Origin of the sequence: Methylomonas koyamae (genome assembly GCF_006483455.1) — a bacterium.
Classification (GTDB): domain Bacteria; phylum Pseudomonadota; class Gammaproteobacteria; order Methylococcales; family Methylomonadaceae; genus Methylomonas; species Methylomonas koyamae_B.
In genome coordinates this window covers 1-56659 of record NZ_PPPU01000019.1, presented here as the reverse complement: position 1 = coordinate 56659, position 56659 = coordinate 1, and the positions used below count along the sequence as shown (strand labels likewise).

Annotated in this window: 53 protein-coding genes; 34 read left to right on the top strand and 19 right to left on the bottom strand. The window is 56.7% G+C overall.

Annotated features, from left to right (window positions below):
• Nucleotides 1-86 precede the first annotated feature (86 nt).
• The gene (locus tag C2U68_RS12155) at nucleotides 87-359 is read right to left on the bottom strand and encodes an oxidative damage protection protein (RefSeq protein ID WP_140912750.1); all 273 of its coding nucleotides are present in this window, start codon (nucleotides 357-359) and stop codon (nucleotides 87-89) included.
• On the bottom strand, nucleotides 343-1410 hold the full coding sequence (gene mutY, locus C2U68_RS12150; protein ID WP_140912749.1) for an A/G-specific adenine glycosylase: 1068 nt from the start codon (nucleotides 1408-1410) through the stop codon (nucleotides 343-345). The genes C2U68_RS12155 and mutY overlap by 17 nt, the downstream gene beginning before the upstream one ends.
• A 205-nt stretch (nucleotides 1411-1615) precedes the next feature.
• Between mutY and murI the strand changes: the two genes are divergently transcribed.
• The 7 genes from murI (at nucleotide 1616) to C2U68_RS12125 (ending at nucleotide 5283) form a co-directional block, all read left to right on the top strand.
• Nucleotides 1616-2440, top strand: a complete 825-nt coding sequence (gene murI, locus C2U68_RS12145; RefSeq protein WP_140912748.1) for a glutamate racemase — start codon at nucleotides 1616-1618, stop codon at nucleotides 2438-2440.
• A 251-nt stretch (nucleotides 2441-2691) separates the two neighbouring features.
• Nucleotides 2692-2847, top strand: a complete 156-nt coding sequence (locus C2U68_RS21220; protein WP_186289594.1) for a hypothetical protein — start codon at nucleotides 2692-2694, stop codon at nucleotides 2845-2847.
• A 127-nt stretch (nucleotides 2848-2974) separates the two neighbouring features.
• Nucleotides 2975-3247, top strand: coding sequence for a DUF5710 domain-containing protein (locus C2U68_RS12140; protein WP_140912747.1), 273 nt, complete (start codon nucleotides 2975-2977; stop codon nucleotides 3245-3247).
• 35 nt (nucleotides 3248-3282) lie between these two features.
• Entirely contained in the window at nucleotides 3283-3804 is a 522-nt protein-coding gene (locus C2U68_RS12135) for a M48 family metallopeptidase (RefSeq protein WP_140912746.1), read from the top strand.
• A 77-nt stretch (nucleotides 3805-3881) separates the two neighbouring features.
• Nucleotides 3882-4349 (top strand): CBS domain-containing protein, encoded by a 468-nt coding sequence (locus C2U68_RS12130; RefSeq protein WP_140912745.1) that lies wholly within the window; start codon nucleotides 3882-3884, stop codon nucleotides 4347-4349.
• A 105-nt stretch (nucleotides 4350-4454) separates the two neighbouring features.
• Nucleotides 4455-4598 (top strand): hypothetical protein, encoded by a 144-nt coding sequence (locus C2U68_RS21215; RefSeq protein ID WP_186289593.1) that lies wholly within the window; start codon nucleotides 4455-4457, stop codon nucleotides 4596-4598.
• Nucleotides 4599-4692: 94 nt separating this feature from the next.
• The gene (locus C2U68_RS12125) at nucleotides 4693-5283 is read left to right on the top strand and encodes a TIGR00730 family Rossman fold protein (protein ID WP_140912744.1); all 591 of its coding nucleotides are present in this window, start codon (nucleotides 4693-4695) and stop codon (nucleotides 5281-5283) included.
• A gap of 3 nt (nucleotides 5284-5286) precedes the next feature.
• Here the strand turns inward: C2U68_RS12125 and C2U68_RS12120 are convergent, their stop codons facing one another.
• A complete protein-coding gene (locus C2U68_RS12120) occupies nucleotides 5287-6003 on the bottom strand; it encodes a YebC/PmpR family DNA-binding transcriptional regulator (protein ID WP_140912743.1) in 717 nt (238 codons plus the stop codon).
• A 140-nt stretch (nucleotides 6004-6143) separates the two neighbouring features.
• Nucleotides 6144-6875, bottom strand: coding sequence for a hypothetical protein (locus tag C2U68_RS12115; RefSeq protein ID WP_140912742.1), 732 nt, complete (start codon nucleotides 6873-6875; stop codon nucleotides 6144-6146).
• A gap of 281 nt (nucleotides 6876-7156) precedes the next feature.
• Between C2U68_RS12115 and C2U68_RS21210 the strand changes: the two genes are divergently transcribed.
• Nucleotides 7157-7309 (top strand): hypothetical protein, encoded by a 153-nt coding sequence (locus C2U68_RS21210; RefSeq protein ID WP_186289592.1) that lies wholly within the window; start codon nucleotides 7157-7159, stop codon nucleotides 7307-7309.
• Nucleotides 7310-7384: 75 nt separating this feature from the next.
• Here the strand turns inward: C2U68_RS21210 and C2U68_RS12110 are convergent, their stop codons facing one another.
• On the bottom strand, nucleotides 7385-8389 hold the full coding sequence (locus C2U68_RS12110) for an exo-beta-1,3-glucanase (protein ID WP_186289591.1): 1005 nt from the start codon (nucleotides 8387-8389) through the stop codon (nucleotides 7385-7387).
• Between the two features lie 374 nt (nucleotides 8390-8763).
• On the opposite strand from C2U68_RS12110, the gene C2U68_RS12105 reads away from it, so the two are divergent.
• Nucleotides 8764-10089 carry a LytS/YhcK type 5TM receptor domain-containing protein gene (locus tag C2U68_RS12105; protein ID WP_140912741.1) on the top strand — a complete coding sequence of 442 codons (1326 nt, stop codon included), beginning with the start codon at nucleotides 8764-8766 and terminating at the stop codon, nucleotides 10087-10089.
• Nucleotides 10083-10883: a LytR/AlgR family response regulator transcription factor gene (locus C2U68_RS12100; RefSeq protein WP_140912740.1), complete on the top strand. Its 801-nt coding sequence runs from the start codon at nucleotides 10083-10085 to the stop codon at nucleotides 10881-10883. The genes C2U68_RS12105 and C2U68_RS12100 overlap by 7 nt, the downstream gene beginning before the upstream one ends.
• A 215-nt stretch (nucleotides 10884-11098) precedes the next feature.
• On the opposite strand, the gene C2U68_RS12095 is transcribed toward C2U68_RS12100, so the two are convergent.
• From C2U68_RS12095 to C2U68_RS12080, 4 genes are all read right to left on the bottom strand, one after another.
• On the bottom strand, nucleotides 11099-11593 hold the full coding sequence (locus C2U68_RS12095) for a GNAT family N-acetyltransferase (RefSeq protein WP_140912739.1): 495 nt from the start codon (nucleotides 11591-11593) through the stop codon (nucleotides 11099-11101).
• Between the two features lie 47 nt (nucleotides 11594-11640).
• A complete protein-coding gene (locus tag C2U68_RS12090) occupies nucleotides 11641-11940 on the bottom strand; it encodes an antibiotic biosynthesis monooxygenase family protein (RefSeq protein WP_140912738.1) in 300 nt (99 codons plus the stop codon).
• Nucleotides 11941-11979: 39 nt separating this feature from the next.
• Entirely contained in the window at nucleotides 11980-12348 is a 369-nt protein-coding gene (locus tag C2U68_RS12085; RefSeq protein ID WP_260839332.1) for an antibiotic biosynthesis monooxygenase, read from the bottom strand.
• A 145-nt stretch (nucleotides 12349-12493) separates the two neighbouring features.
• Nucleotides 12494-13144, bottom strand: a complete 651-nt coding sequence (locus C2U68_RS12080) for a glutathione S-transferase family protein (RefSeq protein WP_140912737.1) — start codon at nucleotides 13142-13144, stop codon at nucleotides 12494-12496.
• A gap of 109 nt (nucleotides 13145-13253) precedes the next feature.
• Here C2U68_RS12080 and C2U68_RS12075 point away from each other — a divergent pair, with 109 nt between their 5' ends.
• A complete protein-coding gene (locus tag C2U68_RS12075) occupies nucleotides 13254-13841 on the top strand; it encodes a TetR/AcrR family transcriptional regulator (protein WP_140912736.1) in 588 nt (195 codons plus the stop codon).
• 55 nt (nucleotides 13842-13896) lie between these two features.
• Entirely contained in the window at nucleotides 13897-15378 is a 1482-nt protein-coding gene (locus C2U68_RS12070) for a lipopolysaccharide biosynthesis protein (protein ID WP_140912735.1), read from the top strand.
• Here C2U68_RS12070 and C2U68_RS12065 read toward each other — a convergent pair.
• From C2U68_RS12065 to ribF, 3 genes are read right to left on the bottom strand one after another with little or no spacing between them, the layout of a single operon-like run.
• Nucleotides 15368-16231, bottom strand: a complete 864-nt coding sequence (locus C2U68_RS12065; protein WP_140912734.1) for an HDOD domain-containing protein — start codon at nucleotides 16229-16231, stop codon at nucleotides 15368-15370. The genes C2U68_RS12070 and C2U68_RS12065 overlap by 11 nt on opposite strands.
• Nucleotides 16232-16233: 2 nt before the next feature.
• Nucleotides 16234-16443 (bottom strand): DUF1289 domain-containing protein, encoded by a 210-nt coding sequence (locus C2U68_RS12060; RefSeq protein WP_140912733.1) that lies wholly within the window; start codon nucleotides 16441-16443, stop codon nucleotides 16234-16236.
• Nucleotides 16440-17381, bottom strand: a complete 942-nt coding sequence (gene ribF / locus C2U68_RS12055) for a bifunctional riboflavin kinase/FAD synthetase (RefSeq protein WP_140912732.1) — start codon at nucleotides 17379-17381, stop codon at nucleotides 16440-16442. Before ribF ends, C2U68_RS12060 begins: the two co-directional genes overlap by 4 nt.
• Before the next feature lie 342 nt (nucleotides 17382-17723).
• On the opposite strand from ribF, the gene C2U68_RS12050 reads away from it, so the two are divergent.
• The 5 genes from C2U68_RS12050 to C2U68_RS12030 all read left to right on the top strand — a co-directional run bounded on the left by C2U68_RS12050 (nucleotide 17724) and on the right by C2U68_RS12030 (nucleotide 24039).
• Nucleotides 17724-18341 (top strand): hypothetical protein, encoded by a 618-nt coding sequence (locus C2U68_RS12050; RefSeq protein ID WP_140912731.1) that lies wholly within the window; start codon nucleotides 17724-17726, stop codon nucleotides 18339-18341.
• Between the two features lie 136 nt (nucleotides 18342-18477).
• A complete protein-coding gene (locus C2U68_RS12045) occupies nucleotides 18478-19419 on the top strand; it encodes an NADH:ubiquinone oxidoreductase (protein WP_140912730.1) in 942 nt (313 codons plus the stop codon).
• Nucleotides 19419-20936 (top strand): nickel-dependent hydrogenase large subunit, encoded by a 1518-nt coding sequence (locus C2U68_RS12040; RefSeq protein ID WP_140912729.1) that lies wholly within the window; start codon nucleotides 19419-19421, stop codon nucleotides 20934-20936. Before C2U68_RS12045 ends, C2U68_RS12040 begins: the two co-directional genes overlap by 1 nt.
• Nucleotides 20933-21409: a hydrogenase maturation protease gene (locus tag C2U68_RS12035; RefSeq protein WP_260839331.1), complete on the top strand. Its 477-nt coding sequence runs from the start codon at nucleotides 20933-20935 to the stop codon at nucleotides 21407-21409. Before C2U68_RS12040 ends, C2U68_RS12035 begins: the two co-directional genes overlap by 4 nt.
• Complete coding sequence (locus C2U68_RS12030) at nucleotides 21406-24039, top strand: EAL domain-containing protein (RefSeq protein ID WP_140912728.1); 2634 nt, start codon at nucleotides 21406-21408, stop codon at nucleotides 24037-24039. Before C2U68_RS12035 ends, C2U68_RS12030 begins: the two co-directional genes overlap by 4 nt.
• Before the next feature lie 117 nt (nucleotides 24040-24156).
• Here C2U68_RS12030 and C2U68_RS21205 read toward each other — a convergent pair whose 3' ends face one another.
• The gene (locus C2U68_RS21205) at nucleotides 24157-24315 is read right to left on the bottom strand and encodes a hypothetical protein (RefSeq protein WP_186289590.1); all 159 of its coding nucleotides are present in this window, start codon (nucleotides 24313-24315) and stop codon (nucleotides 24157-24159) included.
• A gap of 244 nt (nucleotides 24316-24559) precedes the next feature.
• Here C2U68_RS21205 and C2U68_RS12025 point away from each other — a divergent pair, with 244 nt between their 5' ends.
• The 5 genes from C2U68_RS12025 (at nucleotide 24560) to C2U68_RS12005 (ending at nucleotide 28989) form a co-directional block, all read left to right on the top strand.
• On the top strand, nucleotides 24560-24877 hold the full coding sequence (locus C2U68_RS12025; protein ID WP_140912727.1) for a hypothetical protein: 318 nt from the start codon (nucleotides 24560-24562) through the stop codon (nucleotides 24875-24877).
• A gap of 104 nt (nucleotides 24878-24981) precedes the next feature.
• A complete protein-coding gene (locus tag C2U68_RS12020) occupies nucleotides 24982-25974 on the top strand; it encodes an SPL family radical SAM protein (protein WP_140912726.1) in 993 nt (330 codons plus the stop codon).
• Nucleotides 25962-26675, top strand: a complete 714-nt coding sequence (locus C2U68_RS12015) for an SDR family oxidoreductase (RefSeq protein WP_140912725.1) — start codon at nucleotides 25962-25964, stop codon at nucleotides 26673-26675. The genes C2U68_RS12020 and C2U68_RS12015 overlap by 13 nt, the downstream gene beginning before the upstream one ends.
• 2 nt (nucleotides 26676-26677) lie before the next feature.
• Nucleotides 26678-28279 carry an NAD-binding protein gene (locus tag C2U68_RS12010; RefSeq protein WP_140912724.1) on the top strand — a complete coding sequence of 534 codons (1602 nt, stop codon included), beginning with the start codon at nucleotides 26678-26680 and terminating at the stop codon, nucleotides 28277-28279.
• Nucleotides 28276-28989: a potassium channel family protein gene (locus C2U68_RS12005; RefSeq protein ID WP_140912723.1), complete on the top strand. Its 714-nt coding sequence runs from the start codon at nucleotides 28276-28278 to the stop codon at nucleotides 28987-28989. The genes C2U68_RS12010 and C2U68_RS12005 overlap by 4 nt, the downstream gene beginning before the upstream one ends.
• A gap of 15 nt (nucleotides 28990-29004) precedes the next feature.
• Here the strand turns inward: C2U68_RS12005 and C2U68_RS12000 are convergent, their stop codons facing one another.
• Nucleotides 29005-30225, bottom strand: coding sequence for a potassium/proton antiporter (locus C2U68_RS12000; protein ID WP_140912722.1), 1221 nt, complete (start codon nucleotides 30223-30225; stop codon nucleotides 29005-29007).
• Between the two features lie 317 nt (nucleotides 30226-30542).
• On the opposite strand from C2U68_RS12000, the gene C2U68_RS11995 reads away from it, so the two are divergent.
• The 7 genes from C2U68_RS11995 (at nucleotide 30543) to C2U68_RS11965 (ending at nucleotide 43044) form a co-directional block, all read left to right on the top strand.
• Nucleotides 30543-31049, top strand: coding sequence for a disulfide bond formation protein B (locus tag C2U68_RS11995; RefSeq protein ID WP_140912721.1), 507 nt, complete (start codon nucleotides 30543-30545; stop codon nucleotides 31047-31049).
• A 335-nt stretch (nucleotides 31050-31384) separates the two neighbouring features.
• A complete protein-coding gene (locus C2U68_RS11990; protein ID WP_140912720.1) occupies nucleotides 31385-33586 on the top strand; it encodes a primosomal protein N' in 2202 nt (733 codons plus the stop codon).
• Nucleotides 33587-33750: 164 nt separating this feature from the next.
• Nucleotides 33751-34503 carry a DUF5765 domain-containing protein gene (locus tag C2U68_RS11985; protein WP_054763480.1) on the top strand — a complete coding sequence of 251 codons (753 nt, stop codon included), beginning with the start codon at nucleotides 33751-33753 and terminating at the stop codon, nucleotides 34501-34503.
• Between the two features lie 3 nt (nucleotides 34504-34506).
• The gene (locus tag C2U68_RS11980; protein WP_140912719.1) at nucleotides 34507-35178 is read left to right on the top strand and encodes an NAD(P)H-dependent oxidoreductase; all 672 of its coding nucleotides are present in this window, start codon (nucleotides 34507-34509) and stop codon (nucleotides 35176-35178) included.
• A gap of 279 nt (nucleotides 35179-35457) precedes the next feature.
• Nucleotides 35458-37608, top strand: a complete 2151-nt coding sequence (locus tag C2U68_RS11975) for a TonB-dependent receptor plug domain-containing protein (RefSeq protein WP_140912718.1) — start codon at nucleotides 35458-35460, stop codon at nucleotides 37606-37608.
• Between the two features lie 67 nt (nucleotides 37609-37675).
• Nucleotides 37676-38605 (top strand): ABC transporter substrate binding protein, encoded by a 930-nt coding sequence (locus C2U68_RS11970; RefSeq protein ID WP_260839330.1) that lies wholly within the window; start codon nucleotides 37676-37678, stop codon nucleotides 38603-38605.
• A 5-nt stretch (nucleotides 38606-38610) separates the two neighbouring features.
• Complete coding sequence (locus tag C2U68_RS11965; RefSeq protein WP_140912716.1) at nucleotides 38611-43044, top strand: EAL domain-containing protein; 4434 nt, start codon at nucleotides 38611-38613, stop codon at nucleotides 43042-43044.
• On the opposite strand, the gene C2U68_RS11960 is transcribed toward C2U68_RS11965, so the two are convergent.
• Nucleotides 43041-43598 (bottom strand): C40 family peptidase, encoded by a 558-nt coding sequence (locus tag C2U68_RS11960; protein ID WP_140912715.1) that lies wholly within the window; start codon nucleotides 43596-43598, stop codon nucleotides 43041-43043. The genes C2U68_RS11965 and C2U68_RS11960 overlap by 4 nt on opposite strands.
• 79 nt (nucleotides 43599-43677) lie before the next feature.
• Nucleotides 43678-45627 (bottom strand): serine/threonine protein kinase, encoded by a 1950-nt coding sequence (locus C2U68_RS11955; RefSeq protein WP_140912714.1) that lies wholly within the window; start codon nucleotides 45625-45627, stop codon nucleotides 43678-43680.
• Nucleotides 45628-46579: 952 nt separating this feature from the next.
• Here C2U68_RS11955 and C2U68_RS11950 point away from each other — a divergent pair.
• From C2U68_RS11950 to C2U68_RS11930, 5 genes are all read left to right on the top strand, one after another.
• Entirely contained in the window at nucleotides 46580-50668 is a 4089-nt protein-coding gene (locus C2U68_RS11950) for an RHS repeat-associated core domain-containing protein (RefSeq protein ID WP_313901412.1), read from the top strand.
• Nucleotides 50669-50677: 9 nt separating this feature from the next.
• Nucleotides 50678-51121 (top strand): hypothetical protein, encoded by a 444-nt coding sequence (locus tag C2U68_RS11945; RefSeq protein WP_140912712.1) that lies wholly within the window; start codon nucleotides 50678-50680, stop codon nucleotides 51119-51121.
• 118 nt (nucleotides 51122-51239) lie between these two features.
• Complete coding sequence (locus C2U68_RS11940; protein WP_140912711.1) at nucleotides 51240-52499, top strand: RHS repeat domain-containing protein; 1260 nt, start codon at nucleotides 51240-51242, stop codon at nucleotides 52497-52499.
• Complete coding sequence (locus C2U68_RS11935) at nucleotides 52493-53020, top strand: hypothetical protein (RefSeq protein ID WP_140912710.1); 528 nt, start codon at nucleotides 52493-52495, stop codon at nucleotides 53018-53020. The genes C2U68_RS11940 and C2U68_RS11935 overlap by 7 nt, the downstream gene beginning before the upstream one ends.
• Before the next feature lie 308 nt (nucleotides 53021-53328).
• A complete protein-coding gene (locus C2U68_RS11930; RefSeq protein WP_140912709.1) occupies nucleotides 53329-53655 on the top strand; it encodes a hypothetical protein in 327 nt (108 codons plus the stop codon).
• 744 nt (nucleotides 53656-54399) lie between these two features.
• On the opposite strand, the gene C2U68_RS11925 is transcribed toward C2U68_RS11930, so the two are convergent.
• The 3 genes from C2U68_RS11925 to C2U68_RS11915 all read right to left on the bottom strand — a co-directional run.
• Nucleotides 54400-54972 (bottom strand): hypothetical protein, encoded by a 573-nt coding sequence (locus tag C2U68_RS11925; RefSeq protein WP_140912708.1) that lies wholly within the window; start codon nucleotides 54970-54972, stop codon nucleotides 54400-54402.
• A 200-nt stretch (nucleotides 54973-55172) separates the two neighbouring features.
• Nucleotides 55173-55847, bottom strand: coding sequence for a glycine-rich domain-containing protein (locus tag C2U68_RS11920; protein ID WP_140912707.1), 675 nt, complete (start codon nucleotides 55845-55847; stop codon nucleotides 55173-55175).
• A gap of 413 nt (nucleotides 55848-56260) precedes the next feature.
• Nucleotides 56261-56659: hypothetical protein (locus C2U68_RS11915; RefSeq protein ID WP_222101902.1), on the bottom strand; the 399-nt coding region annotated here is incomplete at its 5' end.

Sequence of the window (56659 nt, the reverse complement as noted above, 5' to 3'; positions counted from 1 at the left end):
CCGCTTGTCAAATTTACGCTCAGATATCGGACGGACAAAAGTTGTGCAGGGCGGTGGGCCTGAAACCGGCCGCGCCGCCCAGCGGTTCAATCCTTTTTCGGTACGTAACCTTCCGGCATTTCGAAGCCGCCGGCGAACAGGAATTTCTCGCGCTCCGCTTCCAATACCTTTTTTGCCGATGGGTCGAAACTGGCCAGGCGGCGCTCGTTGATGATCATCGTCTGCATTGCCAGCCAGTCTTTCCAGGCCTGTTTCGAGACGTGCTCGAAAATGCGTTGGCCGTTCGGGCCAGGAAACGGCGGCGCATCCAGCCCTTCCGCTTCGATGCCCAGTTTCACGCATTTAACCATTCTCGTCATAATAATCCTCGGGATAATGTTGTTGCAGCAGGCGCTTGACCGGTGTCGGCAAGCCAAGTAACGCAAAGTCGGCGGCTTTATACCAAACCGTCCGATCCGCTTCCATCACATTGTTTCTGGGGTTTTCCAGTCTGGCCAGCAGTGGCGTGTAATCCAAGTGGTAATGGGAAAAAGTGTGGCGCCTGGTCGGCAGCACTTGCGGAGTTTGTTCGGTCCGGCCCTGCTGTCGACACCAGTCGCCGGCGGCGGCCATGTCGTCGAATTCCGGCAGGCTCCACAAGCCGCCCCAAATACCGGTTGGCGGCCGCTTTTCCAGCAAGATGCGGTCGTCCGCGTCTTGCAGCAGTAGCCAGTAAGTCTGTTTGATCGGCAAAGCCTTGCGCGGTTTGGCTTGCGGCAATTGCCGGGTCAAACCTTGCTGCCGGGCCTGGCAGCCGGCTGCGACCGGACAGATTTCGCACAACGGTTTGCTGCGGGTACACAGCGTGGCGCCTAGGTCCATCATGGCTTGAGTGTAGGCGGCGGTGCGCTGCGGCGGTGTGTATTCGGCGGCGATTTGCCATAGCTGCTCGCTGACGCGGGCTTCCCCGGGCCAGCCGGAAACGGCGTGGTAGCGGGCCAGCACCCGTTTGACGTTGCCGTCCAGAATCGGCTGGCTCTGGCCGCAGGCGATGCTGAGAATGGCGCCGGCCGTCGAGCGGCCGATACCGGGCAATTCGCACATGCCGGCCAAAGTTTGCGGAAATTCGCCGCCACCGGCCGCGACGATTTGCGCAGCCTTGTGCAGGTTGCGGGCGCGGGCGTAATAGCCCAGCCCCGACCAGTATTGCAGAACTTCGTCCAGTTCGGCGGCGGCCAGACTTTGCACCGACGGGAAGCGCGCCATGAAGCGTTCGTAATAGCCGATCACGCTGGCGACCTGAGTTTGTTGCAGCATGATCTCGGAAATCCAGACCCGGTAAGGGTTGATGTCGTGTTGCCATGGCAAATCCTTGCGGCCGTGGCTATCGAACCAGGCCAGTAGTTTGCGTTGAAATTGATCGGGGGGCATGGCTGTCGTTAATTCTGTTCCTGATGTCTGCGGCTACGTTAGCATGAACCGGGGTGGCTTGCTTATGCTCGAGCCGGTTGCGGCGTAAACAGTTGCCGATTGTCATATACATCGGTTTCGAGCGCACGCCCCCGATCTGGTACCGATGCTGATATAGTTACCGGCCAATAGCGTTTACCAAACCAAGTTCGTCATCAGTTCTATCATGAAAATGCCTGCCGCCGACGCGCCGATCGGCGTATTTGATTCGGGCGTGGGCGGATTGTCCGTGTTGCGGGCGATCCGCGCCGAGTTGCCCAATGAAGATTTGCTGTACGTGGCCGATTCCGGTTACGCGCCTTACGGCGACCGCGATGCCGGTTTCATCGAAGACCGGTCGGCGGCCATTGCCGGATTTTTAATCGACGAGGGCGCTAAGGCCATTGTCGTCGCTTGCAATACCGCTACCGTCGTGGCGATCGAAAAACTGCGCGCCTGGTGCCCGTTGCCGGTGGTGGCGATCGAGCCGGCGATCAAGCCGGCTGCCGGCATCACCCAATCCGGCGTGATCGGCGTGTTGGCGACTCGCCAGACGCTGGCTAGCGCCAACGTGGCCCGGCTGTGCGCGGCATATGGCCAGGACGTCAATATCCTGTTGCAACCTTGCCCCGGCCTGGTGGAGCAGGTGGAAAAAGCCGAGTTGGATAGTCCTGCCAGCCGGGCCTTGCTGGAAACCTATCTGGCGCCGCTACTGGCGGCCGGAGCCGATACCATTGTGTTGGGCTGTACCCATTATCCGTTTTTACTGCCGCTGGTCAGAGAAATCATCGGTCCCGAGCGGGCCATCATCGATCCGGCCACCGCGGTGGCCAAGGAATTGGCGCGGCGCCTGGGTAATCAACGAGCCTCGGCATTGCGCCCGGAGCCGGCGCGCACCCGTTTCCTGTCCAGCGCGGCGGGCAGCAACGCCAGTTCGGTGGTTTCGGCCTTATGGGGCAGCCCGGTCCTAGTCGAGCCGATCCAGGCCAGGCCAATCGCAGCGATTGGCTAGTGCCGACAACCGGGTGCATAGGCACCAGGCTAAATGTCCGGCAGTCGTTTTCGCCGCCCCCTTTGAGATCAGCGGCCAAACCCCGAAGATGCGAAATCCCAAGCGGCCCCGGGAGTGAGCGCCGGGGCCTTGGAGCTCGCTTGCTGTCTTTTGTGTGATTTTGAGAAACAATGTGTGCATTATTTGCGGCATTGTTAATTAAATGGGTCGCCCCTATAGTCTAGCCATGGGTTTGACTATTGGAGTAGACCATGACTAACGCACAAAAAGATCTTTTGAACGGTTTGGCCTTCATCACCGGAATCGTCGGCTTCTTATCCGGCGAGTTTATTATTTCGTCGCTATTGTTCGCTACGACCACCTTTGCCAGCAACATCAACATAAACCGGAAGAATCGGGAAAACTGATTGCTTGCGTCCGGCGCCGGCCGCGGACGGAAAGGATTGCGTTTAGCCGAAGATTGACGGTTTGGCTGGTGCGGCCAATCATTTACAATGCCGGCATGATTGAGACTTCGACTTCGCCGCGCATCGTATGACCACGGCCGCAAAAACCTATTTGAATGTGCCTTACGCGCAAAAGGACGCCGCGAAAGCGCTTGGGGCGCGGTGGGATGCCGCTAACAAAAAATGGTACGTCCCGGCCGGTAAGGACCTGGAGCCGTTTGGTCAGTGGCTGGCATCCGCGCAAGCTGGCGCTGCCGAGACCGGTTCCGTCGCGCCCGTTTCGGCACTGGCGCCAAATATCACCCAACCGGCCGATAGCAACTTCGTCGCTTACGACGGTGATGAACCGCCCTGGGACTGACCGGTGCGGATTCCGATAACGGCGGCTACAAGCTTATGCCGCCGCTGAAATACTTGGCCGGCTATCCGGCCGACGTCCTGGATCAAGTCGGCCGTTTGCTCGATAGCGGTCGCATGACTGCAATTCTGTTGCAAAAATATCCGCTGGCCCACGACATCAAATCCGACAAAGCGCTGTATGCGTATGTGATGGATTTGAAAAACCGCTTCCTGCGCCAATCCCCGCCCCTCGGCAAGATCGTATACGACGACAAAATCGATATCGAACACCAGGCTTTGGGCTTGCACGCCACTGTTTCGCGGGTACAGGGCGGACGATTGAAATCCAAAACAGAGATCCGCATCGGGTCGGTATTTAAAACTGCGCCGCTGCCGGTGCTGGATACGGTCGTTGTCCACGAATTAGCCCATTTGCGCGAAAAACAACACAACAAAGCGTTTTACCAGCTGTGCGAACATATTCAACCGGGTCACCGGCAGATGGAGTTCGATATGCGTTTATATCTGACACATCTGGATGTAATCGGCCCCTTGTACTTGCCGGAATGCGGCGCTTGATTTTTGCCGCCGATGCTCGGACCATTAGCCAATAACCGGATCCTTTTTAAAGGATTGAACCTGTAGCGGAGAAGAACATGCTAGTTTCGGAATTGATGACCACCAAGGTGTTTACCGTAGAACCCTACGACTTGATCGATCGGGTGTTTTTTCTGATCCACTACGAAAAAATCCGCCATCTGCCGGTGGTCGAGAAAGGCAAACTGGTCGGTATCGTCTCTGACCGCGATTTGTATAAGGCCTTGGGCCCGAAAAGCAATTCCAACGCAGTCGAAGCCAGCAAGGACAATACCCAGTTGCACGTGGTCTCGCAGAAAGTCGTGCACATCATGCACCGCGGTGTCTACACTGTGACGCCGGAAACGCCGGCTTCGGCCGCGGCGGCGATGATGGCCGATCACCGCATCGGCGCATTGCCCGTCGTCGAAAAAGACAAATTGGTCGGCATCCTCTCCGCCACCGACATTTTGCGGGTATTCGCCAAGTTGGAGCGGGCGCACGAACAATTGGAAAATGACTTGAAGCAAGGCAAAACCGGCGCTTAACCCTGACGGCGGCATGGTTGACAGCGGCCTGACCGAGGTCTAAAACGTCGGCTGCAGCATCCGCCCGGATGCCGTTACGCCAACTTCAGCCAAGAGGTCGCCGTTATGATGAGAATGTTGCTAGAGGTGGTAATGGTGCTGGCCTTGGTCGGAGGTTTGTTTTTTGCGACCAAGGTTTTGGCCAAGGAAAACCGCGACGGCGATAAGTCTGACGGCGATTCGTCGGCGGATTCCGACCGCGGCGACTGAGCGCTTTCAGTCCAACAGCCGGCCAGGCGGGGCGGAAGCAATCTATCGGCAATCGCTGCCTTTTTGCACCGAACAATCTTTTGGGATTTGAAAAATGGCTGCCATACGCAGTATCTGTGTTTACTGCGGTTCGAGTCCGGGCCGTAGCGAAATTTACGCCGCCGGCGCCCGGCGACTGGCCGAAGCCTTGGTCGAGCGCGATTTGCGTTTGGTTTACGGTGGCGCCGGTATCGGCGTGATGGGAGTGGTCGCGGATCGGGTATTAGAACTTGGCGGCCGTGTGGTTGGCGTAATTCCGCAGGCCCTGGCGACCAAGGAAGTGGCTCATCCCGATTTGACCGAGTTGCACGTCACCGCATCAATGCACGAACGCAAAATGCGGATGGCCGAGTTGGCTGACGGTTTTATCGCGTTGCCCGGCGGTATCGGTACCCTGGAAGAACTGTTCGAAATCTGGACCTGGGCTCAGCTCGGCTTCCACGACAAACCCTGCGGCGTGCTGAATATCGGTGGTTATTACGATACGTTGATTCGATTCCTGGATCATGTTACTGCCGAACAATTCGTCAAACCGCAGCAGCGGGCGATGTTAATGGTGGAATCCGAGCCGGCGGCTCTGCTGGATCGCTACGCCGGCTACCGGGCGCCGGCGGTCGAGCATTGGCTGGATCGTAGTCAGACTTGAACTTTAGTACTCGGCGTCGTGGTAGACGTTTTGGACGTCGTCCAGATCGTTCAACATATCCAGAAATTTTTCGAACATCGCTATGTCATCTCCGCTGATCGGTGTCGATCCTTTCGGTAAAAACTGAATCTCGTCGGCTTCGAAGTCGATCTCTCCCAGCAGGTCCAACAGGGCTTGTTTGGCCTTGAAATAATCCGAATGCGGCGTGAAAACGGTGAGCTTGCCGTTGTCGTTTTCCATGTCAGTGATGTCGACGTCGGCATTCAGCAAGGCCTCCAGCACCGCGTCTTCGTCGTCGTGTTTGAACGCCAGAATCGCCGAGTGGTCGAACATGTGGCCGACCGTACCCGGCGTGCCGATCTTGGCCTTGGTTTTGGTGAAACACAGGCGGACGTCGTTGAAGGTGCGGTTCGGGTTGTCGGTCAGGCAGTCGACGATGACCATGCAGCCGCCGGGACCGAAGCCTTCGTAACGCGCCGGGGCGAAATCCTCGCCGCCGGCGCCCTTGGCCTTGTCCAGCGCCTTATCAATCACGTGGGACGGTACTTGGTCCTTCTTGGCTCGGTCGATCAGGCCGCGCAAGGTCAGATTGCCGGCCGGGTCGACGCCGCCGGACTTGGCGACCACATAGATTTCCCGGCCGTATTTGCTGTAGACCTTGGTTTTGGCGTCGGCCGTTTTGGCCATCGATACTTTTCGGTTTTGATAGGCTCTGCCCATGAGTGCGCTGCTCCCGGAAATCGCGGTAATGAAGTCGGCCGATTTTACAGGCAGTTTTTAATGAGGGGAACCGTCAGCGGGCATTTCCTCGGGTACCGGCGCCGCTTCGAGCGATTCAGGGCGCCGGATTTCGTAGCGAGCTAACTCGGTAGCGCGGTTCGCTGTGGCCTGCCGGCGCTAAGGATGCCGAAGCAGGCGGCGGCAAACAGCCATAGCATCGGCGGTAGCGGTACGGCGCTGACGTCGAATGCGATTTCGCCGATTTCCGAAACCAGGTAAGCGTCGTAATAGGTATGGATCTGCAATCTGACGTAGCGGCCGACCGAGTCGTCCAGGTCGTCCAGGTCGAATACCGTTGCCTGATAGGGCGCGCGCGGCCGGTTATCGTCCGGCATTTCCGGATTGGTAAATGAACCTACAGCAGTGGGGTTGGCGAAATCGACGGTCGTCGAGCTATACAGGCTGATTTCCGCCACATTGGCGCCGCTGTTGGCAGCCATGTTCCATAATGCCATCTGTTTGATGCTGTAGTTGGCGCCTAAGTCGAAATCCAGAATGCCAGTGCACGGGCAATAAGCCGGGCTGATCCAGCCGTTGCCGATTTCCGGCGTGCCGCCGATATGGGTTGGATTCGAGGCGATGTATGCGGCGAAATCCGTGGCACCGCTGGTGAAGCTCAGCGAAAGGCCTGATTGGTTGAACATCGGCGTCTCGTCGGTATTGGCCGGAAACCCCGCGATGCCTTTGTAATTGCCTATCGTATTGTTGATCACCGCAATCGGCGACAGGATGGTGCCGGCCAGCGTCGGTTGAGTCATTAAAATCAAGGCGAGTGTGGCGGCGATAGTGCGCAGTCGGGCAAAGCAATGCATAAAACCTCCTGTGTAGTTGAGAGCCTCTGAGCGAAACAGCGTAAGCTTTTGAGGCGAAGGCTTTTGCAATCTACTCTAGCGTTATAAGTCCGTCAAATTTTTGCTATCTAGTCGAAGTAAAACAAAAAATATTGCATGTCGCGTGACTGTGAAAGTGGCTTGATATTGGTGCCGGTAGCGGACCTGAGTCACGTTGAAGCGTCGGTTCGTTAAGCAATTTGTAAGGCAGTGCGGCCAGAATGCCGCCCGAACCAATTGCAAACAACACGGAGTATCCGCTCATGACTAAACCGAAGATGAAGTTGATCAAACATATCTGGGTTTGTTCTTGCCCGCTGGCGATCGGCGCCGGCCATTCCGCCAAGGAGGCTTACAAACGCTGGAGCGATAACTGGAAAGCAAAATCGGTATTTTTGCCGGAGTTTCGTTGCTGATCTGTACACAAGCCCATCGAGTTTGCCGGCAACGGTGGGGCTTGTTCCCCACCGTTGCTTGAGTAGCCTGTTGCTTCAATGTTCGTTGCCGGCGAACGGTTGCAGGCAGGAATAAGGTTCCAGGCCTTGGCATAGCCCCCAAAAACTACCGAAAATCCCTTCGCTGCCCGGTTTCCAGTTTTCGGAGAAGGCTTCGAACACGACGCCGGACCACCCCCGTTCCGCCAGTTTTTCGAAGGTGGAACGCACCACCAAGGCCTGATTTTCCGAGTTGGCGATCCCGCAGCGTTGGCCGGTGTGGCGATTGGTTTCCGAGCCGCCTTCCGGGCCGTTCGGCCAGCCGAATTCGGTAATCACCACGTCTTTGCCGGGATAGGTCCGGCGTAGATCCTCAACCCGGGCTATATGGAAATCGGCGGCTTGTTCCGCGGTCGTGCAGGAGTGAATCGGCGAAAATTTATTCTCCCACCACGGAAAAATATTGGTGCCTATCCAGTCCACCTTGTCGGCAAACAAGGTAGGCCGGCAGGTCAGGCTGCGGTCGCACCATTCCCACCAGGTGTCGATGGTTGTGAGCGGCTGGCGGACCCCGGCCCGGCGCAAACTGTCTATGCAGCGCAAGATTTCGCCGTCGAAACGGTTGCCGTGGCGGGTGCGGACTTCCGAGCCGCAGCTCATAGCGATAATCGTCTCCGGGTAGGATTTGGCCGTTTCGATGCCGGCGGCGATGGAGCGGGTATTCATCGCTATATCCTTGTCCAGCCAGACGATGGCGATGACTTTAAGATGGCGGGTTTGGGCCGAGGCGAATACTTCGCCGAGGCCATTGATGACGCCGTAAGTCATGATGCAGCGAAATGGGGTTTGCTCGATAAGCTGGTCGAGCAGACCGTCTATCAATTGCCGGGACGGCGGCGGACCGTGCTCCGGCGTCAGGCTGCCGACGTAAGGGCTGAACGCAGCGCATTGCAGTGTCTCCCGGCCGAATTGCACTTGCTCCGGCGGCGGCTGGGAAGCCTGGGCTTGCGCGTAGTCGGCGAGAAACAGTTGCAAGAGCAACAAAACTAATGAGCGTTTCATGGTGCCTCCGATATGGGTTGTTATGTTACGGCCGCGGTTGCCGCGAGCGGCGGATGGTTCGTCGTTTTTCAACCTGGGTTTGCCGGTGTTGTCGAGTACCCGGTGTTTTGCTTCAGCCGCGCCGGCAGTATTTAGCATCGGCAGCCAAGCGCCAGCCCGGCTGAACGAAAAGGCGGCAATCGATGTTCAAACGCCGGGAAACGGTGGCGAAATCCGGCAACGGCCTTGCCGGCGGCGGAAGATAAATGTCAGTCCGGTTTTAATCTGGCGTTAAGCCGGGTTTGTTGAAGTCGTACCCGATTTTGGCCAACTGCCGCTACGTTAGCGGATGGCCGGAACGGAATAGTCGGAAATAAGCAAAACAAGGACACGCCATGCACTACCCCATCGCTAACGAGATGCTGTTCCACTGGCTGGACAATACCGCGCAACTGTCCCAACGGGTGTGCGTGGTGTTGATTGCAGCCCACGTATCGATTCGGATCGACTGGCTCAGGCAGGCCTTGCGCGGCGACAGCTACCTGTGGCGCAACCGTTTGGTGTGTTCGGCGTTTTTCGGCATCTTTGCGATGATCGGCACCCATAGCGGGTTTTTGTTGGACATTCACCAATTGGGCAAGCGCATCGCCTGGCCGGCGGACTTGTCGGATGCATTGAAACATTCGCAGGCCGTGATCGGGTTTCGCGATTTGATGGTGCTGGCGGCCGGCATCACCGGCGGACCCTGGATCGGCTTCGGCGCCGGTCTCGCCGCGGGCGGCGAGCGTTACCTGTTAGGCGGTTTCGCCGGCGAAGCCAGCGCCGTGGCGACACTGCTGCAGGGCGTTTGGGCCGGGTTGGCGGTACGCTGGTGGCCGATCCTGGCCAAACGTTTGCGCGGTGCGGCATTCATCGCCTTGCTCGGTACTCTGATGCAAAAAGCGGTTTTGTTGGCGCTGGTAACGCCGATGGCCGACGCGCTGGCGCTGGTGGTGGAGACCGCGCTGCCGGTGGCGGTGGTCAATACCTTCGGCTTGTTGTCGTTCTTGTTTGTGATGCAGGATCTGGAGCGCGACCGCTTGGTCAATCAGGCGCGCCAAGCCGAACTGCGGGCCTTGAACGCGCAAATTGAACCGCATTTCATGAACAACACGTTGAATGCGATCAAGGCCTTGATTCGGCGCGATCCCGACGCCGCGGCGCAGTACGTCGTCAAACTGGCGCGTTTTCTGGACGATACCCGCACCAACACCGGCGCCAATTCGATCTCGCTGCAACAGGAAATTACCCAAGTCGAACGTTACCTGGATTTCCAGCGTCTGCGCTTTCCGGACGCGTTTCAATTCCAACGCAATATCTCGCCGCAACTGCTGCAATGCCAACTACCGCCACGTTGTTTGCAAACCTTGGCCGAGAATGCACTGTTGCACGGGATGCAAGGCCAAAACCGGCCGTTGAAAATCGACATCATCGGCGTCGACCACGGCGCAACCCTGACCTTGCGGGTCAGCGATACCGGTTGCGGCATTGCTGACCCGCGCTTGAAAGAATTGGGCAACCGGCCGGTGGAATCCGCGGCCGGCAACGGTAGCGGCCTGTATCAACTGAAGCGCAGCCTGAAGCTGGCCTTTCCGCGCCAATCCTGTCTGGTCATCAATAGTTGGCCGGGTCACGGTACCGAAGTCGTTTTGACCATTCCGAAGAGGACCACAACATGGTAGCCAAACAACGCATATTGCTCGTCGACGACGAATATCTGGCCCGCGACGAACTGAAAGATATTTTGCGCCGCCGGCATCCGGATTTCGAACCGGTGGCCGAGGCGGCCGGCGCACGGGACGCCTGGGCGGCTTTGCAAGCCGATAGGAATATCAGTGGCGTGTTTCTGGATATCCACATTCAGACCGAAGGCGAGCGCGCCGGGCTGGACCTGGCTTACGCCATCAACAGCTTGCCGGCCGCGCCGTGGATCGTCTTCATCACCGGTCATCCGCAGACCGCGGTAGAGGCGCACCGGCTGCATCCGGCCCATTATTTGTTGAAACCGCTGGACGATGCCAAGGTCGACGAAGCCTTGAACTGGATTCGGCGCCAGGCGGTGCAGACCGCAGTCGCTGGCGCAGCCTTGCCGCAGCGAATCAAAATCCGCCACCGCATCGTCAACCGCTTCGACGAGCGCGAAACCCATGTCGAATACGTCGATCCGCAGGAAATCGTATTTGTCGCCAAAAATAACGCCGCCAACAGTTTGCGTATCCAGCTCAGTAACGGCACGGCTCTGGACGGCGTTTACGGCGCACTAAAGGAGTGGGAGCACAAATACCCCGGACTGGGCTTGGTGCAGATTCATCGCAGCCACTTGGTGAATATCCGCCAGATCCGCAGCTTGCGGCCGCGGCCGGGCGAGAACGAAGTCTACAAGGTCGCGCTGAAGGATTCCGGGCACGAACTCGCGGTGGGTCCGGAATATCTGGACGCGTTACGCGAGAAAATGGATGCCGGGTCGGTTTATTGATCCGGTCCGGACGAAAGCTGGCTTGGCGCCCGTCGGCTACAGTGCCCGGCTAGCGGCTAGCGATAGTGTTTTGGCCGGCCCTAATTCGGCGCCGGGTCAATCTGCTGCTATACGGGATAAGGTCGCATTCTTGGCGCGTAGGCTATTTCGCCCATTCCAAACGCAATTCCTGTGGTTCCGGTCGGCTTAGGCCGATGATCCTAAACAACGCATCGTCAAACCCTGGCCATATAGAATTCGTCAACCCTGTTGCCGCCGATGTTAAGCGAACCCATTCTTTCGCCCTCGATCGCGAACCCGAGCTTTTGATACAGCGCCAGCGCAGCCTGGTTGTCGGTGCGCACGGTTAGTTCTATGCGTTCGATTCCGGCCGTATCGGCTTTGCCGATCACGGCTTCCAACAGCTTCGCGCCGACACCGTGCCGCCAATGCGACTTGACCACGCCGATCACCAGCGATGCCGTATGTGCGTTCCGCCGCTGTTGATTGCCCACCAGCACGCAAAAACCGATTATGTCGCCTGCCGTTTCGGCGACGTACATAAAACGCCGCTCGCTTTGGGCAAACGCCGCGATGATCGCCTGTTGTTCGGACTCGGTGGTTTGGCGTTCGCCGGGTTCGAACAGCATGAAATCGGTTTCGGCATCGAGTTGGTTGAACAAGCGCAACAGGGTTGCGGCATCGGATATTTCGGCTTCTCGGATCTGCATCTGGGTTGGGTTGCCTGGAGTGAGTGAAGGGATAATTGGGCGCTAGGTTAGCTTCCTGGTTGAAGAACCAGTTGGTAGTGCTCCACTGTTGGAAATGGACTGTAAAAATGGTGTAGTAACCTTGCCCATTCCCGATATTCGGGCGACGAACGAAAGCCGATGGTATGCGCTTCCAGGGTTTGCCAGTTCACCAACAGAATATAGCGGCTCTCATTTTCTACGCAGCGTTGCAGTTGGTGCGAGATATAGCCCGGGCTATTGGCAATGATGGCCGATGCGACCGCAAATGCCGCCTCGAAATCGGTCTCTTTGCCCGGAATAATATCGAGAATGGCCACTTCAAGCATACGAACTCCAAAAGCGAATCGCGGCGGTAAAGCGCGGTGCTACAGCGTACAACGTTCTAGCTCGTGCAAATAAATAAAATTGGGCGCTTTCACTCCGGCGCGCTTGCGGATTTCCAGCAGTTCCGCCGATTCGAAAAAGCGGCGGGCCTTTTCCAAACAAGACCACTGCGAAAAATGGACGATGTTGTTCGCATCCTCGTCATAGCGTAGCAATTGGTAACTGATTTCGCCGGCACTTTTTCTGATGCCCGCCGCTTGGTCGAAAATGGTCTTCCATGCCGGATAAGACTCGACCTCGTGAATAATCAAAACATACTGCATACTGGCGATTTGGTGGGTTGTGGTCCGGATGATGATACAGAAAAAGTCGCGTGTGCTGAGCGAGCTTTTCTTTTCAACGTAGTTCATTACCTCCGCTAGCGGTTGCAGGCTTGCCATCGCAATTCACATTTGCGATTTTTAGTGGAATTTGACTGGAGAAGGCTACGCAAAACAGCGCAACTGGCTTGCGCCGCCGGATTCGAAGCGCTCGAAGCCAGCGGCTAAAGGCCGGTTACTGATTGCCGAAAAACGCCGCCAGCGCTGCAGCGCGGTCGGCGGCTACGATTTGCGCGTGAGGCCGGCTTTCGATCAGTTGCATATAGCTCTCGATGCCCGGAATGTGGCTGTTGACCAGGTTTTCGCCGTAAATCTTTTGGGTGGCGAAGCCGACCAGTTGCAAATGCGGCCAGGCGACGACATCCGCAGCGGTGAACGAATCGCCCAGCGCGTAAGGCGCTAGTTTCAACATTTTGGCCAAGCCGGCCAAACCGGTGTCGAGTTTTTGCCGGACTTCATCCTTGGTCTCCTGCGACACGCTGCCGCCGAATAGCGCTTCCGCATACAGACGGCGGGCAATCAGTTCCACGTTCAGCTCGATGTGCTGGATAAACTCCCGGCATTTAGCGCGTTCGAATCCGTTTGCCGGATACAGCGGATGTTGCGGAAACGCGTCTTCCAGGTATTCCAAAATCGCCTGCGATTCCGACAAATAGCCCTCTGCGGTTTTGATGAACGGAACCTTGCCCAGCGGCGAGCGTTTCAACACCGCTTCGGTTTGGCTCGGGCGTAAGGCTTCCTCGACGAAGGCGATTTCCTTTTCCATCAACGCCAGTTTGACTTTGTTGTAATAGTTGCTGATTGCTATGCCGTATAAAGTAATCATCGAATGATCTCCATCAAGTAAAAGTGTTTTCAGAACAGACCGGTCAGTCTGTTGCAATAATACAGACCGGTCGGTATAGTTGCAACTCCGTTTTTGCAAATATCTGCGTATGGCCCGTAATCTTCAGCAACATATCCTCGACGTCGCTTCGGAACTGTTTTACAGCCAAGGGATAAAAACCACTGGCGTCGATGCCATCGTCAAGGCCGCAGGCACCACCAAGATGAGCCTGTATAAATATTTTCCGTCCAAGGACGACTTGGTGGTCGCGCATTTGACTAAAAGCCGGGCCAATTTACAGGAGGTTATCGAAGCGGAACTGGCCCAAGCCGGCGACGATCCGCAGCGAAAGCTGCTGGCCGTATTCGACGTGTTCGAACGGCTGCAAGCCAGCCCGGCCTTTCGCGGCTGCCCGTTCATCAATGCCTCGGCCGAATTCGCCGAGGCCGGCAGCCCGGTGCAACTGGCGGCTGCCGAGTTCTCCGAAGGTTTTCGCCGCTTGCTGGCGACGCTGGCCGCCGAGGCCGGCGCTCGCGATCCGGATAATTTGTCCAAACATTTATCGATGCTGATTGCCGGTGCACTGGTGCGGGAACAGATGCAGCGCGGTTCGGCGCCGATGCGCGCCGCTCGCGAAGCCGCCGAGATCTTGATCGAACATGCCTGCGCGCAGTCCGGTCCCGCCGCACCGGCTTAACCGCATACAATAGCTCCACCGGCCGCACCGCGGCTTTCGTCGACACTATCGATCCATGTCATTACGCCAACTCGTATCCCAAACCGCCGTTTACGGCCTGAGCAGTATCCTCGGCCGCTTCCTGAATTACCTGTTGGTGCCGCTTTATACCTATACCTTCAGCACCGGCGAATACGGCGTCGTCTCGGAGTTCTACGCCTATGCCGGCTTTGTCGCCGTGCTGCTGGTATTGGGCCTGGAAACCGGCTATTTCCGCTTTCGGCAGCGGCCGGAATTCGCCGACGAACGGGTTTACCGCAACGCGCTGAGCCTGTTGCTGCTCGCCAATTTGGCTTTTGCCGGCGGCGTCTGGTTATGGCGGGACGATTTGGCGGCCTGGTTGCAATACCCGCAGCATCCGGAATATCCGCTCTGGTTTGCCTGGATACTGGCGCTGGACGCCTTGTCGGCTTTGCCGTTCGCCAAGCTGCGGGCCGAGAATCGGGCCTGGCGCTTTGCCTGCATCAAAATGGCCGAGATTCTGATCGCCATCGGTTTGAATTTATTGCTGTTACTGCTCTGGCCCAAACTGGCGGCAATTTGGCCGGATAGCATGATCGGCCGTTACTACGACCCACAAGTCGGCGTCGGTTACATCTTTATCGCCAATCTGGTGGCCAGCGCCGCTAAATTGCTGCTGCTGCTGCCGCAGTTCCGCGCCGTGCCGTTTGTTTTGGAGCGGGCGGTATTGGCGCCGGTGCTGCGCTACTCGCTGCCGATGATCGTGATCGGTCTGGCCGGCATGGTCAACGAAATGCTGGACCGGGCGATTTTGAAGCTGCTGTTGCCGTACGATCTGCAAACCAATCTGCAACAGTTGGGCATTTACGGCGCCTGTTACAAGTTATCGATTCTGATGACCTTGTTCGTGCAAGCCTTCCGTTATGCCGGCGAGCCGTTTTTCTTTTCTTATGCCGGCCGGGACGACGCTAAACGCGCCTATGCCTTGGTGATGAAATATTTCGTGATTGCCGGCGTGTCGATCTTTTTGCTGGTGGCCTTGTTCATCGACCTGTTCCAATATTTCATCGGCGCCGAATTTCGCCATGGGCTGGCCGTGGTGCCGATCTTGTTGATCGCGAATTTGCTGCTCGGCATCTACGTCAACTTGTCGGTCTGGTACAAACTGAGCGACCGCACCGGCCTCGGCGCCTGGGTGGCGCTGGCCGGTGCCGGCGTCACAGTGGCGTTGAATATCCTGCTGATTCCGGAGTACGGCTACGTTGGTGCCGCCTGGGCCACGCTGGTTTGTTATGGATTTATGGTGTCGTTGTCCTGGGGCTTGGGCCGGATTTACTATCCGGTCGATTACCCGTTGCTCAAGATCGGGTTTTACTTTGCGTTGGGGCTGGGCCTGTATGGCGCCGACCGTTACGCGGTGGCGCAATACCAATGGGATGTTTGGCTTTGCGGCAGTTTGGGTATGCTGATTTATCTGGCGCTGGCGTACTGGCTGGACCTGCGGCCGGTACTGGGCAAGCGTCGGATTAACGGGTGAAGCCGCCCAGCACGTTGTCGGCAATGTCCTGGTGCAGATCGGCGAAGTCTTTCTCGCTTAAGCCGACAAAATTCAACACCAAGTCCTGGATTTCCAGCCATTCGTAATCCGGTTGATAGCCCCAAAACAATTTATCGATATGTTCGGCCATTTTCAGGATGGCCAACAAACTGAGCTCGCTGGCGTCGCCGCGATCGCGCGCGGAGAAGCGCGACTTAACTTGGTGGTGGTCGCGAATCACGTTGGCGATGCGCTTCTCCAAGCCCCAGGCACGCGCCAGAAAATAGCCCAGCACGGCATGTTCAACCTGGTATTGGCGGTCTTCCGCAGTGCAAATCGACTGTTCCGGCGTATTGATATGCTGCGACATGAACTCGGCATACCCGGCGAAATGCTGGGTCAGCAGCGGGTGGCCGGCGTTGTGGAACAAGCCCAGCATATAGGCTTCGTCCGGGCGCGGATAAAACACGGCGCGGGCGATGGCGGTCGCAGCCATTGCCACGTTTAGCGGCGAATCCCAAAAATTCGGCGGATTGGCGCCTTCGTTTTCTTCGAACACTCGTCGCAAAGCCAGGCCGGCGACGATATTGACGATATTGCGCAGGCCGAGCAACGAGGTAGCATGCTGAATCGATACTGCTTTGGTGCGCAAACCGAAATACGGCGAATTCACACTACGCAGTACCAGCGCCGACAAACCGACATCCTGAGCCAGAATCTCGGCGATGGCGTCCAGTTCCGGATCGTCTTTCTGCAGTTCTTTATGCAGTTTGTCCAGCACGTGCGGGGCCGGAGGGATTTTGATGTTTTTTAAGGCCTTACGGACCAATTCGTCTTCGGTAGTATTCGTCATTGTTACCGGTCCTTAGGCCGAAAAAAAGAAGCTTGCGGATACGATTGGCGCCGCTGTTCGGCGTTGCGCAAAATTTGTTCGCGGGTAGGGTTGTCAGAACTGCTCCACGAACGGATTTCATCCAGCGAGCGAAAGCAGCCCAGGCAAATATCGTTGTCGTCCAGGCAACAATTGCGGATACAGGGCGAGCGGACAAACGAATCGTCGGTCATCTATTATCGGTGTTTTCGAAAAACTGTTTGGCTGCTGTCACATCGAGACCGATCTGCTGCTTTAGTTGATCGAGCGAAGCAAAGCGGGTTTCGTCGCGCAGTTGGTGCTTGAAATGCACTTCGACGTATTGGCCGTAAATATCCTGGTTGAAATCGAATAAATGTGTCTCCAGTACCACTTTGGAGCCGCCATCGACGGTTGGCCGCGAGCCGACGTTAGCGACTCCCCGATATTCGGCGTTGTCCAGCCCGGTCATCGTCACCGCGTAGACGCCGACAATCGGCGTGTTCTTGCGTTGCATCCGCACATTGGCGGTCGGGAACCCCAGCTCGCGGCCGCGTTTGTCGCCGTGAGCGACCCGGCCGCAGACCGAGTAATCCCGGCCCAGCATCGATTTGGCCTGAGCCAGATCGCCTTCTCCCAACGCGTCGCGGATTAAAGTGCTGCTGACCCGTGACCCCGCCAATTCGAAGGAGTGGCTATCCTCCACGCTAAACCCGTAAGTTTCGCCGCGGTGCTGTAATAGCGCGAAGTTGCCGCGCCGGGCCTTGCCGAAATGAAAATCGTCGCCGATTACCAAGTGTTTGACGTTCAGCCGCCGTACCAGGATGTCGGCGATGAATTGCTCGGCGTCGTAATCGGCCAGGCTGCGGTTGAACGGCATCACCAGTAATTCGTCGATCGGCAACTTGGCGAATTGAATGGCTTTTTCGCGCAAGCGAGTCAGACGCGACGGCGCGTGATCGGCCAAAAAATATTCCAGCGGTTGCGGTTCGAACACCATCGCCACGGTCGGCAAATTCAGCCGGCGGCCGTGTTCGGCCAGTTTGGTGATGACCAGTTGGTGGCCCAGATGCAGGCCGTCGAAGTTGCCGATCGTCAATACGCAGCCGTTGCGTAACGGCTCCAGATGATTTAGGCCTCGGATTAGACGCATGATCGCAAACGAGTTAAAAACGCCAATTCTACCAGTATGCGCAGACACAGGCCTACAGGCACCGGTTCCGGAGCGCGCGGCATCGCCGGTCTGACAATACGCGGCTGCGGAAACTGCACCCAGTATAGGCAGCCTGAGCCCATATTGGGTGCGCGCGGTCAAATATCGGACGTTCAAGCTATGGAGCGCTTCAAAGCTGGCTTGGTTTTATCTATTTGGCTACTCTCGGTATCCCCGCTGCAAGGCCCTGGTCAACCCTGTCTGGACTTGGTCGCGGATGGATTTTCGGATTTGTCCGACTACACTTGAAAAATCCAAATCGATCTTGCTACGGACTTCCGGATGGCGACTAAACCGACCAATACCTTGTACAACCACAACTCGACCGCAAAGCCGAGCGTGGTCAGTAAGAATCTGTTATCGGGCGAGGTCAAAGACGAAGATTGTCCCTGGGTCCAGGTCGGCCAGCTTTACCTGTCGGTGACGATAACCGGCGAAAACTCCTGGTTGCCGCTGGTCGCGTTGTTGCGCTCCCAAGGCCACAAGAATTTCAAGGTGTGTTCCGGACGCCACGGCGACATCCCGAATATCGTCGATAGAAAGGGTATGACGCTGAATGTGTTCGACAACAAGCACATTGCAGAAGACAAAGCCATCAAGGCCAGAGCCCTGAAAGAGTTCCCCGACATTACCATCGAAATCATCGATACCCAGCAAAGCAAAACCGACCAGATTAAATGGTTGCAACAAGAAACCCAAAAACACCTGAAGTCCAATATCCCGGTGATTTACGCCTGGTGTTATTCGCTGTTTACGATGTGCGAATTCAGTATGCCGGCGGTTGGCGATTCGTTGAAACTCTACGAGAAAGTGGAATACGTCAACGCCCAGAATGCCGAGTTGAACAAAACCATCGCCGAATTGGTGCTGACGTATTTTCCCTGGGTGTTGAAAGGTTAGTCCCGGCGCAAAAGGCTTAAGCCCAAACCCGTTTGCCGCATCGCCAAGTTTTGACGGCCGGTTTTGCGTTTCGATTGGCGCTTAAATTATTGTTTGATTAAGATTAAGTCTTGAAACCCGGGCTCGAGGAACACCTATGGCTACCTTATTCTGGCTACAAACCGGCGCCTGCGGCGGTGAATCTTTAACTATTCTGTCGGCAGAGGCGCCAAGTTTGGAGCACTTGCTGTCAGACTGCGGCATCGACATGCTTTGGCATCCCTCGCTGTCCCATCAGCCGATGCGCCAGCACGACGAGCTCTATCGGAGCATCGTCGTCGACGAGCAAGCGCTGGATATTTTATGCGTGGAAGGCAGTATCGTCACAGCCCCGCGCGGCACCGGCTTGTACGACAGTTACCGCGGCACGGCGAAAATGGACATGGTGCGCGAGTTGGCGCAGCGGGCCGGGGTTGTGGTGGCGATGGGAACCTGCGCCGCGTTTGGCGGCGTCCATGCCGCCGCGCCCAATCCCGGCGACTGCGTCGGCTTGCAATTCGACCGCGACCGGCCGGGCGGTTTGCTGCCGCCGGAATGGCGGTCGCGGCGCGGCCTGCCGGTCGTCAATGTCGCCGGTTGTCCGGCGCATCCGCACACGATGACGCAGACCCTGGCCGGCTTGGCGGCCGGCTGGTCGTTACCGTTGGACGAGTTGAATCGGCCGCAGGCCTTCTTCAATACCGTGGTGCATCAGGGCTGTACCCGTAACGAATACCATGAATACGACATTGAAGAACTGGAGCCGGGCGGTCGCGCCTGTCTGTTTTTCAATCTGGGTTGCCAGGGGCCGATGACGCAGGCGGTATGCAATAGCGATCTGTGGAATGGCGTGAGCAGTAAAACGCGGGCCGGTGTGCCTTGTTTCGGCTGTACCTCGCCGAGTTTTCCGCGCGACGCCGATCTGTTCGCCACGCCGAAAGTCGGCGAGATCCCGGTCCAATTGCCGTTGGGGGTCGAGCGCTCCCGTTATATGGCCTATAAGAATCTGGCCCGAGCCGCGGCACCGGCGCGGGTGCGCAACAAAGAAATGGATGTCTGATGGCCAAGGTTGAACTGAACCTGAGTTTGAATCGAGTCGAGGGCGATCTGGAAATCGCTGTCGAGTTGGAGGATGGCGTCGTCAGCCAGGCGCGCACGGTTGGCACTCTTTACCGCGGCTTCGAGCAGATCATGTTGGGTCGGGCGCCGCGCGACGGTTTGGTCATCACTCCCCGCGTCTGCGGTATTTGCGGCACGGCGCATCTGTATTCGGCGGTTTTGGCGCTGGAGCAGGCCTGGCAGTTGCCGGTGCCGGCCAACGCGGTGCGCATCCGCAATCTATGCCTGATCGCGGAAGGCATACAGAACGATCTGCGTCAGACCTTTCTATTCTTTACTCCGGACTTCTGCAACCCCCGCTATAGTGACCGGCCTTGGTTTGCCGAGCTGATGGATGCCTTCGAGCCGTTTCGCGGCTCGGTTTACCGGCAGACGCTGGCGCTGAGCCGCAAGGCGGTCGAGATCGTCGCCCAATTCGGCGGGCAATGGCCGCATTCTTCTTACATGTTGCCGGGCGGCGTCACCACTCCGCCAGACCTGCGCCGAATTATTGCCTGCCGGGCGGTATTGGATGAGATTCAGCGTTGGTACGAGCAGACCGTTATCGGCGCTGGGCTCGACGATTGGTTGGCGCTGGACAGTGCCGATGCCTATTTCAGCTGGCTGGAAACCCCGGCCCATGCTGCCAGTGCGCTCGGCTTGCTGAGCCGCAGTGCACGTGGGCTCGGCTTGCAACGCATGGCGGCCGGCACGCCGCATATGCTGAGTTACGGCGCCTGGTGCGATCCGGAGCAGCCGCAGGACCGGCTGGTGCCGGGAGGGTTTTTCGACGGCGATAGCGGCCAGATTGCGCCGTTGGATCAGCAGATGATTAACGAACATGTGCGACACTCCTGGTTCAAGCCTTACCCAGGCGGATTGCATCCGTCAAACGGCGAAACCATTCCCGATTTCCAACCCAATAGCGACCGCTACACCTGGGCGAAGGCGCCGCGTTACGGCGATAGGGCGGTTCAGACCGGACCGTTGGCCGAATTATTGATTGGGGGCGATGCCTTGATCGAGTCTTTGCACGCGTTGGAAGGCGGCAATGCCTGGCTCCGGCAATTCGCCAGGGTACGGCGCATCGCCTACGAACTGATTTGCGCTCGGCGGATGCTGGACGAATTGAGCGTCGATTTTTCCCAACCGCATATCTTCAACCCGGGCAAGTCGGCCGAGGTCGACGGCGAGGGTTTTGGTCTGATCATGGCCGCGCGTGGTGCCTTGGGGCACTGGGTAAAGATCAAGGACGGCGCGATTGCCCGCTATCAAATCGTCACGCCCACCGCATGGAACGCGTCGCCGCGCGACAGTAACGGCCTGCCGGGCCATTGGGAGCAAAGTTTGGTCGGCGTCGCAGTACAGGATCCGGAGGACCCGATAGAAATCGGCCACATCATTCGTTCTCACGATCCCTGCCTGGTCTGTACCGTGCATATGCTGGATACCGGCAAAAAGCGCCATTTTGCGCCTTGATCAAGCGGGGCTCCGGCGGCGTGCGGCATATTCTGTGTTTCGGAAATCCCCTGCATGGCGACGACGGCTTCGGGCCGGCCGTCTATCGCCGCTTGGCCGAGTTGCCGCAGCCCGGCGATCTGCGCTTGTTCGATGTCGGTACGCCGGGCCTTTCCGCGCTGGTCCTGTTTCAGGATTGCTGCGAAGCGGTGATTGTCGACGCTTCGGCCCCGGCCGGCCAACCCGGCAGGCTGCGTGAATTGCCGGCGTCAGCAATCGCTACGGAACCAACAACGGTCGGCCACGGCCACGGTGTCGGCTTTCTGTTGCGGGCTCTCGCAGCATTGCCCGAGGCGCCTCCCGCCTTACGCGTCGTCACTGCGGAAGCCGCCAGCGTGGTCTCGTTCCGGCCCGGTTTGTCGGCGCCGGTCGCCCTGGCGGTCGAGCGGACGGTGGACTTGCTGCGCGGGTATTTCGAGATCGAATCGACATGACTGAGGCGGAGCTGAAGCAGGAATTGGAACGGTTACGGACCGAAGTAACCGCTTTAAGGCTGGCCAATGCGGCGTTGGAGCAGCAGATGAGCCAGGATGCCGAGCATACCGACGCGATGTTAAAAGCCTTGGAGTCGCAAAGTAATGCCTTGCGCGAAGCCAATCGGCTATACCGCCACCAAAGCGATTTTATCGAGCGGGTAATGGATAGTACCGGAGCGCTGATGATCGTTCTCGGCCCGGAGGGAAAGGTGAGTCAGATCAACCAGCTCTGCGCCCAGGAATTGGCGGATTCGGAACTGGTTTTGCATCAAGGCGTGGCGGACGGCTGGCTGCATCCGGTCGAGGTGCAACATTTGCAGGCCGAGCTTGGGCAGGTGCCCTGGCCGATTTACTCGCCGTTGTACGAGATGGTGCGCAGCCGCGGCGTTTATGCCGCGGAACACCGCTTGCGCAGCGGCGACGGAAGTTTTCGCCACTACTGGCTGAAAGGGGTTTTGCTACACAACCCGCAAGGCAAGGAAGAGGGGGCGGTGATTTGTGCCACCGACGTTACCGAATTGAAGCAACAGGAAGAGCGTCTGCGCCGCAGCGAGAGCTTGTTGAAAGAAGCGCAGCACATTGCGCAGCTGGGCCATTGGGAACTCGATTTGGCCAGTGGCCGCTTAGCATGGTCGGACGAGGTTTTTCCGATTTTCGAAGTGGAACCGGCGGAGCCTCCGCCGAGTTATGAGGCGTTTTTGGCCTTGGTGCATCCGGATGACCGCGAGCAAGTCGACCGGGTTTTTAAAGCATCCGTCGACAATCTGGTGCCCTACGATATCGAGTACCGCTTAAGGTTTGCCGACGGCCGCGTCAAATGGGTGCACGTTCGCGCCCAGAATTATTACTCCGCCGAGGGCCGGCCGTTGCGTTCGGTCGGTACCGTGCAGGACATTACCGATCAACAATTGGTCGACGAGCAATTGCGCCTGGCGGCCAGCGTGTTCGATAACAGTCTGAATGCAATTCTGATTACCGATGCCAAGGCCCAGATTCTGAAGATCAACCAAGTCTTTAGTAGCGTTATGGGTTATGCGCCGGAGGAAGTGATCGGTCGCAAGCTGAATGTGCTGAAGTCCGGCCGCCATAACAAGCAGTTTTACCAAAATCTATGGACTTCGTTGCGGCGGGAAGGGAAATGGCAAGGCGAGATTTGGGACAGGCGCAAGGACGGCGCGTTGATCCCGCTGTGGCAGAACATTTCTTCGGTACGCGATAGCGACGGCCGGGTGATTCGTTACATCAGTGTGTTTTACGATCTCAGCGAACAAAAGCAGAACGCGGAACACATCCATTATCTGGCCTATTACGACGCGTTGACCGATTTACCCAACCGCCAGTTTTTTCGCGAGCGTTGCGAACATGGCTTGGCGGTCGCCCGCCGCAGCAAACAATCCCTGGCATTGCTGTTCCTGGACTTGGACCGATTCAAACACGTCAACGACAGCCTGGGACACCCGGTCGGCGACGAGGTGCTGCGGATGGCCGGCCAGCGTTTGAAGGATAGTTTGCGTCAAGGCGACACCGTGGCGCGTTTGGGCGGCGACGAGTTCATCATCCTGTTGGATAACAATCCCAGCTTGGGCGATACCGAAATTGTCGCCGGCAAGGTGTTGCAGGCGCTGGCGCAACCGTTTTTGGTACAAGGCCATAAGTTGGAAATCGGCACCTCGATCGGCATCAGCCTGTTTCCGGGCCACGGCGATGACTACACCACCTTGGTCAAGCATGCCGATCTGGCCATGTATCAAGCGAAAGAACGCGGGCGCGGCAATTTTCAGTTTTTCGAATCGCATTTGACCGAGCGGGCCAAAGAGCGCTTGTTTCTGGAGGGCGAATTGCGCGATGCCTTGGAACGCGGCGAACTGGAGGTGCACTACCAGCCGCAGTATGCGCTGGCGGACGGCGCGCTGATCGGGGCGGAAGCCTTAGTGCGCTGGCGGCATCGGGAGCGGGGCATGATCCCGCCGGACAAGTTTATCGTCATTGCGGAAGATTCCGATTTAATCGTCCCGATCGGGGAGTTTGTGTTGCGCACAGCCTGCCGCCAAGCCCGGACCTGGATCGAGGGCGGCACTAGCTTCAAGCGGATGGCGGTCAATTTGTCGGGTGCGCAAATCGAACGCAGCGATGTGTTGGAAATGGTGGGCCGGGTTTTGGCGGAAACCGGCTTATCGCCGCACTATCTGGAGCTGGAGATTACCGAGACTTACATCATGCGTCAGGCGCAGCGCAACATCCGGGTCATGGAGGCGTTGCGCGGCCTGGGCGTGGCATTGGCGATCGACGATTTCGGTACCGGCCAGTCTTCGCTGAGTTATTTGAAGCGTTTACCGGTAGACAAATTGAAGATCGATCGCTCCTTCGTGATGGATATCCCCCAGGACGCCAACGACAGCGCGATTACCCGTTCAATATTGGCTTTGGGCCATAGTCTGCGGCTTACGGTGTTGGCGGAAGGGGTGGAAACCGACGAGCAATTGGCGTTTCTAAAGGATTTGGCCTGCGACGAAGTACAAGGCTATTTATTCAGTCCGCCGCTGGACGCCGATCATTTCAATCGGTTGTTGTATCGGCAGAAGCCGTGACGCGGTGCAAGGCGAGGCCGTTTCGGCAAGGTTGGGGGGCGACAAAAAGAGCCCCCACCTTGAGCAAAAGTGGGGGCCGTCGAGGTTACTTCTTCACAACGAGGAGGCACAACAAAATCAGACGCGCACCGGTTTGGCTGTTTGCAAATTGGCCGTTAGAGACGCGGTACCGAACAGCATGGTGGATAGAATGAATTGTCCGGATACGAAACTCAGAATGCCGGCAACGAAAAACAGGCCGGTGGTGATGTCGCGGTAAAAAGTCGGGGTGTTCATTTTTTTGCTCCTTCGATCGGGGATCGGCGAGTGGCGGCGTTGGGTTAACTTTAAGCTTTGTTTTATGGGTTTACAATGGCGCCATAAATTCATTTATTATTTCTTTTAAGTAAATAATTCTGGGATTGCGGATTGGCCGTTTTGGAGTAAGATTGAATAATTTGTAATCGGTATTTGGATGCGGGCCAATTTCAATCCGCACTGAAATGCAAGCAGTCCGTTGTTAGTTATTGGTTTGTCGCTCATGGATCACGAACGAATCGCCGCCCGCATTGAACATGTCTCTATGGCCACCGGCATTGTTGCCGGCTTGTCCGCCGCTGCCGCCGCGGCGGTGCAACCAACCGGACTGAGCGCATTCGGAGTTTGGCTGGGTTTGGTGGACGAGCCGTTGATCGTCACGCTGGCGCCGATCTTCGGTTGGTTGGCGACTGCCGCCGGTACGCTGTCGGGCAGCGCCTACTTCGTCGCGCAATGGCAAAAACGCCGGTTCCGCAAGCAAGCGGCAGCCAAGTCGGCTACAACCGATTTGTCGGCCGTGCCGGCGAAAGACGACACCTAAGCGGTCGACAGTCTCCCGCCCGTGGGGGCAGACGGCATGTTCCGCGCCCTAAGGCCCGCCATCCTTTATAATGCCGGGCCAATTCCGCCTCCGTGCCGCCGCCGATGATAGATACCTTGTACATCGAATCCGCTGTCGAATCTCACCCGCGTACTCAGGCGATTCGGGAGCGTTTTCCGAAGGCGCGGACCGTGTTTTGCGAGCGCTTCGGCGAAGTGTTCAATCCCAAGGCGCAGAATTTTCGCCTGCAAAAGCAACGCCCGGCACTGATCTTGGCCGAGAAATTCCAGAAATTCGTATTACCGGCGCCTGCCGGCTACGGCATCGGCGGCCAGCGCAATTACTACTTCTCCCACATGCTGAACTGCCTGTACGACTGCCGCTATTGCTTTCTGCAAGGCATGTACCAGTCGGCCAATTACGTGTTATTCGTCAATTACGAGGATTTTCAGGCCCGGATTCGCGAGATTTGCGCCGAGACGCCGGCAGACGACGTGTATTTTTTCTCCGGCTACGATTGCGACAGCCTGGCTTTCGAGCCGGTCACCGGTTTTGCCGAGCAGTTCTTGCCGCTGTTCGCCGATGTGCCTAACGCCTGGCTGGAACTGCGCACCAAGAGTACCCAGATCAGAACCTTGCTGAACCGGCAGCCGGTGGCGCGCTGCGTGGTGGCATTCAGTCTGGCGCCGGACGTCGTGGCCGACAAAGTCGAAGCCAAGGCGCCTCCCGTCGCCAAGCGCATCGAAGCGGCGGCCAAACTGCAGCGGCAGGGCTGGCCGATCGGGTTACGTTTCGATCCGGTGATCTACCAGCACGACTACCGGCAGATTTACCGCCAGCTATTCGAGCAGGTGTTCGCTAAGATCGATCCGTTCAAACTGCATTCGGCCAGCCTGGGGGTGTTTCGCTTGCCGGAGCAGTATTTCAAGAAAATCCACAAGCTGTACCCGGACGAAAAATTGTTTGCCAGCCCGTTTCAAACCGCGGCGGGGATGGTGAGCTACCGGGCCGATCTGGAGCAGGCCATGATGGCGGACTGCAGCCGGATGCTGCTGGAATACATCCCGCAAGATGCGTTTTTTCCATGTACGCTGTAAAACGCAACGTGCTGGTCACCGGCGCCAGCTCCGGTATCGGCCGGGCGATAGCCCGGCGTTTGTTGGCCCAGGGCCATCGCGTGGTCGGCGTGTCGCGGGATGGCCGGCGATTCCAGACCGAGCATCCCGGTTTTGCCGCGGTGGAGATGGATTTGGCCGAACTGGAACGCTTACCGGCCGCCGCCAGACAAATACAGCAACTGGCGCCGGAACTGGATACGGCGGTGTTTGCCGCCGGCTACGGCCAGTTCGGCGGCTTGGAGCAGTTTTCCGTGGCGCAGATCGAACGGCTGATGACGGTCAACTTTACCGCCCAAGCCTGTCTGACCCGTTTGTTGTTACCCAAGCTGAAGCAGCGTCCCTTCGCCAATTTGGTTTACATCGGTTCCGAGGCCGCGTTGAAAGGCAGTCGTAACGGCAGCATTTATTGCGCGAGCAAATTCGCCGTACGCGGTTTCAGCCAGGCTTTGCGCGACGAATGCGGCAAGAGTCCGGTGCGGGTCTCGCTGGTCAACCCCGGCATGGTCGATACCGAATTTTTCGAGCCGTTGGGATTTATGCCCGGCAAGCAGGCCGGTCAGGCGTTGCACGCCGACGACGTGGTCGATGCGGTAATGTATATTTTGCAAGCCGGGCCGCACTGCGTGATCGACGAAATCAATCTTAATCCTGCCAGTAAAGTCATCGAATTCAAGAAATAAGCATGTTCGCCAAACTCGTCGTTTATTGCGCGTACTACCTGAAAGCGGCGCACTGGTACAAGTGCAGCAAGGCGTTCTTTTTCGATTTGCTGGAAAATCGGCAAAGCCGGCGCAAAAAGTATTTCGATGCGACGATGATCTTGTTGCTGGTGTCGAGCGTGATCTTTTTGATCTACGACATCGAGCACACCGACAGCAAGATGGGCGGTTATTTCGAGCTGGCGATTCTGATGGTGTTCATCGTCGAATATCTGCTCAGGGGCTGGATTTATTCCGACACCTACAAAATCGTGATCGAAGAATACGAAAAAGCCCTGTACCTGAATCTGCCGTTCAAGCTGTCAGGGATCTACAAAAAACTGGTCGCCAAGGATCTGGAATACGTTACCTCGGTATTTGCAGTGATCGACGTACTGGCAATTCTACCCAGTTACCGGCCGCTGGACATTTTGCGGATTTTCATTATTTTCCGCTTATTCAAGCTGTTCCGATACTCGGATAGCGCCAAGTTGTTTGCCGACGCGCTGGCCAGCAAGCGTTTCGAATTGACCACACTGTTGATCTTTACCTGCTTTCTGGTCTTCATCGCCAGCGTGTCGATTTACATGTTCGAATACCAGAATAATGCCGGCGTCAACACCCTGTTCGATGCGTTTTATTGGACCGTCGTCACGCTGGCGACCGTCGGTTTCGGCGATATTACCCCGCAGACTACCGGCGGGCGGTGGGTGACGATTTTTCTGATTCTGGCCAGTCTGGGCGTGTTGTCGTTCTTCACCTCGATTCTGATTGCCGCCTTCAGCGAAAAAATGCTGTCGGTCCGGGAAAGCCGCACCTATGCCGAGTTGGCGCATTACGATAACTTCATCATTATTTGCGGTTTCGGCCGGGTGGGCCAGGAAATTGCCCGTCATTTGCACGAAGAGCAGAAGAAATTCGTCATCATCGACAAATCGCCGTTCAAGGTGCAGGCCGCAAAATCGCGCGGGTATTTAGCCATCGAAAACGATGCCAGCAATAACGAGGTATTACTGAATGCCGGCATTTGCCGCGGGGCGACGGCGATTTTGTGCATTACCGGCGACGATGTGGTCAATGTCTACATCACGCTGACCAGCCGGCATTTGAATAAGGAATTACGCATCATTTCCCGCGCCAACCGCCACGACAACGTTAACAAGTTGTATCAGGCCGGCGCCAACCAGGTGATCCGACCGTTCGAAATCGCCGGGATGTTGGCTGCGGAGTTCGTCGGCCAGCCGGTGGCCTTCGAAGCGATTTCCGGCATTCTGCAAAGCCAGAGCGACATTGTGATGGAGTCGGTGTTGGTTAGCGAGAAATCGCCGTTGGAGGACCAAAATATCGGCCAGCTCGATCTGGAGCAACGTAAATTAACTTTGCTCGGCGTGATCAGCGCCAATCCGATTCATTTGAAACACAAGAACAAGTACCCGGTGAACCAGCAGCATTTTTATTTCAATCCGGCCCGTCAGTTCATTTTGCGTCGCGGCGACATCCTGGTGCTGTTGGGACGTAAGTACGGCATCGACCACTTTCGCGATCAGGTCGAGCAGCGCCGCCTGTTTGCCAGGAAGTCGATATGAAACAGATCGCCGTGTTCGGCTATAACCGGCTGTCGTTCGAGGCCATCAGCCGCTTGGATAGGGAGTTTTACCGGATCGTGGTGATCGACCACGACCCGGTAAAAGCCGCCTTGGCGCGGGAAAACGGCTTCGAGACCGCCAACATCGATTTCCGTAGCGACGACGATTTGCGGCTGGCCGGCGTCGGCGGCCACATCGATACGTTGTTCTGCTTTTTCGATACCGATTCGGAAAACGTGTTCCTGACCCTGTCGGCGCGGGCGCTGGACCCGAATCTGAACATCGTCGCCATCGTCGATAGCCCGGAATCGGCCGAGAAGCTGATTGCGGCCGGCGCCAATAAAATTATCGACCCTTATGAAATCTGCGGCCGCAAGATTCACGACATGTTGAAAAGGCCGGATATCACCGAAATTTTCGACCACACCGTGTTCGGCCGCCACGATTTGCATCTGGCCGAAGTGGCGATTCCGGAGCACAGCTTTCTGGAAAACATGCATGCCAGTCAACTGGAACTGGGGTCGCAATACAACTTATTGCTGATCGGCATCGTCAACAAAAAGGTCAGCGACCGCTTGCACTTCGTCGGCGAGGAAATCGACCTTCGGCTCAACGTAGGCGATATTTTGGTCATTTTGGGCCCGTCTCGGGAAATCAGGGCGTTCAAACAAGACGTCGAAAACGAGTATTGCCATGTTGGTCCCAAATAGGCGACGCGCTGCCGGCTAGCGTTTCTCGGCCAAGCCCAGCCAGCGCGCAAATACGGCCAGTGAAAAGCCCTGGAGCAACACCGACATCACCACGATAAAGCTGACCAGCACGAAAATTTCGCCCGCTTCATTCACACCGGCCGCCAACGGAAATGTCGCGAGCACGATCGGCACCGAGCCGCGCAGGCCGACCCAGGACACCAGCAGTTTTTCCTTGAAGCCGATGTCGGCCCAGCACAGGCTGACGAAGACGCTGACCGGGCGCGCCACGAACATCAGGAACAAGCTGATGGCCACGGCGACGCTGGCCAGGGCCGGCAGTTCGGCGCCGTAAGGCACCGACAGCATGCCCAGCGTCAAAAACATGATGATTTGCATCAGCCAGGCGAAGCTGTCGTGAAAGGCGTTGATGTACTGCTGGTGAATCACCTTGCGGTTACCGGCGACGATGCCGGCCACGTAAACCGCCAAAAAGCCGTTGCCGTGCGTGAAGGTGGCGACTGCGTAAGTCAACAACACCAACGCAATCGAGGCGATGGCATACAGGCCGGCCGAACTCAGACCCAGGTGATTGAGCAGCCAGACCATGAAGCGGCCGGCGGCGTAGCCGATGCCGACGCCTATCGTCAATTGGATCGCCAGAAAGCTGCCGCCCTGCAGAAACGCAGCCTCGCCGCCGGCCGAGTAATTCAGCAGGCTGGCCGTCAGCAATACCGCCATCGGGTCGTTGCTGCTGGATTCCAGTTCCAGCAGCGGTTGCAATTTGCCTTTCAAGGCAATGTGGCTGGAGCGCAGCACCGAAAACACCGCCGCCGCGTCGGTGGACGAGACGATCGCCGCCAGTAACAAGCCCTGTTGCAGGCTGATGCCGTGCACGCCCAGCGAAAAGGTGCTGAACGAGCCCAAAATAAACCAGGCGAAACTGCCCAGCAACAGCATCGTGATCAAGACGCCGAACGTCGACAGACACAGTCCCTGCCACAACACCGGCCGGATGTTGGGCCAATGCGAATCCAGGCCGCCGGTGAATAGAATGAATATCAGCGCGAAATCGCCGATAAACTTGGCAATTTCCGGACTACGCAATTCCGGGCCGCCGAATTCGCCGATCAGCCAGCCGGTCAACAGAAAGAACAGCAAGGACGGAATGCCGACCTTGGCCGCCAACTTACTGGAGAAAACGCTGATCAACAGCAGGCTGGCTCCAATCAGGCTGGCTAATTCAACTGACGGCATCGGTGGTATCCTGTATTTCGGCTGCGACGCTGGAAAAATGCGGCAATTAAACCGGGGGTTAAAGGTGGTAATGTTATCCGCAATTCCGCTGCGGGGGGATTTCCCGGCTCGGGCGGAGATGGTTTAGTAAGCTAAGGCTCAACGGTTCGTCTTCAGCCTGGTCCGGCAGCGAACGCTTAAACCGCCCGCTTACCTCAAACTGCGCAGCCATCCGGGCGGCGCGAGCGGCGCAACCAAACGGCATTGGGCCTCAGGGTGCTAGTCCGGCAGGCCGTACCTTAACCGATTCGTTCACTTTACTTGGCTAATTTTTGCGTATGAATTTTATAAAACTGAGCCCCCGCATTGCTTTCTTACTGGGTTTTGCGGCTTGCGCCGCGCTGTTGGGCGTCGGCGCGTATTTGCAATTCGTCGAAGAGCTGGAGCCTTGTCCGCTATGCATATCCCAGCGTTTGGCAATCTTGGCGACCGGCGTCGTGTTCTTGCTGGCCGGCTTGCATAATCGTGGCCGTAAGGTTTATGCGGTAGTGAGCGCCGTTACTGCCTTGAGCGGCGCCAGTGTTTCGGCTCGCCACGTTTGGCTGCAGCATTTGCCGCCGGAAGAGGTGCCGGAATGCAGTCCGGGTCTGGAATACATGTTTCAGCATTTTCCGCTGGCCGATACCGTCAAATTGATGCTGAGCGGTACCGGTGAATGCGCGAAAGTGGATTGGACTCTGTTGGGTTTCAGTATTCCGGCCTGGACCTTGTTGGCGTTTCTGTTGCTGGCGGCCTGGGGTGGATTTCAATTCGTTAACGGCGGCGATCGCCCGGTCGGCGAATGAAGCCGGTGCCGGGTGGCAAGCCTTGCGCGATCGCGTCGTATCGACACAGTCGCTCAACAGGTTATGCACAAAAACGGGGCGCGCCCGCTGTCGACCTATTTCGGTGCCTGCCGACAAATAACACAGATTAGTTTTTCTGGTAACTTATTGATTTTAATTGGATTAGTTGTCTGGCTGAAATTTGCCCAATTTAAAAAAATTGTAATAAAAACCGACACTAAGCGGCAGGGCTTAAAGCTAATCCACAGAGTTATCCACAGATTTTGTGGGTAACTCGAGTTTTTTCAATGCCGTTAAACACTTAGCGGCGCTATATCAAAAACGCCTCATCAAATATGTCCAACTGTGACGCCTCCAACAAACTAATTTTGAAAGTTGCGGCGCCCGTACCATTAGATCGCATCTTCGATTACTTGCCGCCGGCAGGATATGAAGGGACCGAGTTGCGTCCGGGCAGCAGAGTTCTTGTACCGTTCGGCAGGCGTTCGCAAGTTGGAGTTTTGCTGGCCGTGACGACCGAGTCGGCCGTAGCCGTCGAGCGTCTGAAGCCGGCAATCGCGGTTTTAGACCCGGTGCCGCTGTTGTCCGAGGCCGATATGAAACTGCTGCACTGGGCCGCCCGCTATTACCATCACCCGCTCGGCGAAGTAATGGCCGCCGCGCTCCCGGTCGCATTGCGCCAGGGGCGGCCGGCCGTGTTGGAATTGCCATACGGATACGGCCTCAGCCGTTTGGGCCGGCAAACCGATTTGCAGCAACTGCGCCGAGCGCCGAAGCAACTGGCCCTGTTGCAACGCTTGCAGACCGGGCCGTTGCCTGATGCCGCGCTTACCGACGCGCGGGCGGCATTGAAGGCTTTGCTGGATAAAGGCTTGGTCGAGCGCCTGGATTTGACGCCGGCCGCGGCAGATCCGGTCGCCGAGTCGCCGTTGCTTGCCAATCCCGAGCAACAAGCGGCGATAGACAATGTTGTTGGTGGATTGGGGCGGTTTTCGGTTGCAGTACTGGAGGGCGTCACCGGCAGCGGCAAGACCGAAGTCTATATGCAGATCATTGCCAGCGTGTTGGCGCAGGGCAAGCAGGTCTTGGTGCTGTTGCCGGAAATCAGCCTGACGCCGCAACTCGAACAACGCTTTCGTCGCCGTTTCGCCGTGGCTATGGTGGCGACCCACTCCAAACTCACCGACAGTCAGCGTTTGCAGGCCTGGTTGAGTATGCAGCAGGGGCAGGCGGCGATCATGCTCGGGACCCGTTCCGCATTGTTCACGCCGTTGCAACGGCCGGGCCTGATCATTCTCGACGAAGAACACGACAGCTCGTTCAAACAGCAGGAGGGCTTCCGCTTCTCCGCCCGCGACGTGGCCGTGGCCCGGGCCAAGATGCTGAATATTCCGGTATTGCTGGGCTCGGCCACGCCGTCGTTGGAAAGTCTGGTCAACGTCGCCGACGGGCGCTACCGCTTGCTGCATTTGCCGAACCGGGCCGGTGCGGCGGTGGCGCCCAGCTTTCAGTTGCTGGATATCCGCAACAAGCGGCTGCAATCCGGCCTGTCCGAACCGTTGTTGGCGGAAATGCGTACGGCCTTGGACCACGGGCAGCAGGTATTGCTGTTTCTGAATCGGCGCGGTTTCGCTCCGGTACAAATCTGCCACGGTTGCGGCTGGGTATCGCGCTGTCGCCGCTGCGACGCCAATCTGGTGATTCATGCCGGCGAGCGACTGTTGCGCTGTCACCATTGCGGTGCCGAGCACCCGCTGATTAAGCTCTGCCCGGCCTGCAACACCGGCGAATTGCAAGCGCTGGGGCTCGGTACCGAACGCATCGAGCAGACGCTGGCCGAAGTGTTTCCGGAACGAAACCTAGTGCGGCTGGACAAGGACACGACGCAACGCAAAGGCGCACTGGAGGGCTATCTGGAGCAAATCCACGCCGGCCGGGCCGAAATCATCCTCGGCACCCAGATGTTGGCCAAGGGCCACCATTTTCCGGGCGTGACGCTGGTGGCGATTCTGGACATCGATAGCGGTCTGTTCAGCATCGACTTTCACGGTGCGGAGCGCCTGGCGCAATTGATCGTGCAGGTGGCCGGCCGGGCCGGGCGGGCCGAACGGCCGGGCCGGGTGATTTTGCAAACCCGCCAGCCACAACATCCGCTGCTGAATACATTGTTGAAACAAGGCTATCGAGCCTTTGCCGAGGGTGAATTGCAGGAGCGGCGCCAAGCCGGCTTGCCGCCGTTCAGCCACCAGGCCCTGTTGCGGGCGCAAGCGGCCGGCAGCGATGCGCCGCGCCGGTTTCTGCAGGCCGTCTGCAGCGCAATCGCCGAGCTGGGTGCCGGCAGTACCCAAGTCTTGGGGCCGGTTGCGGCACCGATGGCAAGGCGCGCCGGCGCCTACCGTTACCAATTGTTGTTGCAAAGTGCGCAGCGCAAAGATTTGCACCGCTTGTTGGATGCACTGGTCCCCAGAATCCACCAACTCCCGGAGGCAAAAAAAGTCCGTTGGTCTCTGGATGTCGACCCGTTGGATTTGTACTGAGCCGCCGGCAAAATCCGGCTTAAGGGCTACGGTTTTATGTAATAATTTCGCCCCTTTGTGACTGGTTCACAATAAGAACCATGGTTATCTTTGCCGTTCCGGCGTCGAGTCGGAAAAGGTATCCATACCTAATAACTAAAAATATAACAAAGGGGTATTTTCCGATGTGCTGGAGTGGAGAGGCGTCAGGCGTTTTGGCTGCCGCGGGTTTGGCAACCGCCGTTTACGTGGCGTACAAGGGCGAATCCAAGGAGCTGTGGATTCCGTTGACTTATTTTGCGTTGATGGAGCTGTTGCAGGCGGCGACATACGTTTATATCGATTTATGCGATAACCCGAACAACCAGGTGTTGACCCTGCTCGGCTATCTGCATATCGCGTTTCAGCCGTTCTTCGTGAATATGGTGGCGATGTACTTCGTGCCGGAAAGCGTCAAGTTGAAGATCAAAACCACGGTCTACACGCTGTGTGCGATCAGCTCGCTGGCGATGCTGATCAAAATGTACCCGTTCGCCTGGGCCGGCGATTGCGTACCGGGCACCGAAGGCTTCTGCGGCACCCAGACCTGCTCCGTATCCGGCGCCTGGCACATCGCCTGGCAAATGCCGCTGAACGGGTTGATGTCGCAGCCGGTGGAATGGTTGCTCGGCTTCAACTGGGGCTTGCATGCCTTTGCCTATATCTTGGCGGCGTTTTATTTGCCGATCATCTACGGTTCTTGGCGTTTCGTCGCCTTCCACTACCTGATTGGGCCGTGGATTTCCGACATCACCACCGACGATCCGAACGAGTATTGCGCGGTCTGGTGCCTGTTTTCGATTGCGTTATGCGTGTCGGTGATCAAGACGCCGATCCGCAAGCATCTGCATGTCACCAAATGGCCGTTTTACCAACGCGAAGTGGGCGATAGCTTGTAAGCCATGGCCGTTAGCAAACAGGACATTCTCGACGCGTTTCATTTCCGCCACGCCTGCAAGGAATTCGACGCCGAACGCAAAATCCCCGGCGCCGATTTCGACTTTATCCTGGAAACGGCTCGGCTGTCGCCGAGTTCGTTCGGGCTGGAGCCGTGGCGGTTTCTGGTGGTGCAAAATCCGCAATTGCGCGAAACGTTACGCGAATTTACCTGGGGTGGACAAAAGCAATTGCCGACCGCCAGCCACGTGGTGCTGACCTTGGTGCGCAAGAGCCACTTCATGCGTTACGACAGCGCCTATCTGCAGTACATGATGCGCGAAGTCCAGCACTATCCGGAAGATATCATCCAATTGCGTAACGGCCTGATCGAAAAATTCCAGCGCAGCGATTTCGATCTGCTGGGATCGGAGCGCACGCTGACCGATTGGGCCACCCGCCAAACCTATCTGCCGCTGGCTAACATGATGACGGCGGCGGCGCTGATCGGTATCGACTCCTGCCCGATCGAAGGCTTCGAACGCGCCGAAGTCGAGCGGATTCTGGCCGAACAGGCCGGTGTCGATCTCGCGCAGTGGGCGGCGGCGTATATGGTGGCTTTCGGTTACCGGAAAAATCCGCCGCCGCGGCCGAAAACCCGGCAAAGCCTGGAGCAGGTGGTCGAGTGGTTGGTCTAGTCTGACCTAGCCGAACGCCTTGCTTTCCCGCCCGGCGGCTAATCCGCGCCGGGCGTTTAACTCCCCTCCAGCGTCACCGATGGCGGCGCACCCGGCAAATCCGCCGGTTCTCCAGTAGCGGCCGGCCGGTATCCGGCCACCGATGCCGTTGGCATCGGGCTCGGTCGATTTAGTCTAAAATTGCCCCTAGTGACACTCGGCGGGATCTTTGTTGTATGCTCGCTGGCTGTGGTGATCGATAACAATTAATCCAGAAAAGATTTCACCCAGGAGTTAACCATGCCCCGCTTTCTGTTTCTCGCCGTCTGCGCCGCTTGCTTTGGCACGGCCGCTAGGGCGCAACCGGTGTCGACCGAAGAGGAGGAGCGGGCGCTGTCGCAGATCTACGGTGGCGAGGAAATGGTCAGTATCGCCTCCGGCTACAAACAGCCGATTTCGCAAGCTCCGTCGATCGCTACGGTGATTACCGCCAACGATATCAAAGCCATCGGCGCCACCGATATCGACGAAGTCCTGGAAACCGTGCCCGGTTTGCACGTGCAGCGCAATACCATCGGTTACAACCCGATCTACACCTTCCGCGGGATTTTCTCGCAGTTCAATCAACAGGTGCTGATGATGGTCAACGGCATCCCGATCACCAATTCCTACACCGGCAGCCGCAGCGAAGTTTGGGGCGGCATGCCGATCCGCGATATCGCCCGGATCGAAGTGGTGCGTGGGCCGGGCTCCGCAGTGTACGGCGCCGACGCCTTCGCCGGGGTAATCAACGTCATCACCAAAACCCGCCAGGACATCGACGGTAGCGAAATCGGCGGCCGCGTCGGCAGTTTCGATAGCTACGACGGTTGGGCCTTGCACGGCGCCGAGTGGGCCGGCTTCGACGTGGCTTTGGCGGTGGAATACCATAATACCGCCGGACAAAATGCGGTGGTCGATGCCGATTTGCAAACCCAGTTCGACCGGCTGTTCGGTACTAGCGCCTCGCTGGCGCCGGGGCCGCTGAGCCTGTCGCGCGAGAACCTGGACGCCCGTATCGATTTGGCGCGCGGCCATTGGCGATTTCGCGGCGGCCTGCAACACCGCGGCAATTTCGGGGTCGGTTCCGGCGTGGCCCAGACGCTGGATTCGACGGCCCGCTACGGCAGCGACCGCTGGAACGCCGATATCACCTACCAAAATACCGATATCGAAAATTGGGAATGGACCAGCCAGGCCAGCTATTTCGAAACCAGCCAGGAAATAGAACGCAATCTGACCTTGTTTCCGCCCGGTACCCGGTTGCCGATCGGCGCCAACGGCCAAATCGGCGCCGGCGCCCCGGTCACGTTTCCGAACGGCTATATCGGCAATCCGGAAGTGTGGGAGCGCCACGTCCGAATCAGCCAGATGCTGGCCTACAGCGGTTTTCGCCGGCACCAGATCCGTAGCGGGATCGGTTTCAATTACGACAGCCTGTTCCAGGCCCGCGTCAGTCAGAATTTCGGCATCGATCCGGGTTCGGGGCTGCCGATACCGTCGTTGCCGGGCATTCCGCTAATCGACGTGTCCGGGACTGCGTCGACCTTCATTCCGGAAGTGGACCGTAAAATTGCCTACCTGTTTTTTCAGGACCAGTGGAATTTCGCCAACGACTGGACTTTGACCGCCGGCGCCCGCTACGACCGCTATTCCGATTTCGGCAATACCTTCAACCCCAGGGCGGCCTTGATCTGGGAGGCCGATTACGACCTGACCGCAAAATTGATGTACGGTTCAGCCTTTCGAGCGCCGTCTTTTCAGGAAATGTACATCCTGAACAATCCGGCCCAGATCGGCAATCCGCAACTCAAGCCGGAGACCATGGAGAATCTGGAATTGGGCTTCGATTACCGCCCGGCCGACGGTTTACGTCTGGGCCTGAATTTTTTCGGCTACTGGTGGAAAGACATCATCCGCTTCGTGCCGGATAGCAATGCCACCACCGCCACGGCGCAGAACCGCGGGGCGCAACAGGGTTATGGCGGCGAATTCGAAGCGGAATGGCAGGCGGCCGATACCCTGAAATTGGTCGGCAACTACGCCTACCAGCGCAGCCGCGACGAAACCTTGCACCACGATGCCGGCTACGGGCCGCAGCATCAGCTTTATCTGCGGATGAACTGGCAGTTTTTACCCGACTGGAGCTTCAGCCCGCAGGCCAAATGGATCGTCGGTCGCAGCCGCAGTTTCGGCGACAGCCGTGAGCCGGTGGCCGACTACACCTGGGTCGATTTGACCCTGCGCCGGCAAAATCTGGCCAAGCATATGGAACTGGCCTTCTCGGTGCGCAATTTATTCGACGTCAGCGCCCGCGAACCGAGTTTGGCCGGCAGTCCGCAGCCCGGCATTCCCAACGACTTGCCGTTGGCGCCGCGCAGTTTCTACGGCGAAATCAGCGTGAAATTTTGAGGCGCCGGCCACTGCCCCGCCTTCCCTGCGAAAGCATAACCCAGGAGCGAATTTGTTCGACCGAATAATGTTACCGATTTGGCTGGCCCTGGTTTTGGCGTGCAGCTGTGCGAATGCGTTGGCGCAAGCGCCCGCGGTGGCGATCGTCTACCCGGACGTGCGCGAACCCTACCGTTCGGTGTTTTTGGAAATCGCTCGCGGCATGGAGCAGGAGCTGGGCCGGCCGGTTGCCCATTACTTGCTGAGCGAGCGCGATACCTCGCCCGAAAGGCTGATTGCCGACTTGAAGAACGACCGCATTGACGTGGTGGTCACGCTGGGCCGGGCCGGGCTAACCATGGCCAAGGGCCTGGTCGGCGTATTGCCGGTGGTGATCGGCGCCACCGTTGTCCGGCCGGAAGAAGCGCCGCAGGGATTGACCGGTATCAGCCTGACGCCGGCACCTGAAGCGATGTTCGACCAGTTGAAAAAATTGGTACCGAATGTCAAGAAAATTACGGTGATTTACGATCCTCGCCAAACCGCCTGGGAGATTCGGCACGCCGAAAAAGCTGCCCAAGAACGCGGGCTGGTGTTGCAGGCCCAGCCGACTGCCAGTGTGCGCGATGCATCCGACTCTTTCCGCCAGATAGTGGTAGACGTCAAGGATAATTCGATCGCATTGTGGTTGCCGCGGGAAAATGCGGTATTGGACGAGCAATCGCTGTTTCCGGAAGTGCTGCGCGAGGCTTGGGAAAAGAATTTCGTGGTGTTTTCGAGCAACCTGGACCACGTCCGTAAAGGCGCACTGTTCTCCTTATATCCGGACAATTTCGGCATGGGCCGCAGTCTGGCTAGTATGGCGATCCAACAAGCCCAACCGGGCGGCAGACTCGAGCCGGTCAAGTTGCTGCAGGATTTGCTGGTGGCCGTCAATTTGCGCACGGCCGAGCACCTGGGTTTACAGTTTTCCAATCAGACGCGGCGCGAGTTCGCGATGGTTTTTCCGACGCCTTAAGTCCGATGCCGCCAAGATTGGGGTTCAGTTTTCGCCGGTCGAGTTTTCTGCAGCAACTGGCAGTAGCCTTTACTTGCGGCCTTTTAGTGGTTTCGTTGTTGTCCTCGTTCGGTATCTCCGAGCTGTCGTACGGCGTGGTCCGCGACAAATGGCTGGCGCAAGGCCGGCAGTCGACGGAAGCCTTCGCCGCCCAAAGCACGGTGGCTCTGCTCTATGCCAGCCGCGAAAATGCCGAAGAACCGGCCAAACGGTTTCTGTCTTCGCCGGATGTCAGGGGTGTGGCGATTTACAACACGGATCGTCAGGCTTTGCTGGAGATGGGCGAGTCGGCGTTGCCGGCGGAAGACGACGGTTCAGTTTGGCCCGAAACCTTGCAATTGGTGGCGGAAACAGAACGCGCTTGGTATTTTGCTGCACCGGTTTTCGCCAGACGCGGCGGCGAAACGGCGTCGCCGTTCGAGGCGCAGAGCCCGGCGCAGGAACTGATCGGCTATGTGCGCTTGGCGGTCGGCAAACGCTCGTTGCTGGCAATGAAACGGCAGATTCAATTCGTCACCCTGGCGGTTTCCGCCGCCGCCGCCCTGGTGTCTTTCGTGTTTTTGCTGACCATGGCCCGCCGCCTGACCTTGCCGATCCAGCAATTGGCGAAGCGGATGGGCAAGGCATCTGCCGGCGAGAAGCATGTCAGAGCAAAATTGTCCGGGCCGCGCGATATTACCGACATGGGGGCGGCGTTCAATGCCATGATGCAGGTCTTGGAGACCCGCGAGGAGTTATTGGAGCGCGCACGCGACAAAGCTTTGGAATCGGCCCGCTTGAAAGGCGAATTCGCGGCCAATGTCAGCCACGAGTTGCGGACGCCGTTGAATGCGGTGTTGGGCATGCTGGAGTTGTTGCAAGACATGGGACTGACGCCCAAACAACTGGAATACTCGACAGTCGCTCGTAACGCCGGCGAGGCGCTGCTGAAATTGATCGAGGACATTCTGGATTTTTCGCGAATCGAGTCCGGCATGTTGAAGTCCCAGTCCAGCGATTTCGTGTTGCAGGAAATCGTGCAGGATGTGGTCGAACTGATGGCGGCCCAGGCCAGACGCAAGAACCTGCAGCTGCGCTATGAAATTGCCGACGGTGTGCCGGAACAGCTAACCGGCGAAGCGAGCCGAGTCCGCCAAGTTTTGCTCAATTTGGTCGGTAATGCACTGAAATTCACCGATCAAGGCGAGATCGAAATCGGCGTGGCGTCGTCGTCGGCCGGCGACGGCCAATTGTTGCTGACCTTTAGCGTTACCGATACCGGCATGGGGATTCCGGCGGAGGCGCAAGACCGGATTTTCGACGCTTTCGTGCAAGCTGACGGCTCCACTACCCGCCACTACGAAGGTGCGGGCCTAGGACTGGCAATTTGCCGACAGCTGGTACAGCTGATGGGCGGGAACATCGGGGTCGACAGCCGGCTGGGCCTTGGGAGTCGGTTTTGGTTTAGTTTACCGTTCCGGGCTCCGGGCGGTAGCGTAATCTTGTCCAATGCGCGACGGGATTGTTTTGCTCACCTGAACATTCTGGTAGTGACCGATAACGAGCAAACCGGCCGTTTCCTGACGGGCAATCTCGCAGAATGGCAGGTTCGTTACCACCTTAGCGGTTTCGATAGTCATGCGGCCGAACTATTGCAGGTCGGCCGCGACCAGGGTCAAGCCTACCGTTTTGCAGTGGTCGATATGGCAAGCGCTTCGGCACACCAATGGCTGGAGCGGATTGGCGGCGGCTGGGAGGAGACCAGGTTCATCGTGTTGAATCATGCCGCCTCCGTAGAAGGGCTGCCCGATTTACCGTATTTAGCGGCCTGTTTTCCTGGGGAGGTAACGGCGGCCGATCTATATGATTTATTGACTGCCGATTGTTCGCAGGTCCTAACCGGCGGTGAAGAAGCGCAAGCAGCCTTCGACAGATCGGCATTGGCCTTGAACGTCTTAGTGGTGGAGGACAACCGGGCCGGGCAAATGGTGGCGGCCGGCATGCTGGAACGCTTGGGTTGCCGTTACCAAATCGCCGCCTCCGGGGCGGAAGCCTTGGAGAGGGTGGAATCCGCAGCGTTCGACGTGGTACTGATGGACTGCCACATGCCCGGCATCGATGGCTTCGAAGCCACGCGGCGTATCCGGGCGTTACCGGGGGCGCCGAGTCGGGTGCCGATCATCGCGATGACAGCCAACGCCCTGCGCGGCGACGAAGAGCAGTGCCGTTCCGTCGGCATGGACGATTTCCTGGCTAAGCCGATCAAGCTGAAGGCCTTGCGGCAAAAATTGCTTAACCACAGCGAAAATCGGCGGCTGCCGCTGGCCGAGGCAAGCGATGCCGCGGCAGCGTCTGCCGGAGCCGAACCGGCGACCCTGGACCGCGAAACCTTGTTGCAACTGCGCGAGGAAGTCGGCGGCGCATACCCCAAAATGATCCGCTTTTTTGTGGAGGATGCGCCGCCGCAGATTGCGCAAATCGGTCAGGCTGTGCGGGACGCGGACTTGGGCCGGTTGCGGGAACTGGCGCACGCCTTGAAAGGCGCTGCCGGCAGTTTGGGCGGGGAAAGACTGGCGGCAACGGCCCGCCAATTGGAATTGGCGGCCGAAAACGGTGCCTTGGCCGCGGGCGCCGAGCGCATGGCCGAGAGCTTGCTGACCGAGTTCCGCACGCTGGAACGGCTGCTGCTGGCGGAAATCGACGCCGAGCCGACCGGCGAGCAAGCGTTGGCGCAGATCGGGCCGCGGGTGCTGGTGGCCGACGACGACCGGGTTTTGCGCGTGGCTTTGCAGGACATCTTGCAACAGGACGGCTATACCGTCGATGTGGCCGTCACCGGCCGGCAGGCCGTGGCTTTGTGCGCGCGGCAAATGGCCGATTTGATTTTGATGGACGCGATGATGCCGGAAATGGACGGATTCGCTGCTTGCAAAGCCATCCGCGCATTACCGCACGGCGCGGAGGTGCCGATTCTGATGATCACTGCGCTGGAGAACGAACATTCGGTCGAACTGGCCTTCTCCACCGGCGCTAACGATTTCATTCCGAAGCCGATTCATTTCACGGTGTTGCGCAAGCGCATCGCCCATTTGCTGAAAGCCAGCCAAAGCCAGCGCAGCCTGAATCGGCTGGCCTACCACGATCCGTTGACCAATCTGCCCAACCGCGTGCAATTTATGGAGCGCTTGAACCGGGTGCTGGCCAAACCTGCGGCGGTGCCGGCCCAGCATGCGGTGCTGTTTCTGGATCTGGACCGCTTCAAACTGACCAACGACACCATGGGTCACGATGTCGGCGACTTGATGCTGAAGGCCGCCGCCGAGCGGATACAGGCTTGCGTCCGCCGCGAAGACATGGTGTCGCGCTTCGGCGGCGACGAATTCATTCTGTTGCTGGAGCATATCGGCAATCCGCAGGATGCCGCGGCGGTGGCGCAAAAAATCTGTAATGCCATCGCCAAGCCCTTCGCGTTGATGGGGCAGGAGTTTTATATCAGCTCCAGTATCGGCATTTCCTTGTCCCCTTACGACGGCAAGGACAGCGGCCTGCTGGTTAAGCACGCCGACACCGCGATGTACCGGGCCAAGGAGCAGGGCAATACCTTTTGCTTCTACGAACAGAGCATGGAGTTTGCGGTTTCCAGCAAATTGCGCCTGGAAAGCGATTTACGCCGGGCCTTGCAGCGCCGCGAATTCTTTTTGCATTACCAGCCGCAGATCGATTTGGATTCCGGCCGCGTGATCGGCGCCGAGGCCTTGATTCGTTGGCGGCATCCGGAGCTGGGTATGATATCCCCCGACCAGTTTATTCCGGTGGCGGAGGAGATTGGCTTGATCGAAGAGATCGGCGCCTGGGTGCTGCGCGAGGCTTGCCGGCAGAACCGGCAGTGGCAACAAAGCGGCCATCCGCCGTTCGTGGTCGCGGTCAACGTCTCGGCCAAGCAGTTGGACCGGGACGGTTTCGCCGAACAAGTTATCGCGATTTTGCGCGAATCCGGGCTGGCGGCCGAGTATCTGGAATTGGAATTGACCGAAAGCCTGTTCATTCGCCATCCGGAACAAAAGCGTGAAATTCTGTCGCGCTTAAAAAACGCCGGGATGCAGATATCGATCGACGATTTCGGCACCGGCTATTCCAGTTTGAACCAACTGAAACAGTTCGTATTCGACAAACTGAAGATCGACAAATCCTTTGTCGCCAACATCATGCACGACGACGATGCCGCGGCGATCGTGCGAGTGATCATTTCGATCGCCGGGATTCTAAAGTTCGAAGTTATCGCCGAGGGTGTGGAAACTGCCGAACAGGCAAAGTATTTGCGGCAAAACCATTGCAAGCAGGCGCAAGGCTATTTGTTCGGCAAGCCGATGCCGGCCGACGAGTTTTCGGCGTTGATTGGCAGGGACAGCGGCCGGGTTTAATTGAAGCCGCAGCCGGCGCCAAGGTCGTTGAAAGACAAGGCTTGGCGGTTGAGCGGCCGGCGCACGCCGATGAAGCGCTCGCGCCAATAGGGCTGGCGCAGGTCGGAGACCATGACCCGGCCGCTGCGGGCGCTCGGCGCATGGACGAATTGTTCGCCGCCGATATAAATGCCGACGTGGGAGTAGGGCCGTTCGGTATTGAAAAACAATAGGTCGCCGGGCAGGCGCTGTTCCGGCGCCACGGCCGGCAGTTGCCGGGCCAACGATTGGGTGTCGCGCGGCAGGCGCAAACCTTGGCGGTAGTACACGTAATACACCAGGCCGCTGCAATCGAAACCTTCGCTGGGCGATTCGCCGCCGTAAACATAGGGTGCGCCCTGCAATTGCAGCGCTTCGGCCACGGCCATCCGGTTGCCGCCTTCGGTTTGCGGCAGGGTAATCGGCGGCGGCGCCTTTTCGGTGCTGGCGCAACCGGCCAATTGACCAAGCGCTAGCGCCAGCAGCCAAGGGCCGGCGGAACGGCAAATCCGAAAATCCGAACAAGATTTGAACATCGGCAGTATCAACAACGTAAGCGAATCGCGCTTAGTATAGTGGGTCCGTACGCGGTGCGCTCGCGGTTTCTGGTTTGGTTTACCACGCTTCCAGCACCACGACTTTCCATTCCCGGTTGGCGACCGGTCTCAGGCTGACCCATGAGCCAATACGGCGGCCGCTGTATGCAGCCGGATTCTGGTAGTAACCGACGCCGGCATCCTGGGCGGCGATATGTTCGGCCAGTTCGCGCAATTCCGGCAACTCGGCGTAGCGTTCCTCGCGGAACAGATTCAGGCCGATTTCGTCGCGGTCGGTATCGAACAAAATCAAGCCGTCGTCCTCTATCACCCAGATGGTTCGGCCCGGCAGTTGCAGTTCCGGTGCCAATAACTCACCCAATAACTCGGCGGCTTTAAAGCGTCCGGAAACGAAGCCGGCTAGCGTGTTGCCGATTCTGACAGGGGCCACCAAGGTGATGGCCTGATAGCCTTCCGGTGCCGGATAGACTCGACTGAGGGCCGGTTCGCCGGTTTGCAATACCTGCCGGTTGTGCTCCAGTTGCGAAGTATCGCTGCCGATCGCTTGCCGATATTTGGCCGGCGCTACTGCGACGATGGTACCCGGCGCGCGGGTTGCGGCTACGCTGGTCAGGCGCGGCAATTGCGCCAACAAGCTTTCGAGTAACGGCCCCGCGCCGGCCAGTTCGGCGGCGGATTTGAACTGCGCGGCGGTTTGCACCAAGCCGGCCTGAGTGTTTTCCAATTCGGCGCCGATTTTGGTGGCAATCGCGTCGGCGCTGCTCAGGTTGGCGTTGGAAATGCGGGTCACGTCGGCCAGCGCTTGCTCGGCGCGTTGCTGCTGTTGTTTGGCAAGCTCGCCCTCGGCTTCAGCTACTTGCCGGGCTTGATGCGCTTCGACCCCGAATTTAAAAGCCAATCCGGCGCCGGCCAGGATCGAAACCAACACCGCGGCGCTGGCTGACAGCGCGAGTTTGTTGCGGGCGATGAAGCGGCGTAGCAATTCGCCGCGGGTATAGGCATAGGCGTTGACCAGACGGCCGTCGCGGAAGGCTCGCAACTCTTCGGCCAGCGCGCCGGCGTCTTTAAAGCGCAGGCTTTGGCGTTTGGACAGCGCCTTGTTGCAAATCGCGATCAATTCGGCCGGAGCGGCCAGTTTCGGATTGCGGGCGTCCGGCATCGACGCCGCCGAGACCAATTGCGACATGATTTGGTCGGCATTGCCTTGCAGCGGCGGCCGGCCGTTCAGCAGGTAGTAAAGGATGCAGCCGAGGGCGAACACGTCGGAGCGGGCATCGATCTCGCCAAACTCCGGATCGGCCTGCTCCGGCGCCATATAGGCCGGCGTGCCGAGAATGTCGCCGAATTGGGTCAGATCGGCGTCGTAGTGTTGCGGGTGCGACGCCGGCAGCGGCGTTTCCGCTTCGTTTTCCACTTTGGCCAGGCCCCAGTCCAGCACGATGGTCTCGCCGAACGGCCCCAACACGATATTGCCGGGTTTGAGGTCGCGGTGCACGACGCCTTTGGAATGGGCGTAGGCCAGGGCCTCGCAGACGTCGATCACCCGGTCGAGCAGGGCCAGGCGTTTGGATAAGGCGTGTTCGGCCAACGGCTCGTTGTTGCATTCTTTCAGGGCCTTGGCCAGCGTATCGCCGCGCACCAGCCGCATCACGTAATACGGCGCGCCGCTTTGTTTGACGCCCAGGTCGTAGACCGGGACGATGCTCGGATGCTCCAGCCGGCCGGTAATACGGGCTTCGCGCAGAAAGCGCGCATTCAAGGCCATGTCTTCGTTGGCGGCCTGATCCAGCATTTCCTTGATCGCCACTTCCCGGCCGATGCGCTGGTCGAAACCCAGTAACACCCGGCCGACGCCGCCGGCACCGACCGCGCCGCGCAACGCATAATCGCCGCCGTAATGATCTTCAGCCTCCGGAACGTCGTCCGAGGTCCGGCGCTGCGGACGCGACTTGATGATGGTGACGTCGTCCAGCGGCAGCATACGGGTAATATCGTCTTCCGGAGCCATGGTTGCGCTTCGCAAAATTGAGACCTGCCAAGTATAGGCGGCCGGATTGGCGGCGTTTCGTAATGGTCGGCAAAATGCGGATTTTTGCTGGATTGATCGGCGGGTTCGGTTTTAGAGATGGCTGGTTCGGATTGCGGTTATGTTTGGCCAGGTTGATTACTGGAAATCATCGGGATTTCCGAGAAGTAGCAGCGGGACTGGAATCATTATTGGCTGGCGCATCCTGATAGGGTAGATAAAGGTTGGCCTCTCTACGTTGTGGCTGAGAGTATTCATCCCCTCTTCTATCCTGGCATAAAACCGAACTCGGGCGCGCAACGCCTTCCAGAATCGAAACTTTCCCATCCGGCTGCAGTGACACAGTGAGAGTTAGTTGGCAATTTGCTAACAAATTCGATTGAAACGGAGAAATTCACCAAGACAACGATTGAAATATCAAGTCGGGCGGCTATGTTTTTGCGTTAGGGTTGTGCGTCAGCGCTTAAATGAACCGAGAATTAGCAGAACGTAAACTAATCCAGAACGGACTGTCGCTAAGTTACCTAAATTTCATAGGAAGCCGGATGTGAATTGCGATTTCAAAAATAATAATTTCAGCAACAACGACGGACGTCTGCGCTATCTGCTCCTTCTAATTTTGTGGATACCGATCAAATTCGCTTTTGCTGGGCCTGCAGAAGCTTTGTATAACTGTGCTAATACTCCGGGCTACGGTTCACCTGATGCATTATGCTGGTACAACGCATACTCCTCGTCTTGGAATGGTACTTGCACCTTGGGCTTGGAAGGGGGATTACCCTCCAATCCCCGGATAATAAGGGCCTACGCACATTGCGTGAACGGCGCAGTTGTCTCTTCCAATGGCTATTACTACTCAACTGTCCAACCAACCTGTATTGCACCACGGACTTTCGATTTCTAGACCGATACCTGCCAATGTCCCGCGGGAGCAATTTACAACTCAAGTACCAATACCTGCAGTTTTCAATGCCCTTATGGCTCGACTGAGCTGATCCCAGGCAGCCGTAGTTGTGTCACCATTTACCAATTCCCTCCCAAAACCCTAGGGCAAACCTGTAACGGAGTAGGCAACCCCTGCGACGTCTCGACCGGCAACAAATACCAATCCGAAACCGACTTCGAAAGCACTGCCACCGGTTTGCGTTTTGCCCGTTACTACAACAGCGGAGCCTGGAACGTAAACGGGGTCTTGGGATACGGCTGGAGTGACCAATATTCGCCCAGTCTGGAAATTTTGACGGGCAAAATTTTTATCCACCAAGCCGATGGCCGTGCCGAATGGTTTACGCTGACCAACGGCACCTGGAGCGGCGATGCCGACAGTCGTTTGCGTCTGACCCAGGACGGCGGCGGTTACACGCTGACCGATGCCGCCGGCACTGTCGAGCGTTACGACAACGGCGGCCGTATCCAATCGCGTACCGAAACCAACGGCCGCGTTACCGCATTTGCCTACGACGCCTCGCAACGGCTCAGTAGCGTCACCGGGCCGTTCGGCCATACTCTGCAGTTGAGCTACGACAGCGCCAACCGTATCGCCCGCGCGACCTTTCCTGACGGATTGTTCAGCCAGTACCAATACGACAGCCAGGGCAACCTGAGCCAAGCCACCTACCAGGACGGCAGTATTCGCCGCTACCATTACGAAAATACCACTTTCCCGCATGCGCTGACCGGCATCACCGACGAAAACGGCGCCCGCTTCGCCACCTGGAGTTACGACAGCCAAGGCCGGGCCAATCTGTCGCAGCATGCCGGCGGTGCCGAGCAAGTGAGCCTGGTCTACAACAGCGACAACAGTACGGATGTCACTGACAGCTTGAGTACGGCTCGGCATTACACCTTCCAAAACGTGCTGAACGTCTTGAAACTCACCGGCCTTCGTCAGCCCGGCGCGACCGGCGGCGGTACGGCGACCCAAACCCGTAGCTACGACGCCAACGGCAACCTTGCCAGCCAAACCGACTTCAACGGCAACCTCAGCTGCTACGCTTACGACCTGAGCCGCAACCTGGAAACCGTGCGCCTGGAAGGCTTGCCGGCCGGTTCCGGTTGTCCCGCCAATTTAGCGGCGTACAACCCAACCGCGGGCAGCAGCATCCGCAAAGTCAGTACCCAGTGGCACGCCAGCTACCGGCTGCCGACTCAAATCGACGAAGCCGGCCGCCGCACAAGCTTCAGTTACGACACCGGCGGCAACCTGCTGCGCAAGACCGTCACCGATACCGCGAGCCAACAAAGCCGCAGTTGGAGTTACACCTACAACAGCCTCGGCCAAATTCTGACCGCCGACGGCCCGCGGACCGACGTTAGCGACGTCACCACCTACCGCTATTACACCGATACCGCGTCCACCCACCATATCGGCGACCTGTGGCAGATCAGCAATGCCCTGGGCCACACCACCACCTTTACCGCCTACGACGCCAACGGCCGTCCGCTCGGCCTGACCGCAGCCAACGGCCTGGTGATCAGCTTCGCTTACGACGCCCGCGGCCGGCTGACCCAAAAAAATGTCGGCGGCAACATTACCCGCTACGACTACGATCCTGCCGGCAATTTGACTAAAGTCACCCGGCCCAGCGGCGTGTTTTTCCGCTACACCTACGACGCCGCCCACCGCCTGACCGACATTACCGACGCCTTGGGCGGGCGGATTCATTACACGCTGGACGCCATCGGCAATCGGACCAAAGAAGAGATTCTCGATAGCAGCGGCACCGTCGTCAAAACCCGCAGCCGGGTATTCGACGCCTTGTCCCGCCTGCAACAAGACATCGGCGCCTACAACCAAACTACGAGCTACGCCTACGACGCCAACGGCAATCTGACTCAAACCACCGATGCCGCCGGCCACGTCAGCCAGCGCCAATACGACAGCCTGGACCGGCTGATCCGCACCACCGACGCCTTGAACGGCCAGACCGACTATTATTACGACGCTCAGGACCGCCTGACCCAAGTCACCGACGCTGCCGGTCACAACACCGGATACACCTACAACGGCCTGGGCGACCTGACCCGCGTCGACAGCCCCAACACCGGCGCGACTCAATACGCCTACGACGCCGCCGGCAACCTGACTCAAACCACCGACGCCGCCAACATCACCGCCCTCAACCGTCTGCTGGGTATCGATTATCCCGGCAGCGAAGCCGACGCCGAATTCGGTTACGACGGCACTGCCGGCAATATTGCCGGTCAGCAAGGCCGGTTGACCGACGCCCGCCGCGGCGATATCGCTACCCGCTACCAATTCGACCTGCGCGGCAACCTGCTCGGCAGCGCGGTACGCAAACCATCCAATGGCACCGTACTCAGCGATTTGGCTTTCGGCTACGATGCCGACGACCGCGTCGTCCACACCCAGCCCGCCAGCGGCCGCCGCCTGCAATACCAATACGACGCCGCCGGACAAGTCCGGCGCCTGCAAGTCGCCGACACCGTATCCGGCACCACCACCACCACCCGGCTGCTGGCGGACAAGATCGTCCACCTGCCGTTCGGCCCGGTCGCCGGCCTGACCTACGGCAACGGCCTCAACGACATTCGCCAATACGACCTGGATTACCGCCTGACCCGGCAGACCGCCGGCAACCTGTTTCGCCAGCAATACGGCTACGACAGCCTGGGTAACATGACCTTGAGCAACGACGAAACCGCCAGTCTGGCCCGACAAACTTACACCTACGACGCCGTCGGCGAACTAACCGCTCTGAGCCACGCCAATCCACTGCAAAATCAAAATTACCAATACGATGCGGTGGGTAACCGTACCCAGCAATCCAGCCCTGGCGGCGGCACGGCGGATTACCGGTACGATCCGGACAGCCAGCAATTGTTGGGGACGGTGATGGGCAGCCCTGCGACCGGCCAACAACTCAACCACTTCCGGAGCGACGCCCGCGGCGCAATCGACCGCTCGCAAACCGAACTGAAATCGTCGTTCTGGAATGTGCTCAGCACGCCGGTCGATTACCTGTACGCCGCGGACCAACGCCTAGTGCAGATCAATAGCGGCACTAGCATGCTGGCCGGCTACGCCTACGACGCCTTCGGGCGCCGGGTCGGCAAAACCCGGCCGGGCAAGCCGTTGCAAACTTTCGCCTACGCCGGTAGCCAGCTACTGGCCGAAAACGCCGGCACGCCCAGCCACTACGCCTACCTGGACGGCCAACCGCTGGCTCGGATCGACGGCAGCGCCGCCAACAGCCCGATCTACTACTTTCACAACCACCCGCTGGGCGTGCCGCTGAAAGCCAGCAACGCCGCCGGGCAAACCGCCTGGGCTGCCCAACTCCAACCCTTCGGCCTGATGCAGACCACCACGAACGCCATCAGCCAAAACCTGCGCTTCCCCGGCCAGTACTTCGACGCCGAATCCGGCCTGCACTACAATATGGCCCGTTATTATTCGCCCGAACTCGGCCGCTATCTGCAATCGGACCCGATTGGGTTGGCGGGGGGGATTAATACTTATGCCTATGTTCGGAATAATCCGCTGAGGTACACTGATAGGCGCGGACTTTTAGTTGACGCGGTACTTGATACAAACACCAATACGCTTACGGTTACTGACCAAGATACGGGCGCGAGTGTAACTGCTAATGCATTTACTGGCGGTTATGCTAATCAACCATACGGATTTGTCACGCAAACAAATACCGCTCCTTTCCTTCCAGCACCTGCTGGAACCTATTACATAACAGACAACCCGAATTTTAGTGTTGCTCACTATCAGTGGTACGGTTTATTAAGGCAGGATAATAGAATAGATGATTATTTCTATGAAAATGGTGTGCAACGAAGCGGAGCCAGATTGCATCCAGGAAGGCTAAGTTACGGATGTGTAACTGTTAATTCATCTAATAGCTATGGTAGCAGCGGTTACAGTCAGTGGGATCAAATAAATAATTTAATAAGCAATACTTCCACAACAGCTATTCCTTATAGATCTGGACCTTATCCGTGGAACCCAACAGAAGACATTACTTCGTACGGTACATTGACAATTAAATAACAACCTAATATGACTAAAAAAATATGTACTATAGCTTTGTTTCAGTTAGTAAATTTAATTTTTTGCAACAATAATGCTATTGCCGGTGGAGATGATTATTCAATTGTAAGAGTTACTGCTTTTTCTGAGTTGAGCGGGGTTTATACTATAGGTGTACAGGGGCAGCACGATAATCAACAAGTGTTTGGTGGATGCCAACAGCTTGATATAAAATTAAAATATCAATACGTCCCTTGGTATTCATGGCTGCCATTTATTCAAACAACTCATCCATCAAAAGAGGATAATGAAGAAGCTCTTAACTTTGTTCATAAATCTTTTATAGATCGGAGAGAGATATATTTTACAGTCGCAGGTAATGGCTTGATTGAAACAAAGGCTAAATGTGTCTTTGAAAGCAAAGGCTTGCGACAATCTGGTCAATTTGTTTTCTCATATTACCATCCGTTCTAATTTCATATAATGAACGGGGTCAGGTCTAGCAATTAAGCGTCCTTGAAAGCCGGGTAGGGTACGCATCGGGTACCTGTTTCTTATCCGACAAACTTACACCTACGACGCCGTCGGCGAATTGCCCGCTCTGAGCCACGCCAATTCGCTGCAAAATCAAAATTACCAATACGATGCGGTCGGTAACCGTACCCAGCAATCCAGCCCTGGCGGCGGCACAGCGGATTACCGGTACGATCCGGGCAGCCAGCAATTGTTGGGGACGGTGATGGGCAGCCCAGCGACCGGCCAACAACTCAACCACTTCCGGAGCGACGCCCGCGGCGCAATCGACCGCTCGCAGGCAGAGTTTAAATCGTCCATCCGGAATGTGTTCAGCAGGCCGGTCGATTACCTGTACGCCCCGGACCAACGCCTGGTGCAGATCAATAGCGGCGGCGGCCCGCTGGCCAGTTACGCCTACGACGCCTTTGGTCACCGGATCGGCAAAACCTGGCCGGGCAGGCCGTTGCAAACCTTCGCCTACGCCGGCAGCCAGCTACTGGCCGAAAACGCCGGCACGCCCAGCCACTACGCCTACCTGGACGGCCAACCGCTGGCTCGCATCGACGGCAGCGCCGCCAATAGCCCGATCTACTACTTTCACAACCACCCGCTGGGCGTGCCGCTGAAAGCCAGCAATGCCGCCGGGCAAACCGTCTGGGCCGCCCAACTCCAACCCTTCGGCCTGATGCAGACCACCACAGCCGCCATCAGCCAAAACCTGCGCTTCCCCGGCCAGTACTTCGACGCCGAATCCGGCCTGCACTACAATATGGCCCGTTACTACTCGCCCGAACTCGGCCGCTATCTGCAATCGGACCCGATTGGGTTGGCGGGGGGGATTAATACCTATGCCTATGTGGGAAATAACCCGGTCAATGCGGTGGATCCGTTAGGATTGTATGAATTTAGTTCAAATTGCCAACAGAAACATAGAGAACAAGTTGACAAAGCGTGTCCAATAGCACAGGAAAAATCAAATATTGGAGGTGCTGGCAATGCGTTTTCTCAAGTGTTAGATAACACTACGTTTGATTGTTCATTTCCTCCAAAGCTTCCTAAGACAAAGAATGATTGCGGAATAAACTACGGCAACACTATCTACCTAATTAAGGCCTTTAACAATAAACAATGTGGATCACTAGAAAACACAATTGGGCATGAAGTTTCCCATTCCCCTCCTTTTAATTATAGAGAGGATAATGCTTTTATATTTGAATATGGTTTATTTGGTAAAACTCCTGTCAATCCGGCAACTTTTAGGAAAAATTATCCGGAGCTACCTGGAGCTGCCTATGAAAATTATGAAGACTTTTATAACAATATTTATTTATGGTAAAGCTATTTCTTTTTGTGCTACTGCTTGTTAATTCAATGCTTATTCAGGCAAGAACGCACCCAAATGAGTCTGGTCAGGAAGTGCTAAATCGAGTGGCAGTCGATGCGGACACAATTTTTAGAGGTCGTGTTTTACGGGAAAAAGCAATCAAGAATGGATTGGTTTTTGCTGATGGGGATACTCTTTCCATAGGTATAATGGAAGTCGAAGTTATAAAAGTTTATCGGGGAAATATTCTGAAAAACGATAAATTATTGCTTTGTACTTGGTTTTTAGATTACGAGGCAGCTTTTGATAATTCGAATCTCCATGACTCAATATTTTTTGGCGTCAAAATAGATAATAATAAGGTGCTTATTCCAGATACTTATGGGTATATTTGGAGTGCGGAAGAAAATGAACAAAATATATACAGGGCGTTAAAACTGAAACACAAAAAGCATAGCAATCCATTTTCAGAGGTCTTTTCTAATGCCAAAATAACAAGTAATTCGTGTATTGGGCCTATTAAATGGCATTAAAGGCTTTAAGTCGGAACGCACTGCGGGTCCGCCGAATGGTGATATTTGGGAGCAGAGCGGGGTCAGGTCTAGCAATTAAGCATCCTTGAAAGCCAAGTAGGCCACGCATCGCGTACCTGTTTCTTATCCGACAAACTTGCACCTACGACGCCGTCGGCGAACTAACCGCTCTGAGCCATGCCAATCCGCTGCAAAATCAAAATTACCAATACGATGCGGTCGGTAACCGTACCCAGCAATCCAGCTCTAGCGGCGGCACGGCGGATTACCGGTACGATCCGGACAGCCAGCAATTGTTGGGGACGGTGATGGGCAGCCCTGCGACCGGCCAACAACTCAACCACTTCCGGAGCGATGCCCGCGGCGCAATCGACCGCTCGCAAACCGAACTGAAATCGTCGTTCTGGAATGTGCTCAGCACGCCGGTCGATTACCTGTACGCCGCGGACCAACGTCTGGTGCAGATCAATAGCGGCACTAGCATACTGGCCGGCTACGCCTACGACGCCTTCGGCCGCCGGGTCGGCAAAACCCGGCCGGGCAAACCGTTGCAAACCTTCGCCTACGCCGGCAGCCAGCTACTGGCCGAAAACGCCGGCACGCCCAGCCTCAAAACAGAATGGGGTCAGGTCTAGTATTTCTAGATCTGACTCCCTTTTTATGCCCCCCTTTTTACAATCAAAGTTGTGGCTGATTTCGCTCTCCTGCTGTCGATCTTTTTTAGTTTAAAACTTATATGCCTATTGATCGAAGCAGTAGCTATTGCCTTCCGGCCAACCGCGATGAGTTCATCAAACGTGTTTGATGTTTTACCGACCGGATTTTTCAGTCACGAGTATCCGTACTATGGCTGATGTATTTGTTATCACTGTTTTAATGCTTGACTTTCACGTTTAGCATGGAAACTTACTATTTCGTTTGTAAACCAAAATCATAATTTGAAGCAGCGGAGTGTTGTCATGAAATCAAGCAAAACTATTTTATTGGTGTTAGTTGCGTTTTTAGTTAGCGGTTGCGGTGATCAATGGTGGTGCGGTGATGATGGTTGTAATGCGGCTTCGTCCAAGTCGATGGTTAGGCAATCTGAATAATGGTTTTCAATCCGGTTTTCGGTTTGACGGTATTAGTTTAAATCGCGAGTAAATTGAGTTATTTATTTGACTTACGGCCTTACAGCGTACAACAGAGCGGGCTCAGGTTTAGAAATTAAGCGTCCTTGAAAGGTTTTGCTATATTTCCAGACCTGACACCTTTTCGTCGGGATCACTTCATAAAGCCCCCGGCCTTGCCGGAGAGATATTTACTACCGACAGTCGCCTCCAAATCCTTATCAATTGAAAATTTAGCTTTGATATTTGGCTTCATAAATGGAATATTTTTTATTTGGAACAACTGCTAGTACTACTAATGCTTTCGGTGGTTTCGTAGGTATAGGGCGTACCCCAATAGCAGTCCGATTTATCGATGTGCTGGTCTACGGAGTTTTGCAGCATTATAAGGTTATCTCTGATATAAGCTTCATATTGTCGACCGGCCGAAGCGGTGAAGCTCAGCCTGCATACACGGTCTTGCGCCGTCACTCGATACGGTGTCGTGCTAGTATTCGTTTGTTCACAGACAGTCTTTTTCTTTTTATCTACCTCTTTCTCTGTACAGGAGCAGTAACCATATGAATAGCTGGTGTTGCCGTTTTGTTCTTTATGAAGAATAGCGGACTGCGTGGTTTTTAGACTCTGCTCTCCAGGTAATACCTTAATAGTTGTAAAGCGATCCAAGAATGCAGTTGTTGGCTTCCACCACGAATTATCCCTACTAATATTTTCAACAGAAATATTTGGACCCCATGAGGTAGCAAACCAATCTTCGGAAAACCAAGTCAACATATTCAACGGAAATATCCAAAACAATGGCACTCGAGAGATAGCGGGTGCTTTAAGTGCGATAGTAGCCACTTGATTATCGGTTAACTCCGGGCCGCGATAACCTTTGATGGTGCAAGCGGGTAGAAACACTATGCATGGCAAAATCAAATACCTACGATTTATTCGAGACATGGTCACAATCTTGAATTGAATTTTTTAAGCCCGGAATCATTTCTGGCAATTTAATTAAGCCGCCTCGCTGACTGCACCCTGTTTGGCCCAACTTTAGCTTAACAGCCAATGCATTCGCCTTTACATGCACGCCCTATATCTTCAATGCAGTATTGTTTGTCTGCATATTCGCAATACAAGTTGTAGATAAAGCTGTTCTCACAATTGCAGCGAGCCTTCTTGTCCAAGGGGCTACTGAGGCGATAGACAAAGCCATCCTGAATGCCGAGTTGTACGTCGAGCTGAAACAACGATGGCAATGCAACCGGATTTTGGGGATTGATTTGTTCTTGTATGCAAGCCAATCGCCAGGCATCTTTTATTCCAATATTCGCATGATTGGTCGCGATCATGATTTTGATAGGCGTATGGTGCAAAAAACGGCCGAATGCATTTCGGCAAAATTGCCAGTAAGAGCGAGTGAGCAAGGTAAACTCGCACCAAGCATCATCTGCAATCAGAGAAGGTATTGCTACAATTTTGCGTCCGGTTTTATGATAGATTGCGAAATAGTTTTGTAATCCTTGTAAAACCTGACTTATCTGGTTATCAGTAAGGTCTGGATATTTTTTACTTAGCCGATTCTGAATATTCGGATTAAACTCGTAATTTCTGATATATTCCAATTGTCTTGATTTTTTTAGACTGATTTTAATGATAATAGCAACAGTCAAACCGATTAACGTCCAAAACAGTAATCTGCTGTCAATTTGATAACCCCAAAAATTCACCATTCTTCCTCCATTGTTACGCTTCAAATGCACTAATCATCCACTATCAAGGTGTTTGGATTGATCGCTAATAAATCATGTCGGGTTAATCATTGAACAAAATCCGGTATATGTCTGCGGCAAGTGCCGAATGACAGGCGAGCGGTGTCGAAATACCGGTTTTTTCCTGGTTAAAGCGTATCGATTGCTAAGCGGGTATCAGTTAATCCTGCAACTGTTGGTATTGGCACGAAGTCGCTAGGTGATGGAGTAGAACAGAAGCAGAACAGGGTCAGGTCTAGAGCATCCTGATGGCCGTAAGGCGGATGAATTGCAAGGTGCGTGTTCGTAAGGCGGATTCGGAGCGGTAGCAACAATCCGCCAAAACTTTAAAACCACCCGCGTTTTGCTATCGCGAAAACGCCCTACGGTCCGGATTAGCGTTTCCGCGACAGTATTGGCAGCCAAACCAAAAACGGAGCCGAGTACACCGCAAAAGATGCTAACAGGCCCGGTATACCGTGTGGAGCCACTACCGTTTCGGTCAAAAACAGGGTGTCGCCGAAAATCGCTGCAACCGGTAGGTAGTAAAACGACAGCATCACCAGAACGACAAAACCGAATGGTAGCGGCGCGCCGAAAATCAGCAGCATTTCCAATAGGTTCGGCAGTACCGCTGCTAGCAGAAAAAGCCGCCATAAGATGCGGTATCGGTTCGGCTGGGGCGTATTCATCTTCAGCGCGATTTGGCAGGTTTGAATGGATAAGGGAGCCGCTAAAAATTGCACTGCGATAAGTTCGGTGCGGACGGAAGCTCTCAGAAGTGGCTCCATTCG

Excerpts from the sequence above, each read along its gene's own strand:
- C2U68_RS12155 (WP_140912750.1), bottom strand. The coding sequence starts at position 359 with ATGACGAGAATGGTTAAATGCGTGAAACTGGGCATCGAAGCGGAAGGG.
- mutY (WP_140912749.1), bottom strand. The coding sequence starts at position 1,410 with ATGCCCCCCGATCAATTTCAACGCAAACTACTGGCCTGGTTCGATAGC.
- murI (WP_140912748.1), top strand. The coding sequence starts at position 1,616 with ATGAAAATGCCTGCCGCCGACGCGCCGATCGGCGTATTTGATTCGGGC.
- C2U68_RS21220 (WP_186289594.1), top strand. The coding sequence starts at position 2,692 with ATGACTAACGCACAAAAAGATCTTTTGAACGGTTTGGCCTTCATCACC.
- C2U68_RS12140 (WP_140912747.1), top strand. The coding sequence starts at position 2,975 with ATGACCACGGCCGCAAAAACCTATTTGAATGTGCCTTACGCGCAAAAG.
- C2U68_RS12135 (WP_140912746.1), top strand. The coding sequence starts at position 3,283 with ATGCCGCCGCTGAAATACTTGGCCGGCTATCCGGCCGACGTCCTGGAT.
- C2U68_RS12130 (WP_140912745.1), top strand. The coding sequence starts at position 3,882 with ATGCTAGTTTCGGAATTGATGACCACCAAGGTGTTTACCGTAGAACCC.
- C2U68_RS21215 (WP_186289593.1), top strand. The coding sequence starts at position 4,455 with ATGATGAGAATGTTGCTAGAGGTGGTAATGGTGCTGGCCTTGGTCGGA.
- C2U68_RS12125 (WP_140912744.1), top strand. The coding sequence starts at position 4,693 with ATGGCTGCCATACGCAGTATCTGTGTTTACTGCGGTTCGAGTCCGGGC.
- C2U68_RS12120 (WP_140912743.1), bottom strand. The coding sequence starts at position 6,003 with ATGGGCAGAGCCTATCAAAACCGAAAAGTATCGATGGCCAAAACGGCC.
- C2U68_RS12115 (WP_140912742.1), bottom strand. The coding sequence starts at position 6,875 with ATGCATTGCTTTGCCCGACTGCGCACTATCGCCGCCACACTCGCCTTG.
- C2U68_RS21210 (WP_186289592.1), top strand. The coding sequence starts at position 7,157 with ATGACTAAACCGAAGATGAAGTTGATCAAACATATCTGGGTTTGTTCT.
- C2U68_RS12110 (WP_186289591.1), bottom strand. The coding sequence starts at position 8,389 with ATGAAACGCTCATTAGTTTTGTTGCTCTTGCAACTGTTTCTCGCCGAC.
- C2U68_RS12105 (WP_140912741.1), top strand. The coding sequence starts at position 8,764 with ATGCACTACCCCATCGCTAACGAGATGCTGTTCCACTGGCTGGACAAT.
- C2U68_RS12100 (WP_140912740.1), top strand. The coding sequence starts at position 10,083 with ATGGTAGCCAAACAACGCATATTGCTCGTCGACGACGAATATCTGGCC.
- C2U68_RS12095 (WP_140912739.1), bottom strand. The coding sequence starts at position 11,593 with ATGCAGATCCGAGAAGCCGAAATATCCGATGCCGCAACCCTGTTGCGC.
- C2U68_RS12090 (WP_140912738.1), bottom strand. The coding sequence starts at position 11,940 with ATGCTTGAAGTGGCCATTCTCGATATTATTCCGGGCAAAGAGACCGAT.
- C2U68_RS12085 (WP_260839332.1), bottom strand. The coding sequence starts at position 12,348 with ATGAACTACGTTGAAAAGAAAAGCTCGCTCAGCACACGCGACTTTTTC.
- C2U68_RS12080 (WP_140912737.1), bottom strand. The coding sequence starts at position 13,144 with ATGATTACTTTATACGGCATAGCAATCAGCAACTATTACAACAAAGTC.
- C2U68_RS12075 (WP_140912736.1), top strand. The coding sequence starts at position 13,254 with ATGGCCCGTAATCTTCAGCAACATATCCTCGACGTCGCTTCGGAACTG.
- C2U68_RS12070 (WP_140912735.1), top strand. The coding sequence starts at position 13,897 with ATGTCATTACGCCAACTCGTATCCCAAACCGCCGTTTACGGCCTGAGC.
- C2U68_RS12065 (WP_140912734.1), bottom strand. The coding sequence starts at position 16,231 with ATGACGAATACTACCGAAGACGAATTGGTCCGTAAGGCCTTAAAAAAC.
- C2U68_RS12060 (WP_140912733.1), bottom strand. The coding sequence starts at position 16,443 with ATGACCGACGATTCGTTTGTCCGCTCGCCCTGTATCCGCAATTGTTGC.
- ribF (WP_140912732.1), bottom strand. The coding sequence starts at position 17,381 with ATGCGTCTAATCCGAGGCCTAAATCATCTGGAGCCGTTACGCAACGGC.
- C2U68_RS12050 (WP_140912731.1), top strand. The coding sequence starts at position 17,724 with ATGGCGACTAAACCGACCAATACCTTGTACAACCACAACTCGACCGCA.
- C2U68_RS12045 (WP_140912730.1), top strand. The coding sequence starts at position 18,478 with ATGGCTACCTTATTCTGGCTACAAACCGGCGCCTGCGGCGGTGAATCT.
- C2U68_RS12040 (WP_140912729.1), top strand. The coding sequence starts at position 19,419 with ATGGCCAAGGTTGAACTGAACCTGAGTTTGAATCGAGTCGAGGGCGAT.
- C2U68_RS12030 (WP_140912728.1), top strand. The coding sequence starts at position 21,406 with ATGACTGAGGCGGAGCTGAAGCAGGAATTGGAACGGTTACGGACCGAA.
- C2U68_RS21205 (WP_186289590.1), bottom strand. The coding sequence starts at position 24,315 with ATGAACACCCCGACTTTTTACCGCGACATCACCACCGGCCTGTTTTTC.
- C2U68_RS12025 (WP_140912727.1), top strand. The coding sequence starts at position 24,560 with ATGGATCACGAACGAATCGCCGCCCGCATTGAACATGTCTCTATGGCC.
- C2U68_RS12020 (WP_140912726.1), top strand. The coding sequence starts at position 24,982 with ATGATAGATACCTTGTACATCGAATCCGCTGTCGAATCTCACCCGCGT.
- C2U68_RS12015 (WP_140912725.1), top strand. The coding sequence starts at position 25,962 with ATGTACGCTGTAAAACGCAACGTGCTGGTCACCGGCGCCAGCTCCGGT.
- C2U68_RS12010 (WP_140912724.1), top strand. The coding sequence starts at position 26,678 with ATGTTCGCCAAACTCGTCGTTTATTGCGCGTACTACCTGAAAGCGGCG.
- C2U68_RS12005 (WP_140912723.1), top strand. The coding sequence starts at position 28,276 with ATGAAACAGATCGCCGTGTTCGGCTATAACCGGCTGTCGTTCGAGGCC.
- C2U68_RS12000 (WP_140912722.1), bottom strand. The coding sequence starts at position 30,225 with ATGCCGTCAGTTGAATTAGCCAGCCTGATTGGAGCCAGCCTGCTGTTG.
- C2U68_RS11995 (WP_140912721.1), top strand. The coding sequence starts at position 30,543 with ATGAATTTTATAAAACTGAGCCCCCGCATTGCTTTCTTACTGGGTTTT.
- C2U68_RS11990 (WP_140912720.1), top strand. The coding sequence starts at position 31,385 with ATGTCCAACTGTGACGCCTCCAACAAACTAATTTTGAAAGTTGCGGCG.
- C2U68_RS11985 (WP_054763480.1), top strand. The coding sequence starts at position 33,751 with ATGTGCTGGAGTGGAGAGGCGTCAGGCGTTTTGGCTGCCGCGGGTTTG.
- C2U68_RS11980 (WP_140912719.1), top strand. The coding sequence starts at position 34,507 with ATGGCCGTTAGCAAACAGGACATTCTCGACGCGTTTCATTTCCGCCAC.
- C2U68_RS11975 (WP_140912718.1), top strand. The coding sequence starts at position 35,458 with ATGCCCCGCTTTCTGTTTCTCGCCGTCTGCGCCGCTTGCTTTGGCACG.
- C2U68_RS11970 (WP_260839330.1), top strand. The coding sequence starts at position 37,676 with ATGTTACCGATTTGGCTGGCCCTGGTTTTGGCGTGCAGCTGTGCGAAT.
- C2U68_RS11965 (WP_140912716.1), top strand. The coding sequence starts at position 38,611 with ATGCCGCCAAGATTGGGGTTCAGTTTTCGCCGGTCGAGTTTTCTGCAG.
- C2U68_RS11960 (WP_140912715.1), bottom strand. The coding sequence starts at position 43,598 with ATGTTCAAATCTTGTTCGGATTTTCGGATTTGCCGTTCCGCCGGCCCT.
- C2U68_RS11955 (WP_140912714.1), bottom strand. The coding sequence starts at position 45,627 with ATGGCTCCGGAAGACGATATTACCCGTATGCTGCCGCTGGACGACGTC.
- C2U68_RS11945 (WP_140912712.1), top strand. The coding sequence starts at position 50,678 with ATGACTAAAAAAATATGTACTATAGCTTTGTTTCAGTTAGTAAATTTA.
- C2U68_RS11935 (WP_140912710.1), top strand. The coding sequence starts at position 52,493 with ATGGTAAAGCTATTTCTTTTTGTGCTACTGCTTGTTAATTCAATGCTT.
- C2U68_RS11930 (WP_140912709.1), top strand. The coding sequence starts at position 53,329 with ATGGGCAGCCCTGCGACCGGCCAACAACTCAACCACTTCCGGAGCGAT.
- C2U68_RS11920 (WP_140912707.1), bottom strand. The coding sequence starts at position 55,847 with ATGGTGAATTTTTGGGGTTATCAAATTGACAGCAGATTACTGTTTTGG.